This window comes from Caballeronia sp. GAWG2-1, from assembly GCF_023631405.1.
Classification (GTDB): domain Bacteria; phylum Pseudomonadota; class Gammaproteobacteria; order Burkholderiales; family Burkholderiaceae; genus Caballeronia.
Genome location: NZ_JALQDD010000048.1, coordinates 1 through 44,924 on the forward strand (window position 1 = coordinate 1; position 44,924 = coordinate 44,924).

General features: G+C 61.4%; 42 protein-coding genes and 1 pseudogene. 25 read left to right on the plus strand and 18 right to left on the minus strand.

Going from position 1 to position 44,924, the window contains the following annotated elements:
* Nucleotides 1-494: 494 nt before the first annotated feature.
* On the plus strand, nucleotides 495-881 hold the full coding sequence (locus NCR98_RS32780) for a hypothetical protein (RefSeq protein ID WP_250495277.1): 387 nt from the start codon (nucleotides 495-497) through the stop codon (nucleotides 879-881).
* 54 nt (nucleotides 882-935) lie between these two features.
* Here the strand turns inward: NCR98_RS32780 and NCR98_RS32785 are convergent, their stop codons facing one another.
* From NCR98_RS32785 to NCR98_RS32830, 10 genes are all read right to left on the minus strand, one after another.
* Entirely contained in the window at nucleotides 936-1,751 is an 816-nt protein-coding gene (locus NCR98_RS32785) for an IclR family transcriptional regulator (RefSeq protein WP_250528545.1), read from the minus strand.
* Between the two features lie 57 nt (nucleotides 1,752-1,808).
* Nucleotides 1,809-2,615 carry a shikimate dehydrogenase family protein gene (locus NCR98_RS32790; RefSeq protein WP_250528546.1) on the minus strand — a complete coding sequence of 269 codons (807 nt, stop codon included), beginning with the start codon at nucleotides 2,613-2,615 and terminating at the stop codon, nucleotides 1,809-1,811.
* A gap of 2 nt (nucleotides 2,616-2,617) precedes the next feature.
* Nucleotides 2,618-4,231 carry an acyl CoA:acetate/3-ketoacid CoA transferase gene (locus NCR98_RS32795; protein ID WP_250528547.1) on the minus strand — a complete coding sequence of 538 codons (1,614 nt, stop codon included), beginning with the start codon at nucleotides 4,229-4,231 and terminating at the stop codon, nucleotides 2,618-2,620.
* 60 nt (nucleotides 4,232-4,291) lie between these two features.
* Nucleotides 4,292-5,143 (minus strand): fumarylacetoacetate hydrolase family protein, encoded by an 852-nt coding sequence (locus tag NCR98_RS32800; protein WP_250528548.1) that lies wholly within the window; start codon nucleotides 5,141-5,143, stop codon nucleotides 4,292-4,294.
* A 22-nt stretch (nucleotides 5,144-5,165) separates the two neighbouring features.
* Nucleotides 5,166-5,927: a hypothetical protein gene (locus NCR98_RS32805; protein ID WP_250495282.1), complete on the minus strand. Its 762-nt coding sequence runs from the start codon at nucleotides 5,925-5,927 to the stop codon at nucleotides 5,166-5,168.
* Nucleotides 5,924-6,736: an enoyl-CoA hydratase/isomerase family protein gene (locus NCR98_RS32810; RefSeq protein WP_250528549.1), complete on the minus strand. Its 813-nt coding sequence runs from the start codon at nucleotides 6,734-6,736 to the stop codon at nucleotides 5,924-5,926. Before NCR98_RS32810 ends, NCR98_RS32805 begins: the two co-directional genes overlap by 4 nt.
* A gap of 17 nt (nucleotides 6,737-6,753) precedes the next feature.
* Entirely contained in the window at nucleotides 6,754-7,596 is an 843-nt protein-coding gene (locus tag NCR98_RS32815) for an ABC transporter ATP-binding protein (RefSeq protein ID WP_244831400.1), read from the minus strand.
* A 21-nt stretch (nucleotides 7,597-7,617) separates the two neighbouring features.
* The gene (locus tag NCR98_RS32820) at nucleotides 7,618-8,091 is read right to left on the minus strand and encodes a MaoC/PaaZ C-terminal domain-containing protein (protein ID WP_250528550.1); all 474 of its coding nucleotides are present in this window, start codon (nucleotides 8,089-8,091) and stop codon (nucleotides 7,618-7,620) included.
* Between the two features lie 62 nt (nucleotides 8,092-8,153).
* Entirely contained in the window at nucleotides 8,154-9,158 is a 1,005-nt protein-coding gene (locus tag NCR98_RS32825) for an ABC transporter substrate-binding protein (RefSeq protein ID WP_244831402.1), read from the minus strand.
* 82 nt (nucleotides 9,159-9,240) lie between these two features.
* The gene (locus NCR98_RS32830; protein WP_244831403.1) at nucleotides 9,241-10,059 is read right to left on the minus strand and encodes an ABC transporter permease; all 819 of its coding nucleotides are present in this window, start codon (nucleotides 10,057-10,059) and stop codon (nucleotides 9,241-9,243) included.
* Nucleotides 10,060-10,217: 158 nt separating this feature from the next.
* On the opposite strand from NCR98_RS32830, the gene NCR98_RS32835 reads away from it, so the two are divergent.
* Complete coding sequence (locus NCR98_RS32835; RefSeq protein ID WP_250528551.1) at nucleotides 10,218-10,490, plus strand: hypothetical protein; 273 nt, start codon at nucleotides 10,218-10,220, stop codon at nucleotides 10,488-10,490.
* Here the strand turns inward: NCR98_RS32835 and NCR98_RS32840 are convergent.
* Entirely contained in the window at nucleotides 10,462-11,352 is an 891-nt protein-coding gene (locus NCR98_RS32840; RefSeq protein WP_250528552.1) for a DMT family transporter, read from the minus strand. The genes NCR98_RS32835 and NCR98_RS32840 overlap by 29 nt on opposite strands.
* Before the next feature lie 1,347 nt (nucleotides 11,353-12,699).
* Here NCR98_RS32840 and NCR98_RS32845 point away from each other — a divergent pair.
* A complete protein-coding gene (locus NCR98_RS32845) occupies nucleotides 12,700-13,617 on the plus strand; it encodes a LysR family transcriptional regulator (RefSeq protein WP_250528553.1) in 918 nt (305 codons plus the stop codon).
* Nucleotides 13,618-13,773: 156 nt separating this feature from the next.
* Here NCR98_RS32845 and NCR98_RS32850 read toward each other — a convergent pair whose 3' ends face one another.
* The 3 genes from NCR98_RS32850 to NCR98_RS32860 all read right to left on the minus strand — a co-directional run bounded on the left by NCR98_RS32850 (nucleotide 13,774) and on the right by NCR98_RS32860 (nucleotide 16,730).
* Complete coding sequence (locus NCR98_RS32850) at nucleotides 13,774-14,928, minus strand: fatty acid desaturase (protein WP_250528554.1); 1,155 nt, start codon at nucleotides 14,926-14,928, stop codon at nucleotides 13,774-13,776.
* On the minus strand, nucleotides 14,912-15,757 hold the full coding sequence (locus NCR98_RS32855) for an aspartyl/asparaginyl beta-hydroxylase domain-containing protein (RefSeq protein ID WP_250528555.1): 846 nt from the start codon (nucleotides 15,755-15,757) through the stop codon (nucleotides 14,912-14,914). The genes NCR98_RS32850 and NCR98_RS32855 overlap by 17 nt, the downstream gene beginning before the upstream one ends.
* 187 nt (nucleotides 15,758-15,944) lie before the next feature.
* Nucleotides 15,945-16,730 (minus strand): iron-containing redox enzyme family protein, encoded by a 786-nt coding sequence (locus NCR98_RS32860; protein WP_244831408.1) that lies wholly within the window; start codon nucleotides 16,728-16,730, stop codon nucleotides 15,945-15,947.
* Nucleotides 16,731-17,092: 362 nt separating this feature from the next.
* Between NCR98_RS32860 and NCR98_RS32865 the strand changes: the two genes are divergently transcribed.
* Nucleotides 17,093-18,376, plus strand: a complete 1,284-nt coding sequence (locus tag NCR98_RS32865) for a cystathionine gamma-synthase family protein (RefSeq protein ID WP_250528556.1) — start codon at nucleotides 17,093-17,095, stop codon at nucleotides 18,374-18,376.
* Between the two features lie 505 nt (nucleotides 18,377-18,881).
* Nucleotides 18,882-19,523, plus strand: coding sequence for a 4'-phosphopantetheinyl transferase family protein (locus NCR98_RS32870; RefSeq protein ID WP_250528557.1), 642 nt, complete (start codon nucleotides 18,882-18,884; stop codon nucleotides 19,521-19,523).
* A 201-nt stretch (nucleotides 19,524-19,724) separates the two neighbouring features.
* On the opposite strand, the gene NCR98_RS32875 is transcribed toward NCR98_RS32870, so the two are convergent.
* Nucleotides 19,725-20,021 carry a hypothetical protein gene (locus NCR98_RS32875; protein WP_250528558.1) on the minus strand — a complete coding sequence of 99 codons (297 nt, stop codon included), beginning with the start codon at nucleotides 20,019-20,021 and terminating at the stop codon, nucleotides 19,725-19,727.
* A 411-nt stretch (nucleotides 20,022-20,432) separates the two neighbouring features.
* Here NCR98_RS32875 and NCR98_RS32880 point away from each other — a divergent pair, with 411 nt between their 5' ends.
* From NCR98_RS32880 to NCR98_RS32890, 3 genes are all read left to right on the plus strand, one after another.
* Nucleotides 20,433-20,996 (plus strand): hypothetical protein, encoded by a 564-nt coding sequence (locus NCR98_RS32880; RefSeq protein WP_250528559.1) that lies wholly within the window; start codon nucleotides 20,433-20,435, stop codon nucleotides 20,994-20,996.
* A gap of 26 nt (nucleotides 20,997-21,022) precedes the next feature.
* Nucleotides 21,023-22,405, plus strand: a complete 1,383-nt coding sequence (locus NCR98_RS32885; protein WP_250528560.1) for a DUF1254 domain-containing protein — start codon at nucleotides 21,023-21,025, stop codon at nucleotides 22,403-22,405.
* A gap of 290 nt (nucleotides 22,406-22,695) precedes the next feature.
* Nucleotides 22,696-24,216 carry a DUF1254 domain-containing protein gene (locus tag NCR98_RS32890; RefSeq protein WP_250528561.1) on the plus strand — a complete coding sequence of 507 codons (1,521 nt, stop codon included), beginning with the start codon at nucleotides 22,696-22,698 and terminating at the stop codon, nucleotides 24,214-24,216.
* Between the two features lie 433 nt (nucleotides 24,217-24,649).
* On the opposite strand, the gene hutG is transcribed toward NCR98_RS32890, so the two are convergent.
* Together hutG and NCR98_RS32900 are read right to left on the minus strand one after the other, a co-directional pair.
* Nucleotides 24,650-25,462 (minus strand): N-formylglutamate deformylase, encoded by an 813-nt coding sequence (gene hutG / locus NCR98_RS32895; protein ID WP_250528562.1) that lies wholly within the window; start codon nucleotides 25,460-25,462, stop codon nucleotides 24,650-24,652.
* A gap of 42 nt (nucleotides 25,463-25,504) precedes the next feature.
* Nucleotides 25,505-26,473, minus strand: a complete 969-nt coding sequence (locus NCR98_RS32900) for a LysR family transcriptional regulator (protein ID WP_250528563.1) — start codon at nucleotides 26,471-26,473, stop codon at nucleotides 25,505-25,507.
* Between the two features lie 264 nt (nucleotides 26,474-26,737).
* On the opposite strand from NCR98_RS32900, the gene NCR98_RS32905 reads away from it, so the two are divergent.
* The 10 genes from NCR98_RS32905 to NCR98_RS32950 all read left to right on the plus strand — a co-directional run bounded on the left by NCR98_RS32905 (nucleotide 26,738) and on the right by NCR98_RS32950 (nucleotide 37,965).
* Complete coding sequence (locus NCR98_RS32905; RefSeq protein WP_244831416.1) at nucleotides 26,738-27,487, plus strand: ABC transporter permease; 750 nt, start codon at nucleotides 26,738-26,740, stop codon at nucleotides 27,485-27,487.
* Complete coding sequence (locus NCR98_RS32910) at nucleotides 27,484-28,713, plus strand: ABC transporter ATP-binding protein (protein WP_250528564.1); 1,230 nt, start codon at nucleotides 27,484-27,486, stop codon at nucleotides 28,711-28,713. The genes NCR98_RS32905 and NCR98_RS32910 overlap by 4 nt, the downstream gene beginning before the upstream one ends.
* Nucleotides 28,710-29,432, plus strand: coding sequence for an ABC transporter permease (locus NCR98_RS32915; protein WP_250495298.1), 723 nt, complete (start codon nucleotides 28,710-28,712; stop codon nucleotides 29,430-29,432). The genes NCR98_RS32910 and NCR98_RS32915 overlap by 4 nt, the downstream gene beginning before the upstream one ends.
* Before the next feature lie 100 nt (nucleotides 29,433-29,532).
* Entirely contained in the window at nucleotides 29,533-30,375 is an 843-nt protein-coding gene (locus NCR98_RS32920) for a glycine betaine ABC transporter substrate-binding protein (RefSeq protein WP_250528570.1), read from the plus strand.
* Between the two features lie 10 nt (nucleotides 30,376-30,385).
* A complete protein-coding gene (locus NCR98_RS32925; protein WP_250469915.1) occupies nucleotides 30,386-31,231 on the plus strand; it encodes a nitrilase-related carbon-nitrogen hydrolase in 846 nt (281 codons plus the stop codon).
* Between the two features lie 84 nt (nucleotides 31,232-31,315).
* Entirely contained in the window at nucleotides 31,316-32,569 is a 1,254-nt protein-coding gene (locus NCR98_RS32930; RefSeq protein ID WP_250528565.1) for an aromatic ring-hydroxylating oxygenase subunit alpha, read from the plus strand.
* On the plus strand, nucleotides 32,562-33,665 hold the full coding sequence (locus NCR98_RS32935) for an FAD-binding oxidoreductase (protein ID WP_250528566.1): 1,104 nt from the start codon (nucleotides 32,562-32,564) through the stop codon (nucleotides 33,663-33,665). Before NCR98_RS32930 ends, NCR98_RS32935 begins: the two co-directional genes overlap by 8 nt.
* 1 nt (nucleotide 33,666) lies before the next feature.
* Complete coding sequence (locus NCR98_RS32940) at nucleotides 33,667-35,031, plus strand: MmgE/PrpD family protein (RefSeq protein WP_250495302.1); 1,365 nt, start codon at nucleotides 33,667-33,669, stop codon at nucleotides 35,029-35,031.
* A 31-nt stretch (nucleotides 35,032-35,062) separates the two neighbouring features.
* Nucleotides 35,063-36,709 (plus strand): FAD/NAD(P)-dependent oxidoreductase, encoded by a 1,647-nt coding sequence (locus NCR98_RS32945; RefSeq protein ID WP_250528567.1) that lies wholly within the window; start codon nucleotides 35,063-35,065, stop codon nucleotides 36,707-36,709.
* Nucleotides 36,710-36,762: 53 nt separating this feature from the next.
* Entirely contained in the window at nucleotides 36,763-37,965 is a 1,203-nt protein-coding gene (locus tag NCR98_RS32950) for an NAD(P)/FAD-dependent oxidoreductase (RefSeq protein WP_250528568.1), read from the plus strand.
* Between the two features lie 30 nt (nucleotides 37,966-37,995).
* On the opposite strand, the gene NCR98_RS32955 is transcribed toward NCR98_RS32950, so the two are convergent.
* Nucleotides 37,996-39,012 carry a GlxA family transcriptional regulator gene (locus tag NCR98_RS32955; RefSeq protein WP_244831425.1) on the minus strand — a complete coding sequence of 339 codons (1,017 nt, stop codon included), beginning with the start codon at nucleotides 39,010-39,012 and terminating at the stop codon, nucleotides 37,996-37,998.
* Between the two features lie 139 nt (nucleotides 39,013-39,151).
* Here NCR98_RS32955 and NCR98_RS32960 point away from each other — a divergent pair, with 139 nt between their 5' ends.
* The 7 genes and pseudogenes from NCR98_RS32960 to NCR98_RS32990 form a co-directional block, all read left to right on the plus strand.
* Nucleotides 39,152-40,153, plus strand: a complete 1,002-nt coding sequence (locus tag NCR98_RS32960; protein ID WP_250528569.1) for a LysR family transcriptional regulator — start codon at nucleotides 39,152-39,154, stop codon at nucleotides 40,151-40,153.
* Between the two features lie 134 nt (nucleotides 40,154-40,287).
* The gene (locus NCR98_RS32965) at nucleotides 40,288-41,298 is read left to right on the plus strand and encodes an ABC transporter substrate-binding protein (RefSeq protein WP_250469924.1); all 1,011 of its coding nucleotides are present in this window, start codon (nucleotides 40,288-40,290) and stop codon (nucleotides 41,296-41,298) included.
* A 9-nt stretch (nucleotides 41,299-41,307) separates the two neighbouring features.
* On the plus strand, nucleotides 41,308-42,081 hold the full coding sequence (locus NCR98_RS32970; protein ID WP_244831428.1) for an ABC transporter permease: 774 nt from the start codon (nucleotides 41,308-41,310) through the stop codon (nucleotides 42,079-42,081).
* The gene (locus tag NCR98_RS32975) at nucleotides 42,069-42,854 is read left to right on the plus strand and encodes an ABC transporter ATP-binding protein (protein ID WP_244831429.1); all 786 of its coding nucleotides are present in this window, start codon (nucleotides 42,069-42,071) and stop codon (nucleotides 42,852-42,854) included. Before NCR98_RS32970 ends, NCR98_RS32975 begins: the two co-directional genes overlap by 13 nt.
* A 113-nt stretch (nucleotides 42,855-42,967) precedes the next feature.
* Nucleotides 42,968-44,155 (plus strand): NAD(P)/FAD-dependent oxidoreductase, encoded by a 1,188-nt coding sequence (locus NCR98_RS32980; protein ID WP_250510611.1) that lies wholly within the window; start codon nucleotides 42,968-42,970, stop codon nucleotides 44,153-44,155.
* Nucleotides 44,136-44,744: a HutD/Ves family protein gene (locus NCR98_RS32985; RefSeq protein ID WP_250495308.1), complete on the plus strand. Its 609-nt coding sequence runs from the start codon at nucleotides 44,136-44,138 to the stop codon at nucleotides 44,742-44,744. Before NCR98_RS32980 ends, NCR98_RS32985 begins: the two co-directional genes overlap by 20 nt.
* Before the next feature lie 46 nt (nucleotides 44,745-44,790).
* A pseudogene (locus NCR98_RS32990) lies at nucleotides 44,791-44,924 on the plus strand (electron transfer flavoprotein subunit beta/FixA family protein); the annotation flags it as partial.

The following is a 44,924-nucleotide window of genomic DNA, read 5'->3' on the forward strand; positions in this document are numbered from 1 at the left end:
TTGTCCGGCAATGAACTTAAGCCAAAAGGCGACATCTCTACTTGGCAGAAACACGACATTTGAACTTGGGACCTACAGTCAGATAATCGATAATTTACATTATGTATAATAAGGTCAAGCCGACCACAAAACGACGCAACACTTCCGATCCAAGCTTACTTTCCCTGAAGCCACAAAGTTCCCGCACGGCTACGAGTTCGACCAGTCACCAACGCCACCCGCTACAGCGCTCACAACGATCCCAGCCACCATTTGCTAAATGGCCTTCTCGCACCTGACACGAACCGCAAAATCCAAGCCGGACGTCGAAACGAAAATTACACGAAGCGCTAATCCAGCGCCTTCCAACAAACCCCGCCCAGCGCCCCCCCATCAGCGGCCACTTAAACTCCTGTAACATAAGACAAACAACTATCGAGACGCCTGGACGCCAGCACGAAGCCATTCGTGCGCTACGCTCGCTGACGAAGCGAAGTGGACCGGGACCCCATGAGATGGCTGCAGGCCTCCGCAAGCAAGAATCTTATGCCCTTATCACCGTGTCTTTAGCATGGTGCGCGTTGGATCAGGCCCATGATGACGATAAACGCAGGCTGGCCGAGCAGGATTTGCGCGCGTCGATAGAAAGACTGGACATGATACAAGAGGCGATTCGCAAAGCCCTGCCATACAAAGGCGGCTTTACCAGGTGCGCCTCGTGCAGAAATATTTTTAGCGACGAAGGAAGCTATCTCGCACATTGGGCTTACATACAAGGTGAAATCACCTGTGTATTTCTCCCGCCCCTTTTGATGGCCTTAGGTTTTATCGTCGAAGAACACAAGATCGGCGAACGTTCATCCCCTGATTACGTTCTCCGCCATCCTTTGTATGTCACATAGCCTGCGTGAAATTCTTTTCGATGCATCCGATTTCCACAGTCACCCACGGACCTCTCAAGCCACCATCGTCGTTCGCTCACGCAGCGCGGTCCCGCTTGGTCTCAGCGGCCACAGTTCCGCGAGTTCGGACGCCGTACTCTGCAACTTCGGGGAAATTTCCTCGATCTGCTCGGTCGTCATGCGAACACTTGGACCCGCAACGCTGACCGTGCCGAGCGCGGTTCCAAGACCGTTCACCCTTATCGGCACGGCAACAGCCGAAACACCAGGCTCGGCCTCGCTGACCGCAATCGCATAGCCACGCTTTTCCGTAAGCGCGAGTTCCTTCAAAAGGTCCTCGATAGACCGCACGACATTGGGTCCTTGCCGGTCGGCTTCGCCGAAGCCCATGCTGGCCACGATTTGAATCGCCCGGTCACGAGGCATCGAAGCGAGCCATGCCTTGCCGGTTGCCGTCGAGTAGACCGTGACTCTCCCAGTCGCGGAACTGGGTGGCTGGTAGATGAGACCTGCCGTCGCGCCCTGCGCCTGCGCGAGCCAGACGAGGGTGTCGCCGTCCGCAACGGCTAGACGCACGAACTCTCGCGTCTCGTGCGCAAGCCTGTCGAGTACCGGCTGACAGATGTTCGGAATGCCGGTGGCCGCGTAAAACCGCTGCCCCATGACCGCAAGGCGCATGGTCAGCCGATAGAAGCCGGTGTCGGGCTCCTTGGCAACCCAGCCAAGATCGACGAGCGTCGAAAGCAGCCGGTGTGCCCCGCTCTTCGGCAATGACAGGCGCTCGGCGATTTCCCCGAGGGGCAAGGTGTTCGCGCCCTCGGCAAGGAGCGCGATGATTTCCAGACACCGTTCAGCGGGAACATGCGACATAGCGATCCAGACGTGTTGAGGTTGAAATTTCGCCGCGTGCGCCACTGACGACACATGCTATCTATCGGTCAGAAAAAACGAAGTGATGGATTCGATCTGACCGGAATGCATGTCCTTTCCGTTGACCCATGCACAGCCGAATCGCTGCGCATGGGCGATGAGCGCCGTCGGCTCTTCCGATAAAACTACATCGCCCACGAGCACGTCTTTCTTCAGCGGGCCGAGGTTGCCGGGCAAGCCGTCGCCCGCGGACATGCCAACCGGCGATGCGTTGACGATCAGGTCGAACTCGCCGCGCGCGTCCGATACGCCAGCAGCTCGCGTATGCGGAAACGCTTCGCTCAAGTTTCTTGCCACGATACCCGCGCGCTCGGCATCGATATCCAGAATGGAGATTGAAGCGACGCCGGCTTCGGCAAGCGCCGCGGCAATCGCGCTGCCCGCGCCTCCCGCCCCGAACAACAGTGTGCGCCTGCCGGAGACCCTCAAGCCCCGCGCCTCGACGCCGCGCACGAAACCGGCGCCGTCGAACATGTCGCCGGTCCACGAACCGTCGGCCTCGCGCCGCAGCGCATTCACCGCGCCGACTGTCTTCGCGGCCACGCCGAGTTGTCGGGCAAACGCACAAGCGCGCTTCTTGAACGGTGCGGTGATAAGCAAGCCATCGAGGTTCGCAATCTCCAGCAGCGCGGGGAATGCGTCGTCGAAGCGATCTGCATGGACGTGCAGAGGGACGAGCACGGCATCGATGCCTTCCTGCGCGAAGCGCGCAGTATAGACCGCCGGAGATCGAACCTGCACGACAGGATCGCCTACGATGCCATAGACACGCGTTGCGCCTGAAATCTGAATGCTGTCCGCCATGTTCAGCCTCTCCCGCGCGATTCGTACCATTGCGCCACGCGCTGGCTACGGTGACGACGCGCCTTGGCGCGCACGTCTTGCGCCAGGTTCATTACGCCCGGTTCGAAGAGTCTGGCATCCATCTCACGCAACTGCGACGACACCACGGGCCGAAAACCCATGTGGGCGACGACATCGCGTTCGGCATCCAGCCCCGGAGCGATCTCGATCAGCTCGAGCCCTTGCGGCCCGACGCGAAACACGGCCCGTTCGGTGACAAAAAGCGTGAGTTGCTTGCGTTGCTGACCAATCCGGGCGCTATAGCAAACCTGTTCGAGTTTCGGCACGAACTTCATGTGCCGCCCTTCCCTGCGAATGACGGTCTTCCCGTCCTCCCAGCCAATGTCGAGATCGCCCGCCGTGAGCGTTCCGCTGAAGATCACGCATTTCGCGTTCTGGCTGATGTTGATGAAGCCGCCAACACCGATGATCTTGTCGCCGAACCGGCTGATGTTCACATTCCCCTGAGCGTCCACTTCGGCAAACGAGAGGAAGGCGAGATCGAGGCCGCCGCCATCGTAGAAGTCGAACTGCGACGGTTGTTCGATCATCGCGGCGAAGTTCTGGGCGCCGCCCGAATCGCGACCCGTAATGGGCGCGCCGCCGATCAGTCCCTGCTCGTTGGTCAGATGCACCGCTTCGAGCAGCCCCTCTTCGGCCGCAACGGTGGATAGCCCCGTGGATACGCCCGCACCCAGGTTGCAAATCGCCTCGGGGAACAATTCCATTGCCGCGCGCCGGACGATGACCTTCCTCGGCCCGAACGGCAGCGGTCTGATCTGGTCGACAGGAACACGCAACTCGCCGGAATAGCTCGGGTCGTAGTCGGTCGCGTAGGTCTGGCGCTGTCCCGGTTCCACCACGACGAAATCGACGAGAATGCCGGGAATCTTGACGTGCTTGGCGGGCAGCGTACCGTTTCGCGCCATGCGCTTCACCTGAACCACGACGATGCCGCCCGCGCGCCGCGTCGCTTGCGCCATTGCTAGCATCTCGCCGAATACGGCTTCCTGCTCCATTGTCACGTTGCCGTCTTCGTCGGACGTCGTGCCCCGCAGGAACGCGACATCGACCGGAATGTGCTTGAAAAACAGCCACTCTTCGCCGGCAATCTCGGTCACTTCGACGAAAGCGGGCGGCGTGCAGGGGCTTTGCCGCGCACCCTGTTGCCTCGGGTCCACGAAGGTGTATAAGCCCGTCTTCGTGAAGAGACCCGGACGGCCGCCCGCCATCTCGCGCATCAATTGCGACAGCACGCCCTGCGGGAATGTGTAAGCCTCGATCTTGTCTTCCGCCGCGAGTCTTACGAGTCCCGGCGAATCGACGAGCGCGCTTGTAATGGCCCGTCGCAGCAAACCTTCGTGAGCGAGGTGCGATGCGCCCAGTTCGCCGCGGTCGCCCACACCCACGATGCTCACCGAGGTCAATCCAAGCGGCTTCCGTTCCGCCAGGAAGCGGCGCTCGACGGCAGCCAGAAGCGCCTCGGGCACGGAATGCCCGCCACCGGAACCGCTGATCAGGATGGCATCGTTATCGGCGACGAGTTGAGCCGCTTCGTCCGCGGTTATTCGTTCCATGGTTCGCTGATCGCTCCGTATTCGGGATGGGAAATCGGTCTCGTCAGGCTGTCGCGCCGGTCATCGGTCGCGCCATTCGACGACCCGCTGCGCTTGTACGCCCAGGCCTTCGACACCCAGCCGCATGCGATCGCCTGGCTTCAGGTATTTCGGCGGTTTCATGCCGAGACCTACGCCGGGCGGCGTGCCTGTCGTCACGATGTCGCCGGGCATGAGACGGACGTATTGGCTCATGTCCGACACGAGTTTCGCGACGGTGAAGATCATGTCGTTCGTGTTCGAGTTCTGAATGCGCTCGCCGTTGAGTTCGAGCCACAAGCCGAGGTTCTGCACGTCCTCGATCTCGTCGGAGGTAACGAGCCACGGACCGATGGGGCCAAAGGTCGGCGACATTTTCCCCTTCACCCACTGACCGCTGCGTTCGAGTTGAAACTCGCGCTCCGAGACGTCGTTGCAGATGAAGTAACCCGCGATACGGCTCAGCGCTTCGGCTTCACTCACGTAGTACGCTTCCTGGCCGACGACGAACGCCAACTCCACTTCCCAGTCCGACTTGACGGAATTTTTAGGCAGGATGACGTCGTCATCGGGTCCGCAGATGCAGGACGGCGCCTTGTTGAAGAGAATGGGGTCCTTTGGGATATCGGCATGGGTTTCGATTGCGTGCTGAACGTAGTTCAAGCCGACCGCGATGAAATTGCCGGGCTGCGCCACGCAAGGGCCGAGGCGCACGGACGCATCGACGAGGGGCAGCGTGTGCGGATCGATTGCGCGCAAGCGCTCGATGCCGCCGCTTGCAAAGAACGCGGGATTGAAGTCATCGCAATGGCCAGTGAGATCGCGCACGCGACCGTCGCCATCGAGAATGCCGGGTTGTTCCTGGCCGGGCTGGCCGTGTCGGACGAGTTTCATGTTCGGGTTGAGCGGGTTGAGTTCAGGATTGGTGCGAGGAAGCGCCAAGGCGGCAGATTTCAAGTGCATAGACAGCGGCGTCGGGCCTGATGTGCAAGCCTGCATCGCGCAAATGCGAAACGTCGATCAGGGCATGCACCTCGCTTGCGGCCTCTTCCGTCGATGCCTCGACGAGAACGATCCACGCCGGAACATCGAACTCGCGCGTGCGCGCCTCTTCGGTGTCGAAGAAGCTCGCCTGATCCGACGCGAAGAGATGACACGCGAGCACGCCGGTCGCGCGCATCGCCTGTGGAAAAGCCACGTCGCGCAGGTAAGCTTCCGGCGTGTTGTCCGCGGCGCCCGTCCGGTCGATACGAACGGCAAACAAATAGCCACCGCTGCTCTCGCCGATACTGCAAACGGGCTGACAAACTGCTCGCGAGGTATTGCGAAAGTACGTGAGCGTCTTCGTGGTCGCGGGCGTCGGGGCATTGAGGCGCGCCATGTATGCGGGCGAAACCATGACGTCGAGATCGGCCGCCTCATACATGGTCAACCACTCGGGCGAATGGCCTGCCCGGCGAAATCGCCTGCCGCGCCTGAAGCCAGGAATGGCGAGCCGCTCGGGAATGTGCTCCTTGTCGTGCCACGCGTAGAACTGCTCGCGCCCTTCGAATTCGATGTCGTTCCACACGAGAACGATGCCATGGCCTAGCAGCGCGGCGCTGGTCGCACCGGGCATGTCGTGCGTGGGCGCGCTGGCAGCAAGGCTATCCGGCGTGGTTTGGCTGTCGGGTTTCATCGTGCGAGGAACTCGGGTTCTCGTTTGGCAAAGAACGCGGCGACGCCTTCGTGAAGGTCGTGGCTGTCGAAGATCCTTTGCTGAACGACGGTTGAAAGCGACAACGCGGCATCGAGCGGCTGATCCTGCGCGGCATCGACGAGTTGCTTGGCCAGGCGGTTCGACAGCGGGCCGCGCGCGCAGATCTCGAGCGCCAGCGCGCGTGCTGTTTCGAGTGCGGCGCCCGTCTCCGCGATACGGTTGACGAGTCCCCAGGCCAGCGCCTGTTGCGCGCTGATCGTGTTTCCGGTGAAGAGCATCTCCTTCGCGCGAGCCGGGCCGATGAGCCGCGTCAGTCGCAGCGAACCATTACCTGCCAGACCGCCGAGACGCGACTCGGTCAGTCCAAGCACCACCTCGGCACGACAAACGCGAAGGTCGCACGCGAGCGCGAGTTCGAGGCCACCGCCGAGCGCGGGGCCGTCCATTGCGGCAATGGTCGGCGCGGGCAATCGGGCGAGTCGCCGCAGCACCATGTCCTCGAAAAGAATCTTTTTCTCGCTCGCGTCGGCGAAGATTTCCGCGAACTCCTTGATATCGCTGCCGGCGCAAAAGGCCCGCGCCGAGCCGCCGTGCACGATGACGCACCGCAGATCGGCTTGCGCCTCCAGTGCGTCGATCGCCTTGTTGAGCGAACGCAGCAGAGCGCGCGTGACGAGATTGAGCGGGCCGTTCGAGAGCCCGATCTCCGCGACATGGCCGTCTATCCACAAGGTGACTTCGCTCGCGGCATCAGCGTGTGAGATGGGAGGCGAACCGGACGTGTCCATGAAAAGGTCTCCGTTCTTCACGTCTGCTCGCTGCGGGAACGCGGAACGTCGATACCGCGCAACACGCCCATGCGTGCGAAGTGGCCATAGATGCTGTCGACATAGCGCGCAAACTCCGGAGCGTCGCCGAGCACGATCGGCCGAGGGCGCGGCAGCTCGACGACGATCTCGTCCACCACTTCTCCCGGTGTCGGACTCATGACGAAGATGCGATCGGACAGTCCCACGGCTTCTTCGACGCTATGCGTGATGAACAGCACAGTGGGACGGCGCCGCATCCACAGTGCTTCGAGATCCATGCGAACTTGCAAACGCGTGAGTGCATCGAGCGCGCCGAAAGGCTCGTCCATGAGAATGAGCGAAGGGTCGTGGACCAGCGTTCGAATTAGCGACACGCGCTGGCGCATGCCGCCGGAAAGCTGCCGGGGATACTTGTCGACCGCAGGCTGCAAACGCAACTGGTTGAAGAGCTCACGCGCCCGCGCTTCGATCCTGTCACGGGGCAATCCGCGAATGTCGGCCTGCAGGAGCACGTTTTCCATCGCCGTGCGAAAGTCGAGCAGCAGGTGATCCTGAAACGCGATGCCGACATCCGTCACGGGCCGGTCCACAGTCCGGTCGCCCACCACGATCGTCCCGTCGGAGCGCGCAAGCAGACCCGCGACCATGAGCATGAGTGTGCTCTTGCCGCAGCCCGACGGTCCCACGACGGACACGAACTCGCCCGCCTCGATGTTCATGCTGATTGGCTTCAGCGCGCGAAACGGCTTCTCCGTGTCCTCGCCGAAAGTCTTCGAGACGCTCTCGATGCGGATCGGCACACCGGCCGGCGTTATATCGTCGTGTACGGAAGTAGGCATGATCGGCTCGATGTCATTGATTCAGGCGGACTTCTCGACCGCGGCCAGCGGCACCTTGGAGCACAAAAGCGCCTTGGTGCCCTGCTGCACGACTTCGCCGTCCTGATTCACGAGCTTCACGTCGAAGAGCGCGATGGCCTGCGTGGGCTTCGACTTGCTGTCGCGCAGCTCTTTGATCGCGTAGTCGACGAACATCGTGTCGCCAATGAACAGCGGCGCGAGGAACTTCCAGTCATTGATGCCGAGAAAGGCAATCGCGGTCTCGCGCAACTCGCCGGTGCGCGCCCACATCAAGCCGTGCGCGTACGCGAGTCCAAGCATGCCGTGCGCGACGCGCCGCCCGAACTGGCTGGCTCTGGCGTACACATCACTCGTGTGCAACTCCGAAAAGTCGCCCGTCAGTCCCGCGAACCCGACGAGGTCCGCGTCCGTGATCGTTCGTCCGGGACTGCGAAATTGCATGCCTACGTGAAGATCCGAGTAGCGGTATCCCATGTGTTTCTCGTTAGTCGTGATTCGATATCCGTCGTGCGAAAAAGTCTGCCCGAACGGACGGCTCATTTGCACGCGCGCAACTGGTTCGCCGGCGGCAAGAAGTCGTCCGTGTAGTACGTTTTCGGATTCTGTCCGGCGGGAAGCAATTTGACCTGTGCGAGCAGATCTTGCGTCCTGGTCCATGACGCATCCTCGGCCTTGCCTACGCTTTTGGCGCCGCCGCTGCAGAACAACGGCGTGATGGCGGCCAACTCGGCGGTAGCGAGCTTCTCGTTGACGTTGGGGAACACCGTCTTGAGATCCTTTACCGCCTTCGCCGGGTTATCCATGGCGAAGCTCCATCCTTTCAGGCTCGCGGCAACGAACTTCTTCACGAGATCCGGATTGGCCTTTAGATATTCGTTGGATGCGAAAATCGACGTGCTCACCGTCGGAACGCCATAATCCGCAAACCGGAAATTCACGAGTTCGGCGCCCTGGGCTTCGAGTTGCAACTGGTAGGAATCCATGGAACCTAGGATCGCATCGACCTGGCCTTGCAGCAGCGCGGGCACCATGCTTGCCACGGGCATGCTGATGAGCGTCACGTCCGACTCCTTGAGGCCATTTGCCTGCAGGAAAAGCGGAAGCATGGTCGTTTGCGAGGAGCCGGAAGGAACGCCCACTTTGTGCCCGGCGAGATCCTTGATCGATTTGATGCCCGACTTCTTCAATGCCGACACTTCGTTCGGGTTGGATTGATAGATCGTGGCGATGACTCGCATCGGCGCGCCCTTGGCAATCAGCTGGCTCACGGCGACAGCGTCGGCATAGGCAAGTTGAGCGCGCCCGTTTGCGACGAGTTGCGCCGTATTGCCGGAGCCGTTGCCTTCGGTCACTTTCACGTCGAGCCCGACCTGCTTATAGAACCCTTCCGCCACCGCTGCCGCAAAACCGGCGTTCGCGCCGCCTGCGGTCCAGTTCAGCTGGAAAGGAACCTCGGTGTCGGCGACGGCCGTCCCGCATAGACCCGTCGCGAGCGCGCAAGTCAAGATTGCCGAAGACAGTTTGCCGATGGTGCTGCGCATAGTCGCGCTCCCTGTGTAGTTGGACCCGCTCGGTCCGTTTGTTGTAGGCGACTGGCCTTAGGCCAATGCGCGAGCGTTGACCTCAGTTGAACTTCGCACGTTGCCACGGCGTCATGGCCCATTCGGCGAATTCGACGACATAGTTGATCGCAATGCCGATCAGCGTGAGGACGGCAAGGACGGCGAAGGTCAGTTCGACATCCATCGTGCTGGTCCCGCGCAGGAGCACGTAGCCCAGCCCTTTGTTCGAGCCGACGAACTCGGCGACGATTGCCGCGGTGGACGCGATCGTGGCGGAAGTCTTGATACCCGAGAAAATCACGGGCAGCGCCGCGGGAAGGCGAAGGAAGCGGAAGGTCTGCCAGGACGATGCGCCCATCGACTTCGTCAGGTACAGCAAGCGAGTGTCGAGAATCTGGAATCCGCTGATGCTCGCGAGCAAGAGCGGGAAGAAGGTCATCAACACGGTCAAGAGCACCTTGGACTCCATGCCGAATCCAAGCCACACGAGAAAGAGCGGCGCGACCGCGATCTTTGGCACCAGCTGCATGAACATGAGCGGCGGATACACGATCTGCCGCGCAACTCGCGAAAGCGCGATTGCAAGACCAAGCGGGATGGCGGTCACCACCGTTACGCCGAAGCCCAGCAAAATCTCCGCGATGGTGATGAGCGAGTTCGACCAGATATCCCGCCAGTCGGTGACGATGCGCGCGAACACCCCTGCCGGGCTAGGCACCAGATAAGGCGGAATCTTGAATACAGGTATGGCGACCGCCCATAGCACGATGAGCGCAATGAACGTCGACGGTGGCAGGCATAGCCAGCCGATCCGCTTCGCGCGCCTTAGCGCCGCCGAAGGTGGATGGGTCGCCGGTGCTCGCGCCGATGCTTGATTCATGAAGAACGCTCCCGAAGCAGAACTTTTTCGATGCCTTGATAAACGGCAACCGCATGAAGATTCAGCGCCGTTCTTAGATTGAATGTCGTTCAATCTTGGTTGGTTGAACATTGGGGCAAACCCAGAGAACTGTAAGTTTGGGAAGGAACTTCGGTCGCTTGCGGATAAAGGTGGCCGGTGAGCCTTACGCTGATTTCTCAGTCGACGGCTTCATCGCTGGCGAAGCGGATTTCGATGATCAACGCCGTCGCTGCGCGCTGATGTACGTGAACATCGATGTGGGATTTGACGCAGATGGGTCGATGAATCTCGTTGTCGACGTTATTCCGCGCGGATGCGTTTCATCGTTCTATCGTCGCGGGAAGGAGTGCGCGGCATTGGAAAACGCGATGGGCAACCAACTCACTGGGCCATCGCGCGCCGCAGTTTGATCGGCGCCCATCCTGTTTTGACGCCGAGAATACCCAGCAGCACCAGTCCCGCGCCGAGCCATTGACCCATGCTGAATTTATGGCCGTAGACGATGTAATCGAACGCAGCGGCGGACAGCGGATAGATGAACGAAAGTATCGCGATCGCCTTGACGCTGAGTTTCTGATACGCGGAGAACACCAGGCAGTAAAGAAAAAACGTGTGAACGACGCCGAGGGTCGCGAGGCAAGCCCATTCGCTGGTGCTCGTCGGCAAAGCCGAGAAATCGGCGAGCGGAGCGAGTAACAGCGAACCCACCGCTGTCTGCACCAGGACGACGACAGCGGGAGGAACGCCCGCGGAAGCCTTAGACAGCAACACTGTGCCGGCGTACAGCGCGGAGGCTGAGAGCGTCAGGACGACGCCGGCAAACACGTTCGAGCCCAGCATTAGAGCGCCATTGGCGGTCCCGACCAGGCAGACCAAACCGGCGAACGCCACGGCCGACCATAAGATGTCGTTCCGGCTTACCGCTTGCCGGAGGACCACGGCGCCGCCCAAAATCACCAGGAACGGGTTGACGTGGTAAATGACCGTAGCCAGCCCGATGTCGATAAGCGGATAAGCTTTGAACAGCAGCAGCCAATTTAGAACAAGAAAGATTCCCGAGACGATGATGGGCAAAAGCAGCCGGACTTGAAAATACTCTCGGCGGATAAGACCACGGGCAGCGCAATACGGAACTAGACAAATGAACGCGATAATACATCTGAAGAAAACGACGTTCGCGGGTGGCTGATTCGAGGAAACGACGAAAATGCCGATGCTTCCCGAAAGAAGCATGGCAAAGACAAGTTCCAAAATTCCGCGACGCTCTTTCATTGCCCTTCCCTGCTAAATTACCTGAAATCTACAGACTTCTTTTAATACCGCCCAACGAATTATCCTGATGGCGGCCATTCACCATAGAGATGAGTTCGGCCGGAAGCAAAGGCAACTCGTACGGCCTACGTGACGGTCTCCGATGACCCATTCACGTTGCTGATATGCCTAATGAAGTTTATGAATTGGCCGTTAGAAAGCACGCATACGAAAATTTGTCACAAGACGTTTCGCCTTTTGCGCGGGCGTATGTTGTGACGCGTAGCGTTCGCCTTGCGTGAGCGTTCCCAGATTCGTTGAAGTCGGAGGGAGCGACTGGAGCGACAGCGTATCGCTTATCTCGTTTGCGCGTGAGGGACCTGAGAGAGCAGTCGATAAGCAAGCAGAGCCTTGTCTGCCCTGCGCCCCGGTCGGTCGCCAAGCCGGCCGGGGCGCAGGAATCAATCTTAGCTTCCCTTCTTCGTTTATCGTGACTCGCGCGTTTTGGCATCCGTGAACAACCTTCTGTTCCTCTCCTTTCCGCACTTGCAGGCTTCGTCGGCGCGTGGTGCTAGTGTGTTTTCTCGATGCTGCTAAATTCGTCGATTTGCCCGCTTCGATTATTCGTATGAACTGGTCGATTTTAATCGCGATTGGACGGCTCATGCGCATTTAAGCTATAGATTGACGCTCGACTTGTTACCGATTTGGATCTGCGGCGCCCTTCAAATAAAGCTATTGGCGAATCTTCCTTCTTTTTAAGTCGATGCAAGGATCAATAGCAGCTCTTAAATAAGCTTCGAGCCTTTACTTCACAAAGATCGATGCTGCCATACGACGCCCTTTACAGATGGCCATCGCTGGATCGCTCCCGTTCATCAACACTGAGCAACCGCTCATCAAGAAGCTTTGCCTTATTCAAAGGCCAAAATTGCTGAATATAACCTTGATGACGCCCCACCATTTTTGGCGTTGATAATATGATGGAGCTAACCTTTGAGGATGCCTCGATTTTCGCGGTTTTCGTTTAGGCGCCACCGTGCGATCTACGGCGATAGAAGCGCCTGACGGGTTGCATCACGTGAAGGTCCGTATCAAGCAGGTAAGGACTAAATTATTAATCATACTAAAACTAGGCGGCGGTGAATTTTATAACTGACTGGGCGGTTTTACGAGGTAAAATACCTGAATCCACTGACTATAACTTTCGTTATTTCGCGATTACAAGGTCGAACGGAGCAGACTCAACTACTGCGGCCGTGCAGATTCGAACTTGGTTAAGCACGTAAGGCGCACCGGATGTTGGATCGACATGAGAGAAATCGCCGTAGCCGACTTGGCGCACGCGTTGTTTAGGGAGAAGGCCAGGTGAGGCCACAAGACTTTGATTTAGATCTTGTCCGAGCGTTCGTTGCAGTTGCGGACACGCGCAACTTCACGCAGGCGGCCGCGCGTCTTCACCGTACTCAGTCGGCTGTGAGTATGAAGATCAAGCGTCTCGAAGAATCGATAGGCGAGCGCCTGTTCGAAAGAGACACCGTCGCCGTAACGCTAACTTCGATCGGCGAGCGGTTCGTCGGAATCGCCCAGCGGCTGATCGAAGCGCATGAAGACGCGTTTCTCTCGCTCAAGCATAGCCTTGCGGCCGGCAAACTCACGCTCGCGACTTCGGAAACATTCGCGTCGTGCTTGTTGCCGCCCATTCTCGGCGCCATTGGGACGACGTTTCCTAACATCGAAATGGAAATCCGCTGCGGCCATAGCTGGAAGATGCTTGAGTCCATGGAGACTGAAAACATCGACCTGGTTATCGCGACGAAATATCCCTCCCGCCCCGACGGTTTGCCCTTGGGACATGAGCGTTTGATGTGGGTCTGCAAACAGGGTAGCGACGTCTATCAGCAAAAGCCGGTGCCGCTGGCGGTGTTTCCAGACGGATGCCTTTATCGGCGCGCGGGAATCGCAGCGCTCGACGCGAAAAAGAAAGATTGGCGCATTGCCTACACGAGTTTGAATCACGAGGGACTTCTCGCTGCCGTGGAAGCCGGCAGTGCCGTGTCGATCATGATCGAGAGCGCCGTGACCGAGCATCACCGGGTTTTGGAACCGTCGGACGGTTTTCCGACGTTGGAGCCGACCGCGATTGAATTGTATTCACGCCGATCCGATGTATCACCGGTCGTTCGCAACGTCTCCGAAATCATCCGCAAGCATTTTGCGGCACGTCTGTGCGAGCGCAAAGTCAGCACCATACAGTCTTTAACTGCTCCGGCGATTATCGACTGACGAGCCGAGATAAGCCATCTGCGGATGTCCGGGCTGACGGCTTCATCGCGCCTACTCGCCTACGCGCGGTGACAAAAAATGCGTCTTTGTCTCGATGCAAGTGCGGTGAGTCTTTAGGCGAGACACGCTTTTCGGCGGTCTCGTCTTGATACGGCTTCAGATCCCCGCTTCGCTCGCCGCATCTGAAGTACCGGCATCGACATGCGAAGCTGCCTTAGCTATGCCATTGAAGACATGCGCGATCGCATTGTGAAGACCCCAGAACTCCTGGTAAGGAGGCCAACGTGAGTCACCCGATCTCAGGTCTTCTTCTCGTGCGTACGTTGCGGTAGTCCAGCGCAAGGTAGATGGCATTCGATGATGAAAATCGTGTTGCGATAGATCGCCGGGAATGACAAACAAACGGACTGGCAAATGGTAAATCGCGTGCTCGACGGCCCATGCAATCCAGGACAAAACGTAAAGCGCGACATGCCTTTCGTCCCGCTCAGGAGTTCTTCGTCCGCAAAAACGCCCCCACGAATGCGTCGCATGGATGTACTTAGGCTGATCCCACCTTTGCGCCGGCACAAACCACGCGTGCTCGCTGATAAATTCAAGCAGCACGCTTATTTGGTAAAGAACAACGATTGGAAACAGCAGGCCGAAAACCAGCGCTGTTACGGGGCAGAGTTCAATTGCGCCCCAACACGCTAGTGCACCGCCAGCCGCAGCGATTAGCTTGAATTTCGGTGGCAGATTTCGAACCAGGCTCATGAGCCTATGCATGAAGAACGAGGCGTGGAATCGCGGCGACAGCAGAGTGACGAAGAGCTTAAGCCAGAGTGCCCTGACCGACATTCCAGACTTAAAGCCAGCGCGCCATAAGAAGGCGCCAGCCGGATCACTGATCGTGGTGAATACGGCAGGCCGATGATGCTGGTTGGAGTGCTCTTCACGATAGTCACTCGCGGTCTGCGTCAGCGTCATTACTGCGAGAAGATCGGCGATGAAAAGATCACGAGAAGCTATCCCTGTAAAGCGACCGTGAATGCACTGGTGCGCGACCGTGCTGATCATGCGACGCGCTCCATTCACCGCCATAATCCAGCCGCACGATAGCGCGAGAATGAAGCACGGACCTCCGGTCTTGAAGGCAATGACGGCAAGCGAGAGACCTGTCAAATAAGTCGCCACCGCACTCAAGGCGTAAAGCGTCGGCGTCGGTTCGAACAGAGGTGTTTGTCCGGGCGCCGGCTTTCCTGTCAACCAGGTCCAGAACCTGGCTGTCCACCACGGAAATACCTGATAACTTTCACGCGTCGAGGCCAATTTGCACCTCGTCTTGCAGCGTGAAGCGCTCGCCAACGCTGCGTTCGTCGCGGAGAAAACGAACATAGCGATCTGCCTTCGATCGCAACGAGGCGTCGCGCGAATGTTCCGCTACGTAAGGCAGCCACTCGAAGAACTCGGCGATATGCGCTTGCCGAAAGAAATGGACTTTCGATAAAAGCCCAACCGCCTGATGAAAGTTTGCAAGAGTGAGCGTGGCGGCGAGTGAACGAAGCTCTTCCTGGAATGAATCACCCAGAGGCATTCGCTGCACGACTTCGGGCCGATTCGCGACGTGCCCGGTTGAGCCCGCACCGGCATTGAATACGCTCTCGATGGGCAGCTTGTCCAAATCAAAGTCGAGACAAAGATTCAAGCGGCGCTCAGCCGAGTAATTGATGGCCGAATGCAGATTCGATGCATCGAGAAACCAGATCTCGTCTGGACGCATGCGAAAGACCGTGTCGCCATCGGAATGCAGACAGATACGATTCGTCAGTAACGGTACATGCACACGAGTCCATGGCGCAGCCGCGAATTCCACAAAATCTCTGTGGGGAACCAACACGCCGTCGCCAAGCGAATGAATTCGAGCAAGTCGAAGCAACGACGTGTCGAACGTCGCGCTTATCCAATCGTTGAGCGCAGGGAGAAGATTCCCGCGTGATGTCGGCCTGACCGATGACCCGCGTTCTAGCACGACGCCATCGTCGTCGCTTCCTGTTTGATTCCAAATGACGAAGCTCTTCCAGTCTCCGAAGTGAAACTCGCTGTAGTGCTTGTTGTCATCGGTAAAGGCAAGAACTGCGTTGAGTTCGCACGGAGCCATAATAAAGTGCGACTTACCAATTATTCGCGAAATCATCGATTGTTTAGGCCGAGTTGAGCCAGCAGTCGAGCATGAAAACTCGACCGCAACGAGCGTTTGAATGGAGCTGCGCGAGCGCCCTTGTCGCAAGAATCTTTGCTGCGATAAGCGCGCGGGCGTGGGCGGGACTTTTTGAAGAACTGCCGGGTCAGTGGCTTTTAACAGACATCATTTCGCGGGCGACCGCATTCCAAAAGCGCTCGAAAAGTTGCAGGTGCGTGTTGAAGCCTGCGGTTAATCTCGTGAGCGCGTCTGTGTCCGACACGAATTGCTTCGCCGCGCTGAGGGACTCGACTTTGTGTTCTTTCTCTGTAGCGCCGATGTGTGCGTAAAAGTACTCGCAGGACTCGTGAAACTCGTCCTCTTCTTCCCATAGGTCCTTGTAAACCAAAGCTCCGTCATAGAGTTTTCGGAGCATCGTGTACGCCTGCCATTCGAGCGCCAGTTGTGCTCCAGCGGCAGTTGCATTGTCATCGCCATAAAGACGCTTTTCTCCTTCGATGAGCGCCTGCGTTTCCGGCAGAACCTTCAAGTCATGTTGAACCGAAGCCCAATCGAGACGAGAACCTTCTCCAATCTTGCGACCGAGATCGCTCAACCAAGCGTCGAAGAGAATCGAGTGGACCTTCTCCGGATTGCCGTATCCCATCTCCGAATACAACGTCTTCGCGTATTCCGCTTGCGCGACCACGTTGCGCGTGCTGCTTATCATCACCGCCAAGACTTCTGGGAACGCGCGATTGAATTCGCCGTAGTTTCTCGCAAAGATTGCGATCTGCCGTGCGTTCAAGCGCTCACGGGTCCATAGAGAGTAGAAGTCGTTATCGAGCGCTCCACTCGACATGGCGGATCGGGCTAATGCTTCTAGTTCGTCGGAGAAGTTCTTTGTCGATAGACGTGCCGACCCGTCCCGAACGCTCGTGCGATCAAGCATCTCAGTTTCCTTTTAAATCAAATAAATTCGTTTACTTTCAATGACTTAGACAACACGCGCAGTTTCCACCGCCAACCTGTCATAGCGCCAACAAAAGTTATTGATAAGGTTGATGACGGTTTCTGATGACCGTGAAGACGCCTTGATGATGGGAGTGCTCGAACGTTGCTGCGTGACTCGGATTCACGGCGCGCGAAACCCGGCGCATTCGAATGGCAATGGAGACCTGCGAGCTTAAACACGATCCAGACGGGAGTAGCATGGCCGAGCATCGACGCGCCGAGAGCGGAGCACTGTGCATGCGACCTTGCGCGATCGATGTGAGCCGGAACCGATTCTTCCTGACCTGCATGGAGTGACGAATGGCCTATCACAACTATCACAAGCGCAAGATCGCCAATCAGGATCTGCATCCCGAAACGCAAATGATGTCGTATGGTTACGACCCGTTTCTTTCGGAGGGTTCAGTCAAGCCACCCGTGTTTCTCACATCGACTTTCGCGTTCCGCACGGCCGAAGACGGTGCGGCGTTTTTCGATATGGTCGCCGGGCGCAAGCCTTCGCCCGAAGGAGAGAGCGCCGGTCTCGTCTACAGTCGTTTCAATCACCCCAATCTCGAGATTGTCGAGGATCGTCTCGCGCTGCTGGACGGCTCAGAAGCCGCCGCCGTCACGTCTAGCGGCATGGCGGCGATTGCCGCGATCCTGTTCGCGTTCCTCCGACCCGGCGATTGCGTCGTGCAGTCCGCGCCGCTCTATGGCGGCACCGAAACTTTGATCTCCAAATTCCTTCCTGACTGGGGTATTCGTTCGCACGTGATTGCCGATGGCCTTTCCCGTGAAGCGATTTCCACCGCACTGGAAGCGGCAGCGAAGAAAGGCCGTGTCGGCATGTGTTACGTCGAAACGCCGGCCAATCCGACCAACGCGTTGTTCGATCTCGACGGTCTGCGTCAGGAAATCGATGCGTTCGAAGCGCGGCATGGCTATCGCCCTCTTTCCGTATGCGACAACACTTTGCTCGGGCCGTTGTTTCAGCAACCGGTAAATCGAGGCATCGACCTGAGTGTGTATTCGCTGACCAAGTACATCGGGGGGCATAGCGATCTCGTTGCGGGAGGCGTCACCGGCAGCAAACCTCTGATCACGCGAGTTCGCGCGATTCGCGGCACGCTAGGATCACAACTCGACCCGCACTCTTGCTGGATGATCACGCGTTCGATGGAGACCCTCGTTTTGCGGATGGAGCGCGCAGCGCAGAGCGGCACGGCCGTCGCGCGATGGCTCGCAAACAACCCTTTCACACCGATCGAGGTGCTGCATTCCGAACTCATCGACGACCCGGTTTATCAGACGGTGTATCGACGTCAATGCAGCGGGCCGGGATCGACATTCGCATTCGTTCTCGACGGCGGGCGCGAACAAGCATTCAAGCTCATCAACGGACTCGGCTTGTTTAAATCGGCCGTGAGTCTCGGTGGCACGGAGTCGCTTATTTGTCACCCGGCATCGACGACACACTCTGGTGTTCCCGTTGAAGTACGCGCCGCCGCGGGCGTGTCAGAAGGACTCATTCGTGTGTCGGTGGGGTTGGAGCATCCTGACGATTTGATCGCCGATCTGTCGAATGCTTTAGAGCAATGCTGAGGGCTCGTTGTTCTTCATGATCCATTTGAACTTGGGCGCCTCGATCCAATTTGTGCCGGAGAAGATGTAGGCGGACAATGCCAGGTTCACTGGCTCATGAAATACGACGTAATTCACGAGAAACCTGTCTTCTAAGTCTTAGTCGATTGGACATTATTTTTATAATGTCGCTAGGGTGGCTCAACCGTCATCGGAGGCGTTGCTTCTTTCTGTCGCCAGCTATGAAAGCTGGCGATAGTCAACGCGCCCTCCCATGCGCAGCTGCAAACATTCAAGCAAAATGCGACGGCACATCCCCGATGCTGCGGATCTGCCGCGTTTGCTTCGGTCGTCGACTCTTTGAAGCGTTGCGCAATACCGTTTGTTGGAAGCGACCTGACGCGGAAAGAGCGACCGTTTGTGGATCGTCAACATCAAAATCGCAACACGCATCGAACTATCGTCCATGCCGAAACCATGCTTATCGAAGCCTCCGCTTCATCGCGATGTCCCTGACGACGTCTACATGTGGCTAGTTGAAATCGACGTAACCGCGTCGTTGACGGAAGCGGCCGCCGGCGTCTTGAACGCCCAAGAACTCGCACGCGCGAGTCGCTATCGGCATCCGGCCGATGCCGCGCGCTTCGCCACCGTACGCGCCGCCTTGCGACACGTGTTGTCTCTCACGCTGGATGCCGATCCCGCAGGCCTCGTCCTCGAAACCGACGCGAATGGCCGACCCTTTCTCGCAATGCCTCACGCGCCGGATTTCAACGTCTCGCATTCGGGTGCTTATGGACTGATCGCCTTATCGGCATCGCGGCGCGTGGGCGTGGATATCGAAGAGACGCGGTCTTCGCTCGACTGGCTCGAACTGCAGTCCGCCGTTTTTGCCGATGCCGACCGGCGCGCTCTCGATGCACTGCCCGAACTTGCTTGCAGCGCAAGCTTTTTCGCTTGCTGGAGCGGCAAGGAATCGGTGTTGAAGGCACGCGGCGAAGGCCTGGTTAGCGCACAGTTCGGTCTCACCAGCTTTTCGGTGCTGCCTTGTCTGGAGGGCCGCTTCGCCGTATCGAGCGCGGCGGGCGATATTCGCGCCGCGGCGCTCGATGCGCCGGCAGGCTACGTCGCCGCCGTCGCGTGGTCTTCAGCATCGATCGTGTCATAGCACAATCTCAAAAGCGCCCGCTTCGACGCCCTTCCAAAACCGTCTCGACCACCCCGGGCGACTTATCGATATCCTGTTCCGTGAATGCAAAACGCGTCCGCTCCTTGCGCGCGTAACGCTTCGTGCCATCGCGATAACGCGGAGATGCCGGATCGTCCGATTCGATTGCCCTGTGCATCGCGATCGAGCAGCAGGCCGTGCTTATCGAGGTCGTGCGACGGACACGCCACCATGGAAATAAACTTTGGAATCGCAACCGCCGTAGAGCGGGATTTTCGTGTTGTCATCGAGCGCATGAAGCATTTCGCCGCGCGTCGAATCGAACGCGAAACCATTCGTCCTCAGCGCCACTGCGGCCGCCGCGAGCGCCACCGCGATCGCCGGGTTATCCGTTCTGAAGCCAGCAGGCGTCGCGAGCGGACGCGCAGGATCGAATGCTTCGGCATAAAGCCGCGCGTCCGGAATATCGCTTGCACGACGTTTGTCGTAGGGTGGCAATCATCTTGACGTTGCCCTTCCAACAATGTTATCTATCATTTGTAGGGCCACCAAAACCGGTCGCGGCGCTGGTCGTTTCCCAGTGCCGGGGAACGCTTCCAGCGTGTGCGCACGACCCTGATACGTGTCTGCTGTTTGTGAGGACGGCTGATGTGTGAGCGATATACGAGATCGTTGCTGGCCGGATGTCGATCCACAATCAGCACGATTGTCGCGGCCTCGCTTCTGCTTTTCGGTAACGCGTCGCGCGCCCAAAGTTCCGCGGATGACGCAAACAAAAGTAACAACCCGCTCAATCTCGCGGCGTCGTTCAACATTCAAGACTATTACGTGCCGAGCGTACATGGCGCGCACGCACATACCAACGACTTCCTGCTGAGACCAACCGTTCCCGTCGGTCCCAACAGCATCGTGCCGGTGCCTGAAATTTTTCGATTGACGGCACCACTCAGCACGAGGCCAGATCCAACCGGCGGCTACAACACCGGACTAGGCGACATCAATCTCTTCGACATTTTTCTGCTCAGTCAGGGACAGACGCAGATCGGCATTGGCCCGCTCATCACTTTGCCGACAGCGACCGACCCGAGCCTCGGAAGCGGCAAGTGGCAGGCCGGGCTCGCGGCGGTCGTGGTGAACGCGAATAAAGCCCGGCTCATCGGTGCGTTGGTTCAGTGGCAGCATTCATTCGCCGGACAGAGCAGCCGGCCGACGGTTCAGTCATTGACGGCGGAGCCGTTCGGCATTTTCAATCTTCCCGATGGTTGGTATATCCGGTCGACGGGAATCTGGACCTTCGATCTTCAGCACGGCAGCTACTACATCCCAGTTGGCCTGGGTGCCGGAAAGGCGTGGAAAGGCGGATCGACTATCTACAACGCGTTCGTCGAACCTCAATATTCCGTTGCTCACTCGGGCGCAGGTGTTCCGCGCTGGCAAATTTTCGCGGGACTCAATATGACTTTCGGAAGATAGACGGCAACGTCAAAGGACGAGACGCCATGCATCGAGTCATCACTCGTTTCGGGACGATCGCGCTGAGCCTATCGTTTCTCGCGCCCGGCGCTTACTCGCAAGATACGGTTAGTCCGACGGAGGCGCGCGGCATCGCCAAGGATGCGTTCATCTACGCCTACCCGATGCTGTTCAACTACAAAACAATGTATGAGCAAGCGGTCGACCCCAAGTCGAAGAGCTATGTAGGCGGCTTCGGCAAATTTCGCAATTACTCGCAGCCCTATAGTCCCGAGAACAAGGACATTGTCACGCCCAACAACGACACGCCTTATTCCTGGGCGTGGCTCGATTTGCGACGGGAACCTTGGGTGCTGACCGTGCCGCGTGTCCCTGACGAGCGCTACTACGTGTTCCAGTGGATCGACCTTTTCACGTACAACTTTGCATATGTCGGCTCGCGAACCACGGGCAATGGCGCGGGTCATTATCTTTTTGCAGGGCCGAACTGGCATGGCGAAACGCCAAAGGGTGTTGACAAGGTGTTTCGTTCGGAGACGGACTTTATCTTAACGCTCGGCCGTACCGCCCTGAACGGTCCTGAGGACGTTAAGAGCATGCAGGCCGTGCAGAAAGGATACCGGGTCACGCCGCTCTCTGCCTTTGAACACGATCATGCTCCCGCTGCAGCGCCTAAGCTCAACTTTCCGGTATGGAACGAGGCGAAGGCAACGTCTATCGACTTCATCGCCTATCTGAATTTCTTGCTGCAGTTCACGCAACCGCCCGCACCGTCCGAAGCGGAACTCATGCGGCGCTTCGCCAAGATTGGCATTGCGCCGGGCCGGCGTTTCGACGTATCTGCCTTGTCGCCGGACATGAAGCAGAGCATCGCGGCGGGCGTCGCGGATGGAAAAGCCGCGCTCGACGATGCCATGAAGCACACGACCAGTTCCTATGACCTCTTCGGCACGCGGGACGACCTTAAGGGAAACTATCTGACGCGCGCCGTGGCTGCGGCGATGGGAATTTACGGCAACACCAAGGAAGAGGCGGTGTATGTCGGCACTCGACTGGGTGCCGATCACCAACAATTGATGGGCTCGCAACCTTACGTCGTTCATTTCGACAAGAAAGATCTGCCGCCTGCACGCTTCTTCTGGTCAATGACAATGTACGACTTGCCAGGCCGGCACCTCGTCGCGAATCCCATCAAGCGATACTCGATCGGCGACCGCACCAAAGGCATCAAATACGGTGCCGATGGCTCGCTCGATATCTACCTACAGCACGCTTCGCCCGGAGCAGACAAGGAATCGAACTGGCTGCCAGCCCCGAACGGCCCCTATGATGTCATCGCGCGAATCTACGGACCAGACCCTTCGGTCTTTGATGGAACATGGAAATTTCCCGTTCCGCAGAAGCGTTGAATTCGACTGATTGAACGGTTGATCAACACTATGGGAGCGTGCTGTGAATAAGCCCACGGCGGTGCACGTGGCACGCTCTCGGCATTGGCCCGATGGTCACACGATCGGGCACAGTCAGCCACGCCAGTGTCAGCGTCGCTTCGGCGGGTCGACGAATTTCAAGTAAGCCGTCATCCGAAGGGAATCTCATGCAACTCTCGATGAGCGCGACATTTCAGTAGGACATTCAGGTAAGCCACGTTGCCGTCTGCTGTGAATTGAACCGTACTTCAAAGAAAAAGGGCTTCGCGATGAAAAGAGCACGTAAGCTCGTCTCCCTTGTGACTGCCGTGACCAGTTTGCCGATGGAGTCGTGCTGCGCGCTGCAACGGCGCAGCGCGACTGCAAACAACAAACGAGCCATCGCGGCCGCACTGATTGCAGTGACACTAACCGCCTGCCACACGACTCACTCGATCAATTCGTCCCAGCCGCCAACGAAGCTTGCGATTACTGCCAGTACGAATGAAATTCGAGCCGTCGCCAAGGACGCGTATATCTATGGAACACCCATGGTCGCGACCTACACGACCATGTACGCGTTCTCGATCGATTCAAGCAACCCGCAGTACAAAGGTCCTTTCAACACCATCCTGAATATCTCTCGGGTTTTCACGCCGGACGACACTGCCTTCGTCACACCGAACTCGGACACACCTTACTCGTTCGCCGGCCTCGACCTTCGCGCCGAGCCGGTTGTCATCACGATCCCGCCAATGGAGCCGAAACGCTATTTCGTGTTCCAACTGATGGACCTTTATACCTTCAACTTTGCCTATATCGGCACTCGCACCACTGGTAATGGTGGGGGCAATTTCTTGATTGCCGGACCCAACTGGAAGGAAGCGCCGCCGCCCGGTATCACGCAGGTTATCCGCTCAGAAACCGAGCTCGTTAGTGTCGTTGGCCGCACCCAGCTCTTCAACCCAGGCGATCTCGATAACGTCAAGACAATCCAGGAAGGCTATCGGGTGCAAACTCTTTCTTCGTTTGCTGGTAGCGCGGCCCCGCCCTCGGCACCCTCGATTCAATGGATCAAGCCATTACGACCTGACATGCAGCACACGTCGCTCGAGTTCTTCAACCAACTCGCGTTCGCCTTGCAGTTCACGCCAGTCAACCCAACGGAGAGCGACTTGCGAAGCCGGTTCACGACGATTGGAATCGTTCCGGGACGACCGTTCGACGTCGGCGCGCTTTCCGAGGAACAGAAAGCGGCGTTGCTCTCCGGAATGGAAGACGGTCAGAAAGAGATCGACTTAAAGCGCGCGTCCCTTGGTGGGAAGACTGACACGTTATTCGGAACACGCGCGTACCTGAAGAACGACTATGTCGCACGGGCTACAGGTACGCAGGTTGGTATCGGCGCGAACTCGCGGGAGGAGGCGCTCTATCCGATCCTCGAAAAGGATTCGAGCGGCCAGCAACTTGACGGCAGCAAGCATCGGTACACGTTGCACTTCGAGAAAGGCCAACTGCCACCCGTCAATGCGTTCTGGTCGATGACCATGTATGCCTTGCCAAGCCAGTTGCTGGTGAAGAACTCCATCGATCGCTACTTGATCAATTCTCCGATGCTGCCTTCGTTGAAAACCGATCGCGATGGTGGTACGACGATCTACGTCCAAAGCACATCACCCGGCAAGGCCAAGGAGGCAAACTGGCTACCCTCGCCGGCCGGCCCTTTCATGGTGACAATGCGGTATTACTGGCCCAAGCCTGAGCTTCTAAATGATCAGTGGCACACACCAGAACTTCGGCAAGCACCCTAGAACAAAAGAATCTCATTTGCTTCGCCGTGACGCGCGACGGCGAAGCCGGTCTGAATCGTCCATGCGATGGGTAGTACAGGTTCCTTTCGCACGTCGCGCCTTATCTGCGCGTGCTGTCGGACCTGATTCGCGCCGGACGACCCGCGAGCGACATAGTGAAGGCGACGCGGCTGGAGGTGCAAAACGCTGACGCTTGAACCCCGAAGCCGCGCGTGACTATTCGCAGCACGCGTAGCGATGTCAGTGTTTCAACTCGACCACGTAACGCTCGACATCGCACCGCAAGCGCTCAACCCCGAAGCCGCGGCGAAAACCGAACAATCTGTAAAGGCGACCGCGATGGCAATCCAATGACTGGAAATAAGCCCGGCGGCCTTGAAGGCTGCTGGGCTTTTGCGTTGACGCACGCCCGCTCGATGCTCCAACGAGTTCGTCATCCACCAGTCGTTGACGACATCCCAGCCACCGCTTTCACGGCCCCCCGAACCATCCGCTCGACCACCGCCTGTACGGCATCGGCACGCGCTGGCGCATAGTCGAACGGAGGCGTCTCGTCCATATACGTGCTCTGACACATCTCCAGCTGCACGGCATGAACGCCCTTCTCCGGCGCGCCGAAGTGCCGCGTGATGAAACCGCCCTTGAAGCGGCCATTGGCAATCCACGTATAGCCGCTCTCCGCAGCCCCGTCGGCGACCGCCTGCAACACCGGCGGCGCTGCCGTCCGCCCGTCCTGCGTACCGATGTTCAGATCCGGCAGCTTGCCCTCGAACAGACGCGGCAATACGCTTGCGATCGAATGCGCTTCCCACAACAGCACGTTTGCATGCTTCTCGCGCAGGCGCGCGAGTTCGCCGGCGATGGTGTCGTGATACGGCTTCCAGTAAGCCGCGACGCGGCGCTGCTTTTCGGCGGCGTCGGGCACGCAGCCTTCGCGATAAACCGGCTCGCCGCGAAACGTCAGGTCCGGGCACAAGCCCGTCGTGGTCTGCCCCGGATAGAGGCTTTCGTCCGAAGACGGCCGGTTCAGGTCGATCACATAACGCGACAGGCGCGCGCCGAGCACGGTCGCGCCGAGTTCACGCGCGAACGCGTAGAGGCGGTCGAGATGCCAGTCGGTGTCGGCGACCGTCAGCGCAATGTCCGTGTATTGGCCGCGCAGGTCGTCGGGGATGATCGTGCCGAGGTGCGGAATCGACAGCAGGAGCGGCGCATCGCCGCGAGTCAGGGTGAAAATTTCGTTCATGGCGTGAGTAGCGAAGGGTAATCGAGGTTGAGAGCAGTACATTCAAAGCAACGCGTCGTCCTGCAATGTCGGCAAGGCGCGCTTGAGCGCGGGACGAATCAGATGGTCGAGCACGCGGCGTGTGAGCACGGCGATCTCATCGACGAAATCGCTCCATTCGCCTTGTCGATGCAGCAGAAAGAACTCGCGTCGCCCAAGCCGGCTCGCGGGCAGAGGCAGCACCGCGATTTCATCCAGATAATGCCGCGCTTGCCAGAGACACAGCGGTGTCGAGATGGCGAAGCCGAGTTTCGCGGCGACGAGGCTCAGGAGCGGATCGGTCGCATCGAACTCGTAGCGGCGCGGACTTTCGATACCCAGATGCCGCGCGAAGCGCTCCACCTGCTGGCCGATCACCGAGCGCGCCGTATAGCGGATCAACGGCAGTTCCGTTGCAAGCTGCCGCCATGACGACGCTCCTTGGCGCTCATCGAGCCAGCGTCGCGACACGACGGCCACAAACGCTTCCGAAAACAACGGCATCTCGACGATACGGCTGTCGTTCAGCACCGTCTGCGTACAGACCGCGATATCGACCTCGCGCGCATGCATCTGGTCGGACAGGCCCGGCGTGAGTCCCGACCACAAGGCAATCTGCCGCGCGGAGCCGGACATCGCGCGAATGAGTTCGGGGCCGACCGTCGCCGCGAAGGAATCGACGCAGCCAAGCCGCAGGGGCAGCGCTCCCGCCAGCGACGCATCGCCGATGCGCGTGCTTACCATTTGCGCATGGTCGAGCAGCGGCCCGGCGAGTTCGAGCAGCGCGCGTCCCGCCAGATTCGGACGCGGCGGGCGGCTGTCGCGATCGAACAAGCCAGCGCCCTGCTCGCGCTCGAGCGACGCAATCGACTGGCTCACCGCGCTCTGGCTCACGCCCAGATGTTTCGCGGCTGCCGTCATCGAACCGGTCTCGCAAACGGCGACGAAGGCCTGCAATGCGCGTAGGTCGATAGGTGGTGGGGTGCGTCTCATCGCGTTTCCGTGGTTTGCAGGCACGCGCCCGGCCAAGTCTCGCCGTGCGGCGCTCATGTTGCACGCACTGGGCTGGAAGCCGCCCGTCTCGCGCAAACGCCCGCATGGGCCATAAGTTTGCCTTATGCAAAATGATCGTGCGTCGTTTGTCGAGATCGGGGCCCGTGTCGCATTGATGACAGTAGACGTCGAGTTTGTGCCGGTTCCGGCGATTTTGGACCGGTACATTCATTCGTCACGGGCATCGAGGCGCGGGAGGCCGCAGTGGAGACACTGGTTTTTATCTGGAGCAACGCGGCGTCGATCGCTTCCATGCTGGTCGACCACGTGTTGCTGGTGCTTGCCGGCGTCGGCTGCGCCATCGTGACGGGCGTCGCGCTCGGCATCGTCATCACGCTCAACGAGCGGCTCGCGCGCGTGGTGTTGTACGCCGCCGCGATGCTCATGACGATCCCATCCATCGCGCTCTTCGGCTTGCTGATTCCGGTGCTCTCGCTGATCGGACAGGGCATCGGCTTTCTGCCTGCCGCCATCGCGCTCTTTCTGTATGCGCAATTGCCGATCGTGCGCAACACCTACGCCGCGATCCGCAACCTCGATCCCGCGCTGCGCGAAGCCGCCAACGGCATGGGGATGACCGCGTGGCAGCGGCTCTACCGCGTGGAGATGCCGATTGCCGTGCCGATCATCATGGCGGGTGTACGCATGGCGGTGGTCATGAATATTGGCATTGCGGCAATTGCCACGTATATCGGCGCGGGTGGGCTCGGGCGGCTGATCAGCCGGGGCATTTCGCAATCCGATCCGCGCCAGTTGATCGCGGGCGCGGTGATCGTCGCGCTGCTCGCGATCCTCGCCGACCTCGGCCTGGGCGCGCTGCAATGGCGCCTGACGCCGGAAGGCATGCGGCCGCGCCAGGCGCGCTTCTTCTGGCGCCGCAACGCGACGCGCGGGCCGCTGGTGACGGCCGCGACGGCCGCGACGCCGATTTCATCCACAGCGGAGGGACGATGATCGATCTTCGACATCTGACGAAGCGATTCGAAAAGCGCGGCGAAAAGCCGGTCGTCGACGACGTGTCGATGACGATCGGCGAAGGCGAACTCTGCGTGCTGCTCGGGCCGTCCGGTTGCGGCAAGACGACGACGCTCAAGATGATCAACCGGCTCGTGCAGCCCACGTCAGGGCAGATTCTGATCGGCGGCGCGGATACGGCGGGCTTCGATATCGTCGAGTTGCGGCGGCGCATCGGCTATGCGATTCAGCAAGTCGGCCTGTTCCCGAACATGACGGTCGCCGAGAACATCGGTATCGTGCCGAAGATGCTCGGCTGGGACAAAACGCGCATCCGCGAGCGCACCGAAAACCTGTTGGAGATGGTCACGCTCGATCCGGCCATCTACATGCGATGTTATCCGCGCGACCTGTCGGGCGGGCAACAGCAGCGCGTGGGCGTGGCGCGCGCGCTCGCCGCCGATCCGCCGGTGATGCTGATGGACGAACCGTTCGGCGCCATCGATCCGATCAATCGCACGTCGATTCAGGACGAATTCCGCCACATTCAGACGACCCTGAAGAAGACCGTGATGTTCGTCAGCCACGACATCGACGAAGCCATGAAAATGGGCGACAAGGTCGCGATCTTCCGCAACGGCAAGCTCGAACAACTGGCGAGCCCGGATGAACTGCTGGCGCGTCCCGCGAGCGCGTTCATCGCCGATTTCGTGGGCACTGACCGGGCGCTCAAGCGTCTGCGCCTGATGCGCGCCGTCGATGCGGCGCTGGAACCGGCGCGCGTCGCGCGGCTCGGCTACCCGAGCGCCGATGCCCGCGCGCTCTTGCGCGATCACGTGGCCGACGCACTGGTCGTGCTCGACGCCCACGGCAGACCGGCCGGCCACGTCGGCGCGGCCGAACTCGACGCCAGCGGCGCCACGCTCGAAGCGCCGAGTCTGCGCGCGTTGCCGGGCGTGGTGCGCGCGGGCGACGACCTGCGCGCGGTCATGTCGATGCTGCTCGCGCACGGCGCGTCGTGGCTGCCGGGCGTCGACGCGGACGGGCGCTTCATCGGCTACGTGACGTATGAACGCATTGCGCTGATGGCGCGCGCGGCGTGCGTGTCCGGCGCGGCATTGCCCGAAGGCGGCCTGGCCTCGTCCGCTGGCGACGCGGCGAAAGCGGGCGATGCATCGCGCGATGACGGGGCGCATCCCGAACTCGCTTTCGGAGGCGCGCGATGAACCATCGACGCGACGGTTCGCGTATTGCGTTAGGCGCGATGATGGCGTTGGCCAGCGCATCGGCGCATGCAGACGACTGGCTCGCATCGATCGGGCAGTATCGCGCGGACATCGTCTATCAGTCCGGCCAGCAGATGCTGATGGTGCTGATCGCGGGCGTCGCGGCTATCGTGGTTGCGGTGCCCGCGGGCATCTGGCTGAGTCGCCCCGACAACGGCCGGGCCGCGCAGTTCGTGATGTTCACGCTGAACGCGGGCCAGGCCGTGCCCAAGCTCGCCATTCTCGCGCTCGCCATGAGCGTGCTCGGCATCGGCGCGAAGCCCGCGATTCTCGCGCTATGGCTCGCCACGCTGCTGCCCATCGCGATGAATACATACGAAGGCATTCGCGCCGTGCCGCCCGCGCTGATCGAGGCCGCGAACGGCATCGGCATGACGCAACGGCAGATTCTCTTCAAAGTGGAATTGCCCAACGCCATGTTCGTGATTCTCGCGGGCGTGCGCACCGCGCTCGCCATCACAGTCGGCACCGCACCGCTCGCGTTCCTCGTGGGCGGCGGCGGTCTCGGCGAGCTTATTTTCACGGGCATCGACCTCAACGATTTCACGATGCTGCTTGCCGGCGCCATCCCGACCGCCCTGCTCGCGGTGGCAACCGACCTGTTCGTCGCGCAGATGCAGCACTGGCTCGTGCCGCGCGGCGTCAGTCCTCAACGCTGACCTTTCCTGGATAACGAAGCTCATGCTCAAGCCTTTGCTGTCACGCAAACTGTGGTCGCGTCTTCTCGGCGCATCCCTGTTCACGCTTGCCCTCGGAACGATGGCCCTGCAGGCCGCGCAGGCTGCGCCAACCGTCACGGTCGGCGGCAAGAACTTCACCGAACAAGTGCTGCTGGCGGAAATGACCACACAACTGCTCAAGGCGAAGGGTTTCACGGTCGTCAAGAAAGACGGCATGGGCAGCACGGTGCTGCGTCAGGCGCAGGAAAACGGTCAGGTGGACGTGTACTGGGAATACACCGGCACTTCCCTCATCACCTACAACAAGGTGACCGACAAGCTCGACCCGCAGCAAACTTATGCGCGCGTCAAGGAACTGGATGCGCAAAAAGGCCTCGTGTGGCTCGACCCGTCGAAGGCGAACGATACCTACGGCATCGCCATGAACCGCGATGTCGCCCAGAAGCTCGGCGTCACGACCATGAGCGACCTCGCCAAGGTGCTCAACAGCGGCAAGGAACTGACCTTCGCGTGTAACTCCGAGTTCTATGCGCGCCCGGACGGCCTGCGTCCGCTGCAAAAAGAATACGGCTTCAGCTTCGGTCCGTCGCAGATCAAGCGGATGGATTCGGGTCTCACCTATCAGGCGCTGAAGGACCGTCAGGTGGACACCGCGCTGGTTTTCACGACCGATGGCCGCGTGCCCGCTTTCAACTTCATCGTGCTGCGTGACGACAAGAGTTTCTTCCCCGCCTACGCGCTTACGCCGGTCGCACGCAAGGCGACGCTCGACGCGAATCCGAATCTCGCGGGCATCCTGAACGCGTTGTCGGCCAAACTCGACGACGCAACGATGGCGCGACTCAACGCCGAGGTCGACGTCCAGAAGAAGTCGCTCGACGAGGTGTCGGCTACTTTCCTTAAGTCCGCCGGACTGATCTGACGCGCGTCCGATGAAGCCTTTTATCGTCGCCGCCGCGCAAACCGAAACCGTCGCGGGCGATCTGGCCGCGAATCTGGCGGCGCATCGCCGGTTTATCGACGAAGCACGCGGGCGCGGCGTTCAGTTGCTCGTGTTCCCCGAGTTGTCGCTTGCCGGTCACAGTGCGGGCGCCGATGCCTTGAGGCTCGCCTTGCCGCGCAATGCCGCCGCGCTCCTCGAGCTGGCTGAAGCGTGCTCGCCGCTTGCCGCCGTGGTTGGCTTCGTCGAGGAAGCAGCGGGCGCGCAGTTCTACAACAGCGTCGCGACACTGTACGCGGGACGCGTGGTGCACGTGCATCGCAAGATCGCGCTTGCCACTTACGGCCGGCTCGACGACGGCAAGCACTACGGACACGGCGCGCGGCTCGACCAGTTCACGCTGCCCGCCGATCCGCGCTGGCAGATCGCCACGCCCGTGTGCGCGGATTTGTGGAGCCCGGCGGTGATGCATCGGCTTGCCTGCGACGGCGCGACGCTATGCGCGGCGCCGGTGAGTTCGGCAGTCGAAGCCGTGGGCGACGCCTTCGACAATCCGCGCGGTTGGGACACGGTGCTGCGCGCCCATGCACTCGTCTACGGTCTGCCTGTCGTGTTCGCCAATCGCGTCGGCCGTGAAAACGGCCTGCGCTTTTGGGGCGGCTCGCGCGTCGTCGGGCCGCGCGGCGAAACGCTCGCGCAAAGCGAATCGGCACGTGAGGAACTGGTCGTGGCGACGCTCGACTACGAAGCCGTGCGCGCCGCGCGCTTCGACTTGCCGACCCTGCGCGATGCCCGCGGCATCCACGCGCTCGAAAGCGGCATCGTGTCGGTTTCGTGATCGCGTTGGTCGTGTGTCTGCCCGCACCGGTCATATCCGCGACCGACAATCGATTCAACTGATCGTTCGTATGGGAGTGTGACGATGATCGACCCGACGCGCGTGCGCGCCGCCCTGGCCGAGCGCCAGGACAACTTCTCGCTGCCGCAGCCTTTTTATACCGATGAAGCCTTTCATCGGCTCGACCTCGACGCCGTCTTCAACGACGAGTGGCTGTTCGCCTGCAACAGCTGCGAACTGCGCAAACCGGGCGATTATCTGACGCTGGAAATCGGCGCGACATCGGTGCTCGTGCTGCGCGACATGGACGGCGAAATCCGCGCGTTCTTCAATACCTGCCGGCATCGCGGCTCGCGCATCTGTCTCGAAGAGAAAGGGCATGCGCATCGGCTTACTTGTCCGTATCACCAGTGGGTGTACGACCTCGACGGCGCGCTCCTGCATGCGCGGCAGATGCCGGCAGGCTTCGAGCGCGAGGGCTACGGCTTGCGCGCCGTGCATGTCGAGATCGTGTGCGGCATGGTCTATATCTGTCTCGCCGCGACGCCGCCCGACATCACGCGCTTTCGCGACGCGGTCACGCCCTACCTTGCGCCGCATCAGCCGTGGCGCACCAAGGTCGCGGCCAGCGTGACGATGATCGAGGAAGCCAACTGGAAGCTCGTCATCGAGAACAATCGCGAGTGCTATCACTGCGCGGCCAATCATCCGGAGTTGCTCGCGACGCTCGTCGAATTCGCGTTGCCCGACGATCCCGCTGGCTCGCGCGACTTCCGTCTGTTGATGGAAGCCCAGGCTGCGAGGTGGGACCGTCACGGCTTGCCGCATTTGCCCGCCGATGGCGGCGACGAATTCCGCTGCATCCGGCTGCCGTTTCATCGCGGCGCGGTGTCCTTCACGCCGGATGGATCGCCCGCGTGCGGCAAGCTGCTCGGCGACCTCACCGATCCGGATCTCGGCTCGGTGCGCATGTTTCGCGTGCCGAACAACTGGAATCATTTTCTCGCCGACCACATCATCCACTTCCGCATTCTGCCGCTGTCGGCCACGCGCACGGTGTTGCGCACGACGTGGCTCGTACACGAGGATGCCGTCGAAGGCGTCGATTACGACGTCGATACGCTCACGTCCGTATGGAACGCGACCAACGTGCAGGACGCGCGGCTCGCGGCGAACAATCAGCTGGGCGTGGGCTCGCTCGGCTATGCGCCGGGCCCGTATGCGCCGTCCGAGTTCATGCTGCGCAACTTCACGAACTGGTATGCAAGGAAGCTCGCGTCACATCTGGACGGCGCACACGGGCAGCGCTTAATCGCGCTGAAGGTGTCGAATGGCTGATGTGCCAACATCTTCCGATACGGCGTTCGACGGCACCCTCGCCTTCGCCTGCGACACGCCCGCATCGCGCACGCTCGAGTGCATCGGCGTGCGTGACGAAGCGCCGGGCGTCAAGACCTTTCGCCTGCGCGATCCGCACCCCGACGGCGCGCGCCGCTACGCGCCGGGCCAGGCCATGCTGCTGACGCTCGATATCGAGGGGCGGCGCTTCGACCGCACGTTTTCTATCGCCTCGACGCCGCTCGAAGCGGACGCGCTCGAACTGACGATCAAGGCGCAGTCCGGCGGCGTCGTCACCCGCTGGCTGCATGAGCGCTTCGCGCCGGGCATGCGCATCGACACGCGCTATCCGCTCGGACGCTTCACACTCGATGCATCGGCCAATACGCCTCTCGCGCTAGTGTCGGCGGGCTCGGGCGCATCGCCGCTGATGTCCATGCTGCGCACGCTGGCGCGCCGCTCGCCGCACGCCGACATCGCTTGGCTTCATTGCGCGCGCGGCGTGGACGACATTCTTTTTGCCGATGAACTCGCGACGCTTCAGGCGCGCATGCCCAACCTGACAGTACACGTGTGGCTGAGCGCGCCCGCACCCGGCTGGTTCGGTCTGCGCGGGCGCATGTCGCGCGGCGCGCTCTGGGCGATGGCGCCGGACTTTGGACGCCGCACGGTCTATTGCTGCGGTCCAGCCGGTTTCATGCAGAGCGTGCGGCAGATTCATGCGGCCGAAGGCGCCCGCCGCGCGGCGTTTCATATAGAGCATTTCGGTCCCGTGATCGAGCCGATGGAAAGCGAAGCCGCGACGACCGGCGCACCTTCGTCCGACGAACAGCGCGATGCCATTTTCAACGCGTGGCTGAACGGCCGGCGCTTCGATGTGCGCGCGGGCGAAACGCTGCTCGTCGCGGCCACGCGTCAGCAAGTGGTGATTCCGTGCGGTTGCGCGAGCGGCCTGTGCGGCACGTGCAAAGTGCGCCACCTTTCGGGCGAAGTCGCGATGAAACATGCAGGCGGAATTTCCGCGGCCGAAGAAGCGCAAGGCTGGATTCTCGCGTGTTCGAGCCGTCCCTTGACCGATGTCGAAATCGCCTTCTGACATGCAAACGGCACCGACGCTTCATCACGACGCCAGCCGCTTCACGCACACGCTTGGCTTCGACATGCTTCCCGCTACCGTCGTGCGCGACGCACAGCGCCGCATTCTGGACCTGCTCGGCGTCGCGGCGGCGGGCACGTCCACACGGCTTTCGACAATCGCGCGCGAGCATGCGCTCGATTGCTTCGCGGCCGGACGCACCCCCGCGCGCATGCTATTCGACGGGCGCATCGTCAGTGCTCCGGGCGCGGCGTTCGCGGGCGCAACGACCATCGACAGTCTCGACGGCCATGACGGCCACGCGCTCACCAAGGGCCACGCGGGCGTCACCGTCTTGCCGGCCCTGCTCGCCATGACCGAGCGCGCGCCCGGCATGAGCGGACGCGAGTTCATCGTGCAGACGGTGCTCGGTTATGAAATAGGCACGCGTGCCGGTATCGCGCTGCATGCGACGAGCCGCGAATATCACACCTCGGGCGCGTGGAATGCGTTGGCGGCCGCCGCTATCGCGAGCCGCGCGCTCGGCTTCGACATACCGGCGACGCGCCACGCGCTCGGCATCGCCGAATATCACGGGCCGCGTTCGGACATGATGCGCTGCATCGATCATCCGACCATGCTGAAGGACGGCTCGGGTTGGGGCGCGCTGGCGGGCATCAGCGCCGCCCTGCTTGCCGCGCGCGGCTACACCGGCGCGCCCGCGACCACCGTCGAACGCGATGCGCCCGCCTGCTGGTCCGACCTCGGCGATCGCTGGCTGATCCTCGAACAGTATGTGAAGCCGTATCCAGTGTGCCGCTGGGCGCATCCGGCAATCGCCGCCGCGCTTGCAGTGCGTGCGCTCGACGGCTTCGATGCGGCCAACATCGAGCGCGTGGAGATCGAAACCTTCCACGAGGCGACGCGTCTCTGGTCCGCGCTGCCACGCACCACCGAGGAAGCGCAGTATGGCGTGCTGTTTCCCGTCGCGGCGGCGCTGGCGCATGGCCGTGTCGATGCCGGCACCATCGGCGATTCGGGCCTTGCCGATCCCGCCGCGTGCGCGTTGCTGCCGCGCCTCGTCGCAAAGGAGCACGCCGCGTTCAGCGCCGCGTTTCCCGCCGAGCGCTGGGCGCGCGTGACGGTCGAACTGCGCGATGGCCGCCGCCTCGATTCCGGTCCGATGCAGGCAAGCGGCGACCTCGCGCGCCCGATGACACCCGACGCCGAGCGCGACAAATTTCGTGAACTCTGCGGCGCGCGCTTCGGCGCACGGTTCGCGCGCGAACTCGAAGACGCGGTGGATGCGCTCGCCGAACCGCACGCCCGCGCCGGGCGCCTGTGCGAACTCGTGCTGGGCACGCCGCCCAGTGCGTCGCAAACATGAACACTCCGATCAGCCAACGAAACATCGAGCCATGCCAGTAAATCCCGACCCATTCTCAACGCCGTTCCACGATCCCGCGTCAGTGGCGGGCAAGGCGCCGCCCATCGGCGAATCGACCGATCTGCTGATCGTCGGAGCGGGGCCGGCCGGCATCGCGGCGGCACTCGAAGCGGCCGGTCGCGGTACACGCGTCACGCTCGTCGACGAAAACCCCGTGCCGCTCGAAACCATGGGCGAAGACGTGCCGCTGCACTTCGGCAGCCGCATGGGCGCGGAGGCAGGCAACGCCAACGCGATGCTCGAAGCCATGCTCGACGCCCGTCCCGAACTGGGCGACGCGCTCGAAGCGGGTATCGACGTGAAGCTGGGCACGGCAGTGTGGGGACTCTTCCCGCACGGGCCGGCGAACGCTTGGATCGGCACGCACGTGGCCGGTCTCGCGGACGCCGAACATACCTGGCTGCTGCAATTCAGTCAGGTGATCGTTGCGTCGGGGCGGCGCGACATGGGACTCGCCTTCGACGGCTGGCAACGCCCGGGCGTGATGGGTGCAAGCGCCGCGTGGCGGCTCGCGGTTCTCTACGGCGCGCTCGACGCGCGGCGCGCGGTGCTCGTCGGCAGCGACACGGATGCGCTTAACGTCGCGCTCGAACTCGTCTCGCGCGGCGTGCAGATCGTCGCGGTGATCGAACAGGCTGGCGAAATCGTCGGCGATGCGGCGCTCGCGGCGCAACTCGAAGCGAGCGGCGCGCACATTCTCACGCGTCATGTCGTGCGCCATGCACATGGCGATGCTTATGGCGTGACTTCCGTCGACGCAGCCACGCCCGACACGACCGCCCTGACGACATTCGATTGCGATACCGTGCTGCTCGGCATCGCCGCGTTGCCTGCAATCGAGCTGCTCGAAGCGGCAGGCTGCGCGACTGCGTTCGATGCCGCGCGCGGCGGTCATATCGCCCGTGTCGATGCGATGCAGCGCACCTCGTTGCCGTTCGCCTACGCGGCAGGCGACTGCGCGGGCGTCTGGCCGGCGAAGAGCCGCGACGAAACGATCGCGCGTGAAGAAGGCCGCCTCGCGGCGCGCGCGGCTTTATCGTCGTTGGATGAAAGCGCTCCTCTCGCCGACGCGCCGCCCGCGCGCCAACCCGATGCGCCCGCGCAAGACATCGCGCTATCGCGTGTCGAATGGGTGCGGGCAAGCGTCATCGGCGCGGCCGGCGAGCCGTTTGTCTGCCAGTGCGAGGAAGTGACGGCGCGCGAAATCCTCGATGTGCGGCCGCCGCGCTACCTCGGCTGGCAGCCCGCCGACGCGCTTCACGACACACGCGGCGTCGCGGGTCTCGCGCAAAGCGGGCCGCCCAGTCCCGACGCGGTGAAGCGTCTCACGCGCGCATGCATGGGCCCGTGCCAGGGCCGCCGATGCCGCGAGCAAGTCGCCGCGCTGCTCGCGATAGGCTCCAGCTGTGCGCTGCCGCGGATTCCGCTCGCCACATTCCGCGCGCCCGTCCGGCCGCTCGCGCTGCGGCAGCTAGCCGAGGTGGCCGAAGCGCAGGAGACCGGCGCGCATTGGGACAGCTGGTTCGGCATGGCGTCGCAATGGGTGCCGTTCTGGCGTGTCGATCCGCTGTATCGCGCGGGCACACGCCGTCAGGGCGAACCGGTGGCGAGCGAATGAACGAAGCATCGACCGGCCGTCGCACTCGAATCGAATCTTCCGGACAGACAAGCATGAAAGCAGACACGCAACAGGACAGCGGCACGCCGAAGGGCGCTTCGGTGGTTATCGTCGGCGGCGGCGTAACGGGTTTGTCGGCGGGATGGTGGCTCGCGCGCGAGGGTGTCGACGTGCTGGTGCTCGAAGCGGGAATGATCGGCTGGGGCGCGTCGGGCCGCAACGGCGGCGGTTGCTCGCATCATCACAGCCCGCTCTTTCTCGAAGAACAGCGTCTCTGGCCGATGATGGACGACTTGCTCGGCTATCCGACCGAGTTCCGCGCCGAGCGTCTGCGCATTGCGCTCGATGAACAGCAGTTCGTGTTGTACCGGCGCGCGCTCGAAAACGGCGAACACCACGGCCTGCGCTCGGACGTGCTCGATGCGAAACAGGTGCGCGAACTCGTGCCGCTCGCCGGCGACAACGTCCATGCCGGCTACTTCTATCACTTCGGCGGACATGCGAATCCGCATCGCACGTTGCAGGCTTATGCGTGGGCGCTGGAGGATCACGGCGGGCGCATTCTCCAGCACACGCCGGTGACAGGATTCGTCCGGCAAGGCGGACGCGTGAGCGCGGTGAGAACGGCTCACGGCGAGATTGCCTGCGATCATCTCGTGATCGCGGCCGGGCCGCATACCGGCGTGCTCGCGGCGCAACTCGATATCGATGTGCCGCTCGCCGCCGCACGCGCCGAGATGATCGTCACCGAGCCGTTGCCGCCAATGGCCATCGGCGGCGTGGACGGCAATGGCCTCTATGGACGGCAGACGCTGCGCGGCAATCTCGCTTACGGCGGCGGTCCGCACGAATGGATCGGCCTCGACGATGTGCCGAAGGTGCGGCCGCAATCGACTCCGCTTCAGTGCAGTATCGCGGCGCGCCTGGCTGCGTTGCTGCCCAAGGCGGCGCACGCGAAAGTCATCCGCAGTTGGGCGGGATATATCGAGAACACGCCGGATGGACGGCCCGTGATCGATCGTCCGGATGAACGAGGCAATGTGACGGTCGCGACGCTATCGAGCGTCGGCTTCGGCCTTTCGCCCGCAAGCGGTCACGCCATCCGCGATCTCGTGATGGACGGGCGCTGCGGTTTTGCGGATTTGTCGTCGCTGAGATTGGCGCGCTTCGCTCATCTCGAACCGGACTGGCGCGAGCTTCAGGGCTGGCTGCCGTTGCCGCTGCGCGCATCGGCGCCGGTGCTGGAAGCGGCTTGAGCGCATTGCGTCGCCCTTACGCCCGCCTGCTCACGACTGCGTCTGCGCCGCCCTCAACTCCGTCGGACTGATGCCGTAGGCGCGCCGGACCCAGCGCGCCAGATGCGAAGGCGACGCGAATCCCGTCGCCACCGCGACATCCGCGACCGGCACGCTCGAATACGTGAGCATTTCGTGCGCGCGCTCCAGCCGCAACTGCACGTAGTAGCGTGCGGGCGTCGCGTTCAGATGCCGCAGGAACAGGCGTTCCATCTGCCGCGACGTCATGCCGATAGCCGAGCCGATATCGTTGATCTGCAACGGCGTCTCGACATGCGCGCGCATCATCTCGATCGCCCGGCGGATGCCGCGCGGCAGACTCGCGTGATTCTGGTCGCGCCAGCCGCGCTGGCTGTCGGCGGTGTCGCGCATGCGCTCGTGATGGAACTGGTTCGCCACGCGCACCGCGAGATCGCTGCCGTGCTGCATCTTGATGAGATGCAGCATCAGGTCCATCGAAGCAATGCCGCCCGAGCACGTCATGCGGTCACGATCGATTTCATACAGCTTGCTGCTGCACAGCAGGTCGGGAAAAGCCTCCGTGAACGCCGGCAGATTTTCCCAGTGGATGGTGCACTGATAGCCATCGAGCAGGCCTGCTAGCGCGAGCAGATAGGTGCCCGTGGAAAGCGATCCGATGACCGCACCGGTGCGCGCCGCGCGTCGCAACGCGGCGACGAAGGCCGGTTCGAGCGCGGGTGCGAGCCGCAGGCCGCCGCAGACGAACACATAGTCCGCGCCGGCCAGCACGTCGTCGAACTTGCGCGCGGCAAGCGCGATGCCGTTCGATGCAGGCGCCGGCTCGCCGTCGAGGCTGGCGAGCGTCCACGCATACAATGTTTCGCCAGCGAGGCGGTTGGCCGAGCGCAACGGCTCGATGGCGGACGAGAGGCTCATCATGGACAAGCCATCGGCCAGCAAGAACACGAACTGGCGAGGCACGGCGGCGGACGAAGAAGCGGATTTGAGCAACGCGCGATTCGCAATGGACGATTCGAACCTCCGCATTCGCGAAGGCGGCTTGGGGCCAGCATGTGAGCGCTATTATGGTCGCTAAAACAAGCGTATGGCCAGAAGCGCCGCAACGGTATGGGATCTGAGCGGCGACACGCGCTGCATCTGCGGCGGAATCGGCCGAGGAGAAAGCATGCGAAATTCGTTCGTCGGGGTCGATCTGCGCGCGTTGCAGGCGTTCGTCGCGGTCTGCGAAACCCGCTCCATGACGGAAGCGGCGCGCGTACTCGGCGTCACGCAAAGCGCCGTGAGCCAACTCATCGCGGCGCTCGAGCGCGAACAAGGCGTGGCGCTCTTCGATCGCGAGTTCCGTCCGGTGCGGCCCAACGCGGCGGGCCGCATTCTCTTCGATCGCGCGGGCGCGCTGCTCGAACACGCGCAGGCGGTCTCGCACGACGTGCGTACGGCGACGAGCGAAGGCGTGCCGAGTCTGCGCATTGGTTGCGTGGATTCCTTCGCCGGAAGCGTCGGGCCGCATCTCGTGCAACGTCTTTCCGGGCGCATGAAAACCTTGTCGATGTGGTCCGGCCTCACGCCGACCCTCAGCGAACAGCTTACCAATCGCGAGCTCGATCTCGCCATTTGCACGGAAGCCACGCTCGATCCACGACGCGTCGAACTAAGGCCGCTTTTCTCCGAGACTTTCATTGCGGTGGCGCCGAGGCGCTTCAGCGGCAAGCGCGCGCCCGAGTCCTTTCATGAGGTGCTGCGCGAGTTGCCGCTCTTGCGTTATACGGGCCGCTCGCTCATCGGGCAGCAAGTGGAGCGGCTCATCAGGCACATGAATTTCAATGCCCCGAACCGCTATGAATTCGACGATACCGACCCGCTTCTGAGTCTGGTCGGCTCGGGATTCGGCTGCGCCATCACGTCGCCGCTGTGTCTCTGGCAATCGCGCGCGCATCTGGCGGATATCGCGGTCGTGCCGCTGGCCACGACGCGCATCGGGCATCGTCATTTCTACATTCTCACGCGTCAGGCCGAATGGTCGTCGATGGCAGAGGCCGTCGCGCGCGAGTCGGTGGCCGTGACGCGCGACGTAATTGCACCGGGCTTGCTTGCGGCTTTGCCCGGCGCGCCGCCCCATCTTTTCGATGCCTATGCCGCCGCGTTCGCCGCGCAAAGCGCCGCGTGAAATTAGCGGAACTGCTTCAAAACATAAGAGTTTCTGATTCGGCCGCGCGGCTTAATGGCAGGGATGCGTTCGCCTCTACCATCCGTAGCTGACAGCGGATACACGCAGTTCAACCTAAGAGACAGGGCAGGACGATGACCACAAACCGCCGTAGTTTTCTGAAGCAGGCTTCACTCGTCGGCGTAGCCGCGGCCACCTCGGGCCTTGCGTCATTCGCGCGCGCCGCGACCGTCGTGAACTACGGCGGCTCGGCGTGGCTTGGGCACTACGCGGCCTATGTCGCGATGAAGACGGACATCTTCACGAAGCTCGGCATCGACTGCCGCTGGCAATCGTTCTCCACTTCGTCGGCGCGCATGGGCGCGGTGATGGCGGGGAACATCGACATTGCGGGGACCGGCGTCGTCTCGGCGCTCGCGCTGATGGCAAGCGGCGCGAAGCAGTTTCAGCTCATCTCGACGCCGAACAACTTCGGCAAATCGGAAGGCCTTCTCGTGCGTGGCAATGTGAAGTCGCTCGCCGATCTCAAGGGCAAGAAGATCGGCGTCACGTATGCGTCGAGCTCGCATGTCCTGCTGCTCGACGTGCTGCGCCAGGCGAACTTGGACCCGGCGAAGGACGTGAGCATCATCAACTTGCCGGCGACGGAACTGCTGGCGGCGTATCGCGGTAATCAGATCGATGCCGCCGCCGCATGGACACCGACGTTCGACCGCATCAAGGCGCTGCCCGATACCAAACTGCTGCTCGACGATTCCTCGTTCTCGCTTTATAAGCAATATCAGTTGACGCCGGGCCCGGACGTGCTGCTGGTGCGCACCGCATTCGCCAGCGCCCATCCTGATGTGCCGAAAGCCTTTCTGCAAGGTGTCGCGCAAGCCAACGACATGATGACGCACGAGCCGGAGAAGGTCGCGCCCATTCTGATGACGCTCACGAATCTCACGCAGGACGAGCAGATGGCCGTGCTCAAGCAGACGCAGTGGTATTCCCACGCGCAGCAAAAGACGCTATTCGTCGGCAGCGGCGGAAAGCCGGGACCGTTCGTCGACGGCGTACAAAAGCTGAGCGACATGCTCGTCGATCTCAAGCAGATCGACCAGTCGCCGAAAGTGGCGGACTGGATCAACGCGTCGTATCTCTGAGCGCGCAGCATGGCATCCGACAACAAATGGACGAAGCGCGGCGGGCTTTTCGTCGTCAGCGCCTGCTCGCTGATCGGCTTTCTGCTGCTCTGGGAACTCGTGTGCCGCGCGGGTTTGGTCGATGCGGTGTTTCTGCCCGCGCCGTCGCAAGTGCTGAGCCGCGGCATCCGCATGTGGAATCAGCATACGTTGCTCGATAACGTGCTGGCCTCCATACGCCGGGTCATGGTGGGCTTTCTCGCCGCGGCGGTCGTGTCGATACCGCTCGGCATTGCGCTCGGCACCTCGCGCGTGGCGCGCGCCGTGTTCGACCCGCTGCTGTCCTTCCTGCGCCCGCTGCCGTCGATGAGTTGGATACCGCTGTCGCTGCTGTGGTTCGGCATCACCGAGACGCAGAAGTACAGCATCGTCTTCATGGGATCGTTCGCGCCTGCCCTTCTCTATGTGATCGACGCCACGCGCAACATCGACCCGATCTTCGTGCGCGCGGCGCGCAATCTCGGCGCGAACCGCTGGCAGGTCATGCGCGAAGTCATCCTGCCGGGCTGCATGCCGCAGATCCTGTCGGGCATGAAAGTGATTCTCGGCCTCTCGTGGACCTGCGTGATTTCCGCCGAACTCGTCGCCGCGCAGCAAGGGCTCGGCTTCATGATCATGAACGGCCGCGAATTCTTCCAGACCGATACGGTCGTGCTCGGCATGGTGCTCATCAGCATCACGGTGCTCATCACGGATGGCTTGTTCAGGCTCATCGAACGCGGAGTGCTCGCATGGCAACGATAGATGCCCCCATGATTCGCCTCGAAGGCGTGGCGAAGTCCTTCGGCGCGTTGCAAGTGCTCAAGGAAGTCGATCTCGATGTCGCGAAGGGCGAGTTTCTCGTGCTGCTTGGCGCGTCGGGTTGCGGCAAATCGACGATGCTCAACATGATCTCCGGCTTCGAGCCGCCGACGCAGGGCCGCGTGCTCGTCAATGGCCGCGAAGTGAAGGATGTCGAGCCGGCGTGCGGCATGGTCTTTCAGCAATACGCGCTGTTTCCGTGGAAAACGGTCAGCGAGAACGTCGCGTTCGGGTTGAAGATGCGCGGTGTCGGCCGGGCTGAAAGGCGTGATGCCGCGCGTCGCTATATCGAAGCCGTGGGGCTGAAGGGCTTCGAGGACAGCTATCCCGGCGCGCTTTCGGGCGGCATGAAACAGCGCGTGTCGATTGCGCGCGTACTCGCCAACGACCCGGACGTGATGCTGCTCGACGAACCCTTCGCCGCGCTCGACGCCATGACGCGGCAAGTGCTGCAGGAACAGCTTCTGTCGATCTACGAGAAGAGCGGCAAGACGATCGTCTTCATCACACATTCGATCGACGAAGCGCTGCTGCTCTCCACGCGCATGATCGTGATGGGCGCGAAACCGGGGCGCATCGTGCAGGACATCCGCAACGACCTGCCCTTGCCGCGTACCGCCGAAGTGCAGCTATCGCCTGCGTATCTGGAGATGAAGAAGTCGATCTGGGAAACGGTGCAGGCCGAAGTCATGCGAGGCCTGGAAGGCGCTGGCTGACGTTCGAACGCGCCGGTACTGCTGCTATCCATCGCTTTTGCTTATGAAGCGCTAGCGATGGCGGCAACCCGGCACACTGCAAACATCATCCGCATGAGAAAGGAAGCGCGACAGTGAATACGTACGATGTAGTGGTGATCGGCGCGGGCGTGATCGGCAGTTCCGTTGCGTTTCATCTGCAAAAGCTTGGCGCCAAAAGCGTGCTCGTGCTCGATCGCGCGACCATCGGCGCGGGCACGACGTCGCAATCGTCGGGCATTTTGCGCACGCATTATTCGGTCAAGGAAAACGTCGAACTCGCACGCAAGTCGTGGGCCGTGTTCAACGATTTCGCGGGCTACGTCGGCGACGATGAAGCCTCGTGCGGACTCGTGAAGTGCGGCTACATGATCGTTGCGGCCGATGGCGACAAGGTCGAACCGCTGCGCGCATCGCTCGAACAGCAGAAGCAGCAAGGCATTCCGCTCGAATTGCTCGATGCTCGCCAGGCTCACGAGCTCATGCCCATCGCGCAGTTCGACGACGCCGCGTTGATCGGCTATGAACCCGAGGCGGGCTTCGCGGATGCGTATCTCACGGCGACCAGTTTCGCTCGCGCGGCGCGGCGCGGCGGCGTGACGATCCGCGAGAACGTCACCGTGAACCGCTTGCTGATCGAGCACGGCAAGGTGAGCGGCGTGTCGACGAGCATCGGAGATTTTTCAGCGGCAATGGTCGTGAGCACGCAGAACATCTGGACCCCGGAACTCGCCGGATGGACCGGCCGCACACTGCCCGTCTCGCCGGAGCGTCATGCGGTGCTCGCGCTCGAATGCGAGGGCGCGGCCTACACCTACACCATGCCGGTGTTCAAGGATCTGGCCTCGCCCGGCATGCTCTATTACCGCTGCTATGGCGGCAATCAGATGCTCGTCAGCGAAGGCACCGCCGGAGAAAAACTCGCCACGGCCGATACCGAACAGGGCGACATCTCGATGGACTATGTCGTCGAGGTCGGCGCTCAGGTCGCCGAACGGTTTCCCGCATACGGAGCGGCGGGCATTGCGTCGTCGTGGACGGGCGTGTACGACGTCACGCCCGACTGGAATCCGGTGCTCGGCGCGCTGCCCGGCATCGAAGGGCTCGTCGTCGGCTACGGCTTTTCGGGGCACGGCTTCAAGCTCTCGCCGACGGTCGGCAAGGTGCTTGCGCAAGCCGCACTCGGCTTGCAAACCGATGTCTCGCTCGCGCCTTACTCGATCGAACGCTTCGAGACCGGCGCGCTGCTCACTGGAAAGTACGGTGTCGGCGCCGTCTCCTGAAGCGCGCGCGCCCGAGGGCGTCGCCATTGCACCGCTCGCGTCTTTTGCGCCGCAGGCGTGGCGCAACGGCGGCGGCATCACGCGCGCGCTCGCGGAAGATACGGAAGGCGGCTGGCGCATCAGCCTGGCCGACGTGGAACGCGACGGTCCGTATTCGCGCTTTCCCGGCATGACGCGGCAATCGCTCGTCATGACCGGTGCGGGCGTCACGCTGCAAGACGACGCCGTGCAAAGTCACTTGCGGCGCGGTATCGCCATGGAATACGACGGCGGCGTTGCGTGGCAAGCCACGTTGCACGACGGCCCTGTTGTCGCGCTCAATGTCATGGCGTTGCGCGGGCGCTATCGAGCACGCATCGAGCCATTGCGCGACGCCGCGTTCGTGCCCCTCGAATGTGTCGCGCTCGTGCTGACGATGAATGGCCGCTGCCTCGTCCACGCTGCCGACAGCGACGACGAGATCGTGCTGGCGGAAGGTCACGTGTTGACGCGCATGCCGGGCGCGCCTGCGCTTCATCTCGCGCCTCGGTCGTCGGGAAGCGATGCATCGATTGCGCTCGTCCTCGTCGAGCCCGACAGTCGGCGCTGATCCGCGCGGCTCTTTTCGAATCATTCAAGCAAGGAGATATGCACCCATGAAAATTCTGGTGCCAGTCAAGCGCGTGGTCGACTACAACGTGAAGGTCCGGGTGAAGTCGGACAACACGGGTGTCGATATCGCCAACGTGAAGATGTCCATGAACCCGTTCGACGAGATCGCCGTGGAAGA

Excerpts from the sequence above, each read along its gene's own strand:
- NCR98_RS32825 (WP_244831402.1), bottom strand. The coding sequence starts at position 9,158 with ATGCGCAGCACCATCGGCAAACTGTCTTCGGCAATCTTGACTTGCGCG.
- NCR98_RS32935 (WP_250528566.1), top strand. The coding sequence starts at position 32,562 with ATGGCTGATGTGCCAACATCTTCCGATACGGCGTTCGACGGCACCCTC.
- NCR98_RS32960 (WP_250528569.1), top strand. The coding sequence starts at position 39,152 with ATGCGAAATTCGTTCGTCGGGGTCGATCTGCGCGCGTTGCAGGCGTTC.
- NCR98_RS32795 (WP_250528547.1), bottom strand. The coding sequence starts at position 4,231 with ATGGAACGAATAACCGCGGACGAAGCGGCTCAACTCGTCGCCGATAAC.
- NCR98_RS32855 (WP_250528555.1), bottom strand. The coding sequence starts at position 15,757 with ATGGCTCCGTGCGAACTCAACGCAGTTCTTGCCTTTACCGATGACAAC.
- NCR98_RS32870 (WP_250528557.1), top strand. The coding sequence starts at position 18,882 with ATGTGGCTAGTTGAAATCGACGTAACCGCGTCGTTGACGGAAGCGGCC.
- NCR98_RS32900 (WP_250528563.1), bottom strand. The coding sequence starts at position 26,473 with ATGAGACGCACCCCACCACCTATCGACCTACGCGCATTGCAGGCCTTC.
- NCR98_RS32885 (WP_250528560.1), top strand. The coding sequence starts at position 21,023 with ATGCATCGAGTCATCACTCGTTTCGGGACGATCGCGCTGAGCCTATCG.
- NCR98_RS32780 (WP_250495277.1), top strand. The coding sequence starts at position 495 with ATGGCTGCAGGCCTCCGCAAGCAAGAATCTTATGCCCTTATCACCGTG.
- NCR98_RS32860 (WP_244831408.1), bottom strand. The coding sequence starts at position 16,730 with ATGCTTGATCGCACGAGCGTTCGGGACGGGTCGGCACGTCTATCGACA.
- NCR98_RS32790 (WP_250528546.1), bottom strand. The coding sequence starts at position 2,615 with ATGGCGGACAGCATTCAGATTTCAGGCGCAACGCGTGTCTATGGCATC.
- NCR98_RS32965 (WP_250469924.1), top strand. The coding sequence starts at position 40,288 with ATGACCACAAACCGCCGTAGTTTTCTGAAGCAGGCTTCACTCGTCGGC.
- NCR98_RS32920 (WP_250528570.1), top strand. The coding sequence starts at position 29,533 with ATGGCCCTGCAGGCCGCGCAGGCTGCGCCAACCGTCACGGTCGGCGGC.
- NCR98_RS32925 (WP_250469915.1), top strand. The coding sequence starts at position 30,386 with ATGAAGCCTTTTATCGTCGCCGCCGCGCAAACCGAAACCGTCGCGGGC.
- NCR98_RS32910 (WP_250528564.1), top strand. The coding sequence starts at position 27,484 with ATGATCGATCTTCGACATCTGACGAAGCGATTCGAAAAGCGCGGCGAA.
- NCR98_RS32815 (WP_244831400.1), bottom strand. The coding sequence starts at position 7,596 with ATGCCTACTTCCGTACACGACGATATAACGCCGGCCGGTGTGCCGATC.
- NCR98_RS32915 (WP_250495298.1), top strand. The coding sequence starts at position 28,710 with ATGAACCATCGACGCGACGGTTCGCGTATTGCGTTAGGCGCGATGATG.
- NCR98_RS32940 (WP_250495302.1), top strand. The coding sequence starts at position 33,667 with ATGCAAACGGCACCGACGCTTCATCACGACGCCAGCCGCTTCACGCAC.
- NCR98_RS32950 (WP_250528568.1), top strand. The coding sequence starts at position 36,763 with ATGAAAGCAGACACGCAACAGGACAGCGGCACGCCGAAGGGCGCTTCG.
- NCR98_RS32865 (WP_250528556.1), top strand. The coding sequence starts at position 17,093 with ATGGCCTATCACAACTATCACAAGCGCAAGATCGCCAATCAGGATCTG.
- NCR98_RS32830 (WP_244831403.1), bottom strand. The coding sequence starts at position 10,059 with ATGAATCAAGCATCGGCGCGAGCACCGGCGACCCATCCACCTTCGGCG.
- NCR98_RS32810 (WP_250528549.1), bottom strand. The coding sequence starts at position 6,736 with ATGGACACGTCCGGTTCGCCTCCCATCTCACACGCTGATGCCGCGAGC.
- hutG (WP_250528562.1), bottom strand. The coding sequence starts at position 25,462 with ATGAACGAAATTTTCACCCTGACTCGCGGCGATGCGCCGCTCCTGCTG.
- NCR98_RS32785 (WP_250528545.1), bottom strand. The coding sequence starts at position 1,751 with ATGTCGCATGTTCCCGCTGAACGGTGTCTGGAAATCATCGCGCTCCTT.
- NCR98_RS32930 (WP_250528565.1), top strand. The coding sequence starts at position 31,316 with ATGATCGACCCGACGCGCGTGCGCGCCGCCCTGGCCGAGCGCCAGGAC.
- NCR98_RS32975 (WP_244831429.1), top strand. The coding sequence starts at position 42,069 with ATGGCAACGATAGATGCCCCCATGATTCGCCTCGAAGGCGTGGCGAAG.
- NCR98_RS32805 (WP_250495282.1), bottom strand. The coding sequence starts at position 5,927 with ATGAAACCCGACAGCCAAACCACGCCGGATAGCCTTGCTGCCAGCGCG.
- NCR98_RS32800 (WP_250528548.1), bottom strand. The coding sequence starts at position 5,143 with ATGAAACTCGTCCGACACGGCCAGCCCGGCCAGGAACAACCCGGCATT.
- NCR98_RS32970 (WP_244831428.1), top strand. The coding sequence starts at position 41,308 with ATGGCATCCGACAACAAATGGACGAAGCGCGGCGGGCTTTTCGTCGTC.
- NCR98_RS32955 (WP_244831425.1), bottom strand. The coding sequence starts at position 39,012 with ATGCGGAGGTTCGAATCGTCCATTGCGAATCGCGCGTTGCTCAAATCC.
- NCR98_RS32945 (WP_250528567.1), top strand. The coding sequence starts at position 35,063 with ATGCCAGTAAATCCCGACCCATTCTCAACGCCGTTCCACGATCCCGCG.
- NCR98_RS32840 (WP_250528552.1), bottom strand. The coding sequence starts at position 11,352 with ATGAAAGAGCGTCGCGGAATTTTGGAACTTGTCTTTGCCATGCTTCTT.
- NCR98_RS32890 (WP_250528561.1), top strand. The coding sequence starts at position 22,696 with ATGAAAAGAGCACGTAAGCTCGTCTCCCTTGTGACTGCCGTGACCAGT.
- NCR98_RS32820 (WP_250528550.1), bottom strand. The coding sequence starts at position 8,091 with ATGGGATACCGCTACTCGGATCTTCACGTAGGCATGCAATTTCGCAGT.